Source organism: Mycolicibacterium bacteremicum (assembly GCF_002086115.1).
Taxonomy (GTDB): domain Bacteria; phylum Actinomycetota; class Actinomycetes; order Mycobacteriales; family Mycobacteriaceae; genus Mycobacterium; species Mycobacterium bacteremicum.
In genome coordinates, this window is the sequence record NZ_MVHJ01000001.1 from 1 (window position 1) to 57,162 (window position 57,162).

General features: G+C 65.3%; 54 protein-coding genes and 1 pseudogene (1 of these 55 only partly in view). 24 read left to right on the top strand and 31 right to left on the bottom strand.

From position 1 onward, the window contains the following. Positions 1-410: 410 nt before the first annotated feature. From lnt to BST17_RS00015, 3 genes are read right to left on the bottom strand one after another with little or no spacing between them, the layout of a single operon-like run. Positions 411-2,042 (bottom strand): apolipoprotein N-acyltransferase, encoded by a 1,632-nt coding sequence (lnt, locus tag BST17_RS00005; protein WP_165762173.1) that lies wholly within the window; start codon positions 2,040-2,042, stop codon positions 411-413. 13 nt (positions 2,043-2,055) lie between these two features. Beyond that, positions 2,056-4,179, bottom strand: a complete 2,124-nt coding sequence (locus BST17_RS00010; RefSeq protein WP_083054321.1) for a heavy metal translocating P-type ATPase — start codon at positions 4,177-4,179, stop codon at positions 2,056-2,058. Next, a complete protein-coding gene (locus tag BST17_RS00015) occupies positions 4,172-4,549 on the bottom strand; it encodes an ArsR/SmtB family transcription factor (protein WP_083054323.1) in 378 nt (125 codons plus the stop codon). Before BST17_RS00015 ends, BST17_RS00010 begins: the two co-directional genes overlap by 8 nt. Before the next feature lie 207 nt (positions 4,550-4,756). On the opposite strand from BST17_RS00015, the gene resB reads away from it, so the two are divergent. The 5 genes from resB (at position 4,757) to BST17_RS00040 (ending at position 13,209) form a co-directional block, all read left to right on the top strand. After that, positions 4,757-6,337 (top strand): cytochrome c biogenesis protein ResB, encoded by a 1,581-nt coding sequence (gene resB / locus BST17_RS00020; protein WP_109749932.1) that lies wholly within the window; start codon positions 4,757-4,759, stop codon positions 6,335-6,337. Between the two features lie 23 nt (positions 6,338-6,360). Then, positions 6,361-8,244, top strand: coding sequence for a bifunctional copper resistance protein CopD/cytochrome c oxidase assembly protein (locus BST17_RS00025; protein WP_165762174.1), 1,884 nt, complete (start codon positions 6,361-6,363; stop codon positions 8,242-8,244). Between the two features lie 118 nt (positions 8,245-8,362). Then, complete coding sequence (gene ctaD / locus BST17_RS00030) at positions 8,363-10,108, top strand: aa3-type cytochrome oxidase subunit I (protein WP_083054329.1); 1,746 nt, start codon at positions 8,363-8,365, stop codon at positions 10,106-10,108. A 30-nt stretch (positions 10,109-10,138) separates the two neighbouring features. Then, complete coding sequence (locus BST17_RS00035) at positions 10,139-12,676, top strand: heavy metal translocating P-type ATPase (protein ID WP_083054331.1); 2,538 nt, start codon at positions 10,139-10,141, stop codon at positions 12,674-12,676. Continuing rightward, complete coding sequence (locus BST17_RS00040) at positions 12,676-13,209, top strand: adenylate/guanylate cyclase domain-containing protein (protein ID WP_083054333.1); 534 nt, start codon at positions 12,676-12,678, stop codon at positions 13,207-13,209. The genes BST17_RS00035 and BST17_RS00040 overlap by 1 nt, the downstream gene beginning before the upstream one ends. Before the next feature lie 5 nt (positions 13,210-13,214). Here BST17_RS00040 and BST17_RS00045 read toward each other — a convergent pair whose 3' ends face one another. The 4 genes from BST17_RS00045 to ctaE all read right to left on the bottom strand — a co-directional run bounded on the left by BST17_RS00045 (position 13,215) and on the right by ctaE (position 15,737). Continuing rightward, a complete protein-coding gene (locus BST17_RS00045) occupies positions 13,215-14,033 on the bottom strand; it encodes a L,D-transpeptidase (RefSeq protein WP_207573550.1) in 819 nt (272 codons plus the stop codon). Positions 14,034-14,089: 56 nt separating this feature from the next. Then, on the bottom strand, positions 14,090-14,743 hold the full coding sequence (locus BST17_RS00050) for a DsbA family protein (RefSeq protein WP_083054337.1): 654 nt from the start codon (positions 14,741-14,743) through the stop codon (positions 14,090-14,092). A 110-nt stretch (positions 14,744-14,853) separates the two neighbouring features. Next, positions 14,854-15,147 (bottom strand): hypothetical protein, encoded by a 294-nt coding sequence (locus BST17_RS28945; RefSeq protein WP_083054339.1) that lies wholly within the window; start codon positions 15,145-15,147, stop codon positions 14,854-14,856. Beyond that, positions 15,144-15,737, bottom strand: coding sequence for an aa3-type cytochrome oxidase subunit III (gene ctaE, locus BST17_RS00060; protein WP_083054341.1), 594 nt, complete (start codon positions 15,735-15,737; stop codon positions 15,144-15,146). Before ctaE ends, BST17_RS28945 begins: the two co-directional genes overlap by 4 nt. Positions 15,738-15,945: 208 nt before the next feature. On the opposite strand from ctaE, the gene ripC reads away from it, so the two are divergent. Together ripC and BST17_RS00070 are read left to right on the top strand one after the other, a co-directional pair. Next, complete coding sequence (gene ripC / locus BST17_RS00065; protein ID WP_083054344.1) at positions 15,946-17,013, top strand: peptidoglycan hydrolase RipC; 1,068 nt, start codon at positions 15,946-15,948, stop codon at positions 17,011-17,013. A gap of 1 nt (position 17,014) precedes the next feature. Continuing rightward, positions 17,015-17,386: a BlaI/MecI/CopY family transcriptional regulator gene (locus BST17_RS00070; RefSeq protein ID WP_264002047.1), complete on the top strand. Its 372-nt coding sequence runs from the start codon at positions 17,015-17,017 to the stop codon at positions 17,384-17,386. On the opposite strand, the gene BST17_RS00075 is transcribed toward BST17_RS00070, so the two are convergent. Next, positions 17,383-18,609: a L,D-transpeptidase gene (locus BST17_RS00075; protein WP_083054347.1), complete on the bottom strand. Its 1,227-nt coding sequence runs from the start codon at positions 18,607-18,609 to the stop codon at positions 17,383-17,385. The two genes, BST17_RS00070 and BST17_RS00075, sit on opposite strands and share 4 nt — an antisense overlap. Before the next feature lie 167 nt (positions 18,610-18,776). On the opposite strand from BST17_RS00075, the gene BST17_RS00080 reads away from it, so the two are divergent. After that, positions 18,777-19,424, top strand: a complete 648-nt coding sequence (locus BST17_RS00080) for a DsbA family protein (RefSeq protein WP_083054349.1) — start codon at positions 18,777-18,779, stop codon at positions 19,422-19,424. Between the two features lie 167 nt (positions 19,425-19,591). Beyond that, entirely contained in the window at positions 19,592-20,389 is a 798-nt protein-coding gene (locus tag BST17_RS00085; RefSeq protein WP_109749933.1) for a serine hydrolase, read from the top strand. 56 nt (positions 20,390-20,445) lie between these two features. On the opposite strand, the gene BST17_RS00090 is transcribed toward BST17_RS00085, so the two are convergent. The 3 genes from BST17_RS00090 to BST17_RS00105 all read right to left on the bottom strand — a co-directional run bounded on the left by BST17_RS00090 (position 20,446) and on the right by BST17_RS00105 (position 23,696). Then, positions 20,446-21,060, bottom strand: coding sequence for a methyltransferase family protein (locus BST17_RS00090; RefSeq protein ID WP_308214693.1), 615 nt, complete (start codon positions 21,058-21,060; stop codon positions 20,446-20,448). A gap of 271 nt (positions 21,061-21,331) precedes the next feature. After that, entirely contained in the window at positions 21,332-22,105 is a 774-nt protein-coding gene (locus BST17_RS00095) for a sulfite exporter TauE/SafE family protein (protein ID WP_083054352.1), read from the bottom strand. Positions 22,106-22,316: 211 nt separating this feature from the next. Further along, the gene (locus BST17_RS00105) at positions 22,317-23,696 is read right to left on the bottom strand and encodes an MBL fold metallo-hydrolase (RefSeq protein ID WP_083054356.1); all 1,380 of its coding nucleotides are present in this window, start codon (positions 23,694-23,696) and stop codon (positions 22,317-22,319) included. 300 nt (positions 23,697-23,996) lie between these two features. Between BST17_RS00105 and BST17_RS00110 the strand changes: the two genes are divergently transcribed. Continuing rightward, complete coding sequence (locus tag BST17_RS00110) at positions 23,997-24,266, top strand: metal-sensitive transcriptional regulator (RefSeq protein WP_083054359.1); 270 nt, start codon at positions 23,997-23,999, stop codon at positions 24,264-24,266. Positions 24,267-24,300: 34 nt separating this feature from the next. Here the strand turns inward: BST17_RS00110 and BST17_RS00115 are convergent, their stop codons facing one another. The 6 genes from BST17_RS00115 to BST17_RS00140 all read right to left on the bottom strand — a co-directional run bounded on the left by BST17_RS00115 (position 24,301) and on the right by BST17_RS00140 (position 29,807). Continuing rightward, positions 24,301-24,930, bottom strand: coding sequence for a TlpA family protein disulfide reductase (locus BST17_RS00115; protein WP_083054361.1), 630 nt, complete (start codon positions 24,928-24,930; stop codon positions 24,301-24,303). A 28-nt stretch (positions 24,931-24,958) separates the two neighbouring features. Beyond that, entirely contained in the window at positions 24,959-25,558 is a 600-nt protein-coding gene (locus BST17_RS00120) for a cadmium resistance transporter (protein WP_083054364.1), read from the bottom strand. Positions 25,559-25,625: 67 nt separating this feature from the next. Beyond that, on the bottom strand, positions 25,626-27,593 hold the full coding sequence (locus BST17_RS00125; protein WP_083054366.1) for a heavy metal translocating P-type ATPase: 1,968 nt from the start codon (positions 27,591-27,593) through the stop codon (positions 25,626-25,628). Beyond that, complete coding sequence (locus tag BST17_RS00130) at positions 27,590-28,000, bottom strand: ArsR/SmtB family transcription factor (RefSeq protein ID WP_109749934.1); 411 nt, start codon at positions 27,998-28,000, stop codon at positions 27,590-27,592. Before BST17_RS00130 ends, BST17_RS00125 begins: the two co-directional genes overlap by 4 nt. A 17-nt stretch (positions 28,001-28,017) precedes the next feature. Next, a complete protein-coding gene (locus BST17_RS00135) occupies positions 28,018-28,983 on the bottom strand; it encodes a sterol desaturase family protein (RefSeq protein ID WP_083054369.1) in 966 nt (321 codons plus the stop codon). A gap of 47 nt (positions 28,984-29,030) precedes the next feature. Then, on the bottom strand, positions 29,031-29,807 hold the full coding sequence (locus tag BST17_RS00140) for an AraC family transcriptional regulator (protein WP_083054371.1): 777 nt from the start codon (positions 29,805-29,807) through the stop codon (positions 29,031-29,033). 122 nt (positions 29,808-29,929) lie between these two features. Between BST17_RS00140 and BST17_RS00145 the strand changes: the two genes are divergently transcribed. Both BST17_RS00145 and BST17_RS00150 read left to right on the top strand, forming a co-directional pair. Next, positions 29,930-30,556, top strand: a complete 627-nt coding sequence (locus BST17_RS00145) for a class I SAM-dependent methyltransferase (protein WP_083055191.1) — start codon at positions 29,930-29,932, stop codon at positions 30,554-30,556. Between the two features lie 424 nt (positions 30,557-30,980). Further along, the gene (locus tag BST17_RS00150) at positions 30,981-31,664 is read left to right on the top strand and encodes a DUF305 domain-containing protein (RefSeq protein ID WP_083055194.1); all 684 of its coding nucleotides are present in this window, start codon (positions 30,981-30,983) and stop codon (positions 31,662-31,664) included. Between the two features lie 10 nt (positions 31,665-31,674). Here the strand turns inward: BST17_RS00150 and BST17_RS00155 are convergent, their stop codons facing one another. Beyond that, the gene (locus BST17_RS00155) at positions 31,675-32,778 is read right to left on the bottom strand and encodes a HAMP domain-containing sensor histidine kinase (RefSeq protein ID WP_407937718.1); all 1,104 of its coding nucleotides are present in this window, start codon (positions 32,776-32,778) and stop codon (positions 31,675-31,677) included. Between the two features lie 53 nt (positions 32,779-32,831). After that, on the bottom strand, positions 32,832-33,584 hold the full coding sequence (locus BST17_RS00160) for a response regulator (protein ID WP_407937713.1): 753 nt from the start codon (positions 33,582-33,584) through the stop codon (positions 32,832-32,834). A 452-nt stretch (positions 33,585-34,036) separates the two neighbouring features. Here BST17_RS00160 and lpqS point away from each other — a divergent pair, with 452 nt between their 5' ends. From lpqS to BST17_RS00175, 3 genes are all read left to right on the top strand, one after another. Beyond that, the gene (gene lpqS / locus BST17_RS00165; RefSeq protein WP_083054378.1) at positions 34,037-34,453 is read left to right on the top strand and encodes a putative copper homeostasis (lipo)protein LpqS; all 417 of its coding nucleotides are present in this window, start codon (positions 34,037-34,039) and stop codon (positions 34,451-34,453) included. A gap of 110 nt (positions 34,454-34,563) precedes the next feature. Beyond that, positions 34,564-35,676 (top strand): PLP-dependent cysteine synthase family protein, encoded by a 1,113-nt coding sequence (locus tag BST17_RS00170; RefSeq protein WP_083055197.1) that lies wholly within the window; start codon positions 34,564-34,566, stop codon positions 35,674-35,676. Beyond that, positions 35,676-36,929 carry an MDR family MFS transporter gene (locus BST17_RS00175; RefSeq protein ID WP_083054380.1) on the top strand — a complete coding sequence of 418 codons (1,254 nt, stop codon included), beginning with the start codon at positions 35,676-35,678 and terminating at the stop codon, positions 36,927-36,929. Before BST17_RS00170 ends, BST17_RS00175 begins: the two co-directional genes overlap by 1 nt. An 18-nt stretch (positions 36,930-36,947) precedes the next feature. Here the strand turns inward: BST17_RS00175 and ripB are convergent, their stop codons facing one another. Together ripB and BST17_RS00185 are read right to left on the bottom strand one after the other, a co-directional pair. Next, positions 36,948-37,676: an NlpC/P60 family peptidoglycan endopeptidase RipB gene (gene ripB, locus BST17_RS00180; protein WP_083054382.1), complete on the bottom strand. Its 729-nt coding sequence runs from the start codon at positions 37,674-37,676 to the stop codon at positions 36,948-36,950. A 308-nt stretch (positions 37,677-37,984) separates the two neighbouring features. Further along, a complete protein-coding gene (locus BST17_RS00185; protein ID WP_083054384.1) occupies positions 37,985-39,181 on the bottom strand; it encodes a L,D-transpeptidase in 1,197 nt (398 codons plus the stop codon). Between the two features lie 583 nt (positions 39,182-39,764). Here BST17_RS00185 and BST17_RS00190 point away from each other — a divergent pair. The 6 genes from BST17_RS00190 to BST17_RS00215 all read left to right on the top strand — a co-directional run bounded on the left by BST17_RS00190 (position 39,765) and on the right by BST17_RS00215 (position 46,780). Beyond that, positions 39,765-40,316 carry a DUF1942 domain-containing protein gene (locus BST17_RS00190; protein WP_207573551.1) on the top strand — a complete coding sequence of 184 codons (552 nt, stop codon included), beginning with the start codon at positions 39,765-39,767 and terminating at the stop codon, positions 40,314-40,316. A 317-nt stretch (positions 40,317-40,633) separates the two neighbouring features. After that, on the top strand, positions 40,634-40,846 hold the full coding sequence (locus BST17_RS00195) for a heavy-metal-associated domain-containing protein (protein ID WP_083054388.1): 213 nt from the start codon (positions 40,634-40,636) through the stop codon (positions 40,844-40,846). After that, positions 40,843-41,814, top strand: a complete 972-nt coding sequence (locus BST17_RS00200; protein WP_083054390.1) for a DUF8832 domain-containing protein — start codon at positions 40,843-40,845, stop codon at positions 41,812-41,814. Before BST17_RS00195 ends, BST17_RS00200 begins: the two co-directional genes overlap by 4 nt. A 31-nt stretch (positions 41,815-41,845) precedes the next feature. Continuing rightward, positions 41,846-44,125: a heavy metal translocating P-type ATPase gene (locus BST17_RS00205; protein WP_083054392.1), complete on the top strand. Its 2,280-nt coding sequence runs from the start codon at positions 41,846-41,848 to the stop codon at positions 44,123-44,125. A gap of 148 nt (positions 44,126-44,273) precedes the next feature. After that, on the top strand, positions 44,274-44,603 hold the full coding sequence (locus tag BST17_RS00210; RefSeq protein ID WP_083054394.1) for a metal-sensitive transcriptional regulator: 330 nt from the start codon (positions 44,274-44,276) through the stop codon (positions 44,601-44,603). A 47-nt stretch (positions 44,604-44,650) separates the two neighbouring features. Then, the gene (locus BST17_RS00215) at positions 44,651-46,780 is read left to right on the top strand and encodes a heavy metal translocating P-type ATPase (RefSeq protein ID WP_083054396.1); all 2,130 of its coding nucleotides are present in this window, start codon (positions 44,651-44,653) and stop codon (positions 46,778-46,780) included. 68 nt (positions 46,781-46,848) lie between these two features. Here BST17_RS00215 and BST17_RS00220 read toward each other — a convergent pair whose 3' ends face one another. Then, complete coding sequence (locus BST17_RS00220) at positions 46,849-47,610, bottom strand: hypothetical protein (protein WP_083055200.1); 762 nt, start codon at positions 47,608-47,610, stop codon at positions 46,849-46,851. Between the two features lie 126 nt (positions 47,611-47,736). Here BST17_RS00220 and BST17_RS00225 point away from each other — a divergent pair, with 126 nt between their 5' ends. Then, the gene (locus BST17_RS00225) at positions 47,737-47,940 is read left to right on the top strand and encodes a DUF3703 domain-containing protein (RefSeq protein WP_407937714.1); all 204 of its coding nucleotides are present in this window, start codon (positions 47,737-47,739) and stop codon (positions 47,938-47,940) included. Here the strand turns inward: BST17_RS00225 and BST17_RS00230 are convergent. After that, positions 47,924-48,283: an ArsR/SmtB family transcription factor gene (locus BST17_RS00230; RefSeq protein WP_083054400.1), complete on the bottom strand. Its 360-nt coding sequence runs from the start codon at positions 48,281-48,283 to the stop codon at positions 47,924-47,926. The two genes, BST17_RS00225 and BST17_RS00230, sit on opposite strands and share 17 nt — an antisense overlap. Before the next feature lie 87 nt (positions 48,284-48,370). On the opposite strand from BST17_RS00230, the gene BST17_RS00235 reads away from it, so the two are divergent. Together BST17_RS00235 and BST17_RS00240 are read left to right on the top strand one after the other, a co-directional pair. Then, positions 48,371-49,708, top strand: a complete 1,338-nt coding sequence (locus tag BST17_RS00235; protein ID WP_083054402.1) for an NAD(P)-binding domain-containing protein — start codon at positions 48,371-48,373, stop codon at positions 49,706-49,708. 15 nt (positions 49,709-49,723) lie between these two features. Next, the gene (locus tag BST17_RS00240; RefSeq protein ID WP_083054404.1) at positions 49,724-50,902 is read left to right on the top strand and encodes an MFS transporter; all 1,179 of its coding nucleotides are present in this window, start codon (positions 49,724-49,726) and stop codon (positions 50,900-50,902) included. A gap of 61 nt (positions 50,903-50,963) precedes the next feature. Here BST17_RS00240 and BST17_RS00245 read toward each other — a convergent pair whose 3' ends face one another. From BST17_RS00245 to BST17_RS28950, 8 genes and pseudogenes are all read right to left on the bottom strand, one after another. After that, the gene (locus BST17_RS00245) at positions 50,964-51,386 is read right to left on the bottom strand and encodes an arsenate-mycothiol transferase ArsC (RefSeq protein WP_083054406.1); all 423 of its coding nucleotides are present in this window, start codon (positions 51,384-51,386) and stop codon (positions 50,964-50,966) included. A gap of 12 nt (positions 51,387-51,398) precedes the next feature. Next, positions 51,399-52,070 carry an arsenate reductase ArsC gene (locus BST17_RS00250; protein WP_083054408.1) on the bottom strand — a complete coding sequence of 224 codons (672 nt, stop codon included), beginning with the start codon at positions 52,068-52,070 and terminating at the stop codon, positions 51,399-51,401. Between the two features lie 22 nt (positions 52,071-52,092). Beyond that, positions 52,093-53,187, bottom strand: a pseudogene (gene arsB / locus BST17_RS00255) (ACR3 family arsenite efflux transporter); the annotation flags it as partial. Continuing rightward, positions 53,184-53,555, bottom strand: a complete 372-nt coding sequence (locus tag BST17_RS00260; RefSeq protein WP_083054412.1) for an ArsR/SmtB family transcription factor — start codon at positions 53,553-53,555, stop codon at positions 53,184-53,186. The gene BST17_RS00260 and the pseudogene arsB, both read right to left, overlap by 4 nt. A 131-nt stretch (positions 53,556-53,686) precedes the next feature. Next, positions 53,687-54,184 (bottom strand): TIGR04338 family metallohydrolase, encoded by a 498-nt coding sequence (locus BST17_RS00265; protein WP_331250680.1) that lies wholly within the window; start codon positions 54,182-54,184, stop codon positions 53,687-53,689. Then, the gene (locus BST17_RS00270; RefSeq protein WP_083054416.1) at positions 54,172-54,678 is read right to left on the bottom strand and encodes a hypothetical protein; all 507 of its coding nucleotides are present in this window, start codon (positions 54,676-54,678) and stop codon (positions 54,172-54,174) included. The genes BST17_RS00265 and BST17_RS00270 overlap by 13 nt, the downstream gene beginning before the upstream one ends. Then, complete coding sequence (locus BST17_RS29120) at positions 54,675-56,840, bottom strand: hypothetical protein (protein ID WP_165762175.1); 2,166 nt, start codon at positions 56,838-56,840, stop codon at positions 54,675-54,677. The genes BST17_RS00270 and BST17_RS29120 overlap by 4 nt, the downstream gene beginning before the upstream one ends. Continuing rightward, a protein-coding gene (locus BST17_RS28950; RefSeq protein ID WP_133053489.1) for a hypothetical protein crosses the window boundary here: on the bottom strand, positions 56,837-57,162 show its 3' end. Its footprint extends 1,372 nt past the window's final position; the window shows 326 of its 1,698 coding nt (coding positions 1,373-1,698); its start codon lies beyond the right edge, outside the window — the gene reads right to left on this strand; its stop codon occupies positions 56,837-56,839. Before BST17_RS28950 ends, BST17_RS29120 begins: the two co-directional genes overlap by 4 nt.

Sequence of the window (57,162 nt, forward strand, 5' to 3'; positions counted from 1 at the left end):
GGTGAGATGGCCTGCGGGGGAAGCGGACGGGGTGGCCGACGAGACGGCGGGGGCAGCGGTCGGAGAAGTTCCAGCGGCTGCTCGTCGGCCCGGTCATTGCAATCGTCGAGTTCCGGCGCAGCAAGCACCTCGCGGTCTTTGGGAAAAGGCCGCAGGACGGGACGCGCTGGCACGGCGGGCAGGACGTCGGTGGCGACGGTGTCCCCGCGGCGGCTTGTCGGGACGTGGCCTCGCGTGGTGCGGCGTTGCGAAACCAACTCGACGATTTCCTTACCCGTTACCGATCTGTGATCCGGCACGACGCTAACCGAGCAGGCACCAAAGGGCAACCTCACCGACTGCCGGATAATCGAAAAAATTTGACACGTTGGGGACGCTGCAACGCCGTGGCCAGCATCTTTCTGGTTGTATCAACTGCGCAATTTAGTACGTAATTGCTCAGTAGATACAGATGGTCCGACAGTCGCGGTGGCCCGCTGCATGCCTTGCCGCCGCATCGTTGTCCGCCGGGCTCTGCCGACGGCGATCATCAGCGCCGCTGCCGCCGCGGCGGCCAGGGCGCCCTGAAGCGCAAGTGCCCACCGGGTGGCTGGTGTGAGGTCGGAGTTCACCTCCATGCCTGCGACCAGGTGGTCAGCGGTAAAGAACGAGCTTTCCACAAGAATCTGCCCATCGGCGGTGATGAGCGCACTGACCCCGGTCGTTCCGGCGACCACGACCGGGCGCCGGTGTTCGATGGCGCGGATTCTGGCGATCGCCAGGAACTGCCGGCTCATGGTCTCGTCGAAGGTCGCATTGTTGGTCGGGATGGCCAGCAGCTGCGCGCCATTGCCGACCGACTCTCGTGCCGCGCGGTCAAACACCGCTTCCCAACAGGTCGCGACCCCCACGGGGATATCGGCGATCGGCACGACTGCGGGTCCATCGCCAGGGATGAAGAAGCCCGCCCGGTCGGCGTAGTCAGAGAACAGTCGGAAGAAAGTTCGCAAGGGAAGGTACTCGCCGAATGGTTGCAAGATCTTTTTGTCGTGACGCGCGACCGGGCCGTCGGTGGGAGTCCACACGAGCATGCTGTTTCTGGTGGATCGGGTGTCGGTGTCGAGGTTGCCACCAGCGGTCACCGCACCCACCAATATCGGTGCGTTGATTGCCTGCGCGGCGGCATCAATCTGCGCAGCCGCGTCAGGGTGGGCGAAAGGGTCGATGTCTGAGGAGTTTTCGGGCCAGATGACCAGATCGGGTTGAGGCAGGCGTCCACTTTGGATGTCTTCGGCCAGGCGGACCGTCTGATTGCGGTGGTTGTCCAGGACGGCGCGTCGTTGAGCATTGAAGTCCAAGCCAAGGCGCGGAACGTTGCCCTGCACGGCAGCCACCGTCACCGACGAACGATCACCAGCTGAGCGCCAGGGCTGCCACCCCGTCGCGGTGACCACGGCCAGCCCGACCAGCGCCATCGTCACCGCGGTGGGTACAAGTAGCGATTGCACACGCCTCCCGACGTGGACTGTCAGCGCCGCCGACGCGGTGAACCCGGCCAGGGCCACCGCGAAGGACACCAGGGGCGTCCCACCCCACGTCGCCAGCGCGGCCACCGGACTATTGGACTGCCCGAACGCCAGTACACCCCAGGGAAACCCCCCGAAGGGCATGGCACTCTTGAGCCATTCCATCGCAGTCCAGGCGCAGGCCCACCAGATCGGCCTTCCGGGCAGCGAGCGCAGTACGACGGCGGCGGCGGTGAAGACCGCGGGGAACAGCGCACTCAGAATGCTCAGCGCCAGCCAGGCGGTGCTGCCCACGAGGGCTCCGGTCCATGGCAGCAGCGGTAAGTAGAAGGCCAGCCCGAATACGAACCCGTACCCCAGGCCGGAGTGCACCGTCGTGCTGGGCCGGCATGCGATCCACCCCAGCAGCGTGCACCCGACAATCGCCGCGGGCCATAATCCGATCGGAGGAAAGCTGCTCCACACCAGCACGCCGCCGGCCACTGCGACACCGAGCCGCCACCCGAGGCGGGTTGTTGCCGAGAACCATTGCTTCACAGCATGATCGCACTCACCGGCGTAGTGTGGGCGCACCGCTGCCCGGATCCGCCTCGATGTCGGCCGCGGTGTCGATGGGGTCGCAGCAGTCGCAGTCCCTATCGTCGGCGGCACGTGTCGGGGTCAGGGTCAGCGAGTCCGAGGCAGCGGGCGCCGGCGGGGGACCGCAGCAGGTGTCCACCGGTGCGGGCGCGGCGCCGATATCGATGTGAAGTGAGGCCGACGCCTTGATGGGCGCCGAGGTTAGGCCCGCCAGTGGTCGGGTGCGCGCGGCGCGGATGGCATTGAGAATGACCAGCACCTCGGCCGCCTCGTGGACAAATACCACGGTCGCCAGACCGAGGATGCCGAACGCCGCCAACGGGATCAGTATGGTGATGATCGCCATCGAGAACCCGATGTTCTGGATCATGATGCGGCGGGCGCGCCGTGAGTGGGCCATCACCTGCGGCAGGTGTCGCAGGTCCTCGCCCATCAGCGCGACATCGGCGGTCTCAATCGCGACGTCGGTGCCCATGGCGCCCATCGCGATGCCGATATTGGCTGTGGCCAGGGCGGGCGCGTCGTTGACTCCGTCTCCGACCATCGCGATGGGTCGTCCGCCAGAGATGTCGGCCAGCAGTTGCGCCTTGTCTTCGGGGAGCAGCTCGGAACGCACAGTCGTGATACCCGCTTCGGCGGCGAGTGCGTCAGCGGTCAGCGCGTTGTCACCGGTGAGCATGGCGACGTCGATGTCGAGGCTGCGCAACAACCGCACCGCTTCGGGCGCCTCGGGGCGCAGTTCGTCGCGGACCGCGATGGCAGCATGGGTGGCACCGTCGCGTTCCAGGACCACCACCGTCGCCCCGGCGGCTTGCATCCGCTGCACATCGTCGGCGAGCGGACCGGGGTCGATCCAGCTGGGCTTTCCCAGCCGTAGCGTTGATTCGCCCAGGCGGCCCGTAATGCCATGGCCGGCAACGGCGGTGACATCAGTGGCGGCAGGCACCGAGCTGGTGGCGGACAGGATCGCCTGGGCCAGTGGGTGCTCGCTGCGCGCTTCCAGCGCTGCGGCTGCCTGCAGTACCTCGGTCTCGGAGCCCCCGGTGAGGGTCACCACCTCCACCACTTGCGGGGTGTTCCGGGTCAAGGTGCCGGTCTTGTCGAGGGCGATGACCTTGATGCGGCCCAACTCTTCGACGGCGGCACCGCCTTTGACCAGCGCGCCCTGGCGGCTGGCCGCGCCGATCGCCGAGACCACCGCCAACGGGACCGCGATCGCGAGCGCACACGGCGAGGCCGCCACCAGGACGACTAGAGCGCGCTCCAGCCAGAGCATCGGATCACCCAGTAGCGCACCAGCCGCGGCAATGCCGGCCGCCAGAATCATGATGACAGGCACCAGGGGACGGGCGATACGGTCGGCGAGCCGTTGGCCGGCGCCCTTGCGTTCCTGGGCCTGCTCGACGATATGGACGATGCGGGCCAGCGAGCTTTCGGCGGCCAACGCGGTCACCTCGACCTCGATGGCGCCGCCACCGTTGATGGCCCCCGCATGTACCTGGGTCCCCGGACCCGCCTCGACGGGCACGGATTCCCCAGTGATCGCCGATACGTCGAGGCTGGTCTGGCCCGCGGTGATGGTTCCGTCGGTGGCGGCGCGCTCGCCGGGGCGCAGCACCATGGTGTCGCCCAGGACGAGTTCGACAGGGGCGACGGTGATTTCGGTGCCAGCGCGCAGGACCGAGGCTTTGGGTGGCACCAGGGACAGCAGGGCCCGCAGGCCGCGCCGGGTCTTGGCCACGGCATAGTGCTCCAGGCCTTCGGCGATGGAGAATAAGATGCCCAGCAGGGCCGCCTCGGCGAACTGGCCAAGGGCCACGGCGCCGACGGCGGCGATCATCATCAACGTCCCGACATTGATGCGGCCATGTCGCAGGTTGCGCAGGGCATCGGGCACGAATGTGGACGCGGCCACGACGACGGCGGCCAATTCCAGCCCCAGCGTGAGGCCATCAAATCCGGCCGTGCCGAACGCCCAGCCGGTGGCCAGGAGTGCGGCCGCTACTGCTGCGAACTGCAGTTCTCTTACTTGCCAGAGCCTTTCAGGTCCGGCTTCGGGTTCGTCGGGTTGTGGCCCGCAGCATGCGTCAGACACGATCGGCCTCCTCTGTGAAAGTCGACACCAGAACCGCGGCGATCAGTTGCTCACCGAGCGGGGTCAGCCGGTACATCACCAACTTGCCGTCACGGCGTGAGGCGACCAGGGCGGCGTTCTTGAGCTGCCGTAGATGATGGGAGACCAGGTTCTGCGCTGCGCCGACGATCCAGGCCATGTCGCAGACGCATAGTTCCTCGCCGCCGCGCAGTGCGGTGGCGATCGTCAACCGGGTGGGGTCTCCGAGTGCTTTGGCGGTCAGTGCCGCGGAGGCCACGCTGGTCTGCGTCGGCAGCGCGGCGCGGAGGGCTTCGGCGTGCGGGAGGTCGAGGCAAAGCAGGTCGCAGCTGTCCAGGGGCGGGGTGGTCACCTCAACATGCTAACCACTGTTGAGATGTAATTGAAACAAGGTAATCGATGTTCAGCTCGCACCCGGCGTCGGCGACGTGCCGTGTACTTTACTAGCCTACGTAGTAGATGCGTAGAAAGGAATGGTGAACAGTGAGGGCGCAGCACCGGCGATGACCACATGCGTCGCGATCGTCGAGACAGCACGCACATTGTCGGTGCCGCACCGATGATGCGCACCGTATCGCTGGTGCGTAACACCTGGCGGACCCTGACGTCGATGGGCACTGCGCTGGTCCTGTTGTTCCTGCTGGCGTTGGCATCGATACCGGGTGCGCTGTGGCCGCAGCGTCAGGTAAACCCCACCACGGTGGCCGGCTACATCGCCGACAACCCGCGCTTGGGCCCTGTGCTGGACAGGCTGCAGATCTTCGACGTGTTCTCCAGTGTGTGGTTCACCTCCATCTACGTACTGCTGTTCGTGTCCTTGATCGGGTGCCTGACACCACGACTGGTCGAGCATGTGCGCAGCCTTCGGGCCACGCCGGTGCGGGCACCGCGCAACCTCACCCGGCTACCGAAACACCGGGTGGTGACGCTGGCGGCCACTCCGCAAGCTCTGGGCGAAACCATCGTCGACCGGCTTCGGGGTTGGCGCCGGACGATCCGACGCGACGGGGACACCGTCGAAATCTCGGCCGAGCGAGGGTATCTACGCGAAGCAGGCAACCTGGCGTTTCACTTCTCGCTGATTGGTCTGCTGGTGTCGGTGGCCGCGGGCAAACTGTTCGGCTACGAAGGCAATGTCATTGTGCTCGCCGACGGCGGTCCCGGTTTCTGCTCCGCGTCCCCTGCGGCCTTCGACGCCTTCCGCCCGGGCACTACCGTCGATGGCACCGGGCTGTACCCGATCTGCCTGCGCGTCAACGACTTCGCTGCGGACTTCCTGCCCAGCGGGCAAGCCGTAGGGTTCGCCGCCAAGATCAGTTATCAGGCAGGAGAGGGTCTGGAGTCCGCGCAGTGGAACTCCTATGACCTCAAAGTCAATGAGCCGCTGCGTGTCGGCGGCAACCGGGTGTACCTGCTGGGCCACGGATACGCCCCGACATTCACGGTCACCTTCCCCGACGGGCAGCGTCGCAGCCAAACGCTGCAATGGCAACCCGAGGAACTGCAAACCCTGCTGTCCTCGGGGGCCATGCGCTTCGATCCGCCGGCCGGTAGCTTTCCCGACCCAGACGAACGCCGGAAGAACCAGATCGCGATCGAAGGTCTGTTCGCGCCGACCCAACGACTGGAGGGCACGCTGCTGTCCTCAGCTTTCCCGGCGCTGCAGGACCCGGCGGTGGCCATTGATATCTACAAAGGCGACACCGGCCTCGACACCGGTCGCCCACAATCGATTTTTGCCCTCGATCAGCGCATGATCGGACAGGGTCGGCTGACCAGAATGGCGCGGGTGAACTTGAGCCTCGGTGAACAGACCCGGCTTGCGGACGGGACGGTGGTGAGCTTCGATGCGGTCACCGATTTCGTCAGCCTGCAGGTGTCCCACGACCCCGCCCAGATATGGGTACTGGTGTTCTCGATGACGATGATGGCGGGCCTGCTGGTGTCATTGACAGTGCGCCGCCGACGCATCTGGGTCCGCATCCATGCCGGCGAGCAGCCAGGCCAATCCATGGTGGAGATGGGCGGATTGGCGCGCACCGACAACGCGGGCTGGGGTGAGGAGTTCGACCGATTGGTGCTGCGCCTGTTGCCTGAGGCGACACAGGCACCCGTCAGGACCGCGCAGGCCGGCACATGAGCACCCGCGTCGACGGTCGCCGTGTGTCCGTGCTCCTCCTGGCGGCAGTAGCCGCGCTGGCCGCTGCGACGGCCGCGCTGATCGGCGCCGCATCCTTGGCAGACGCCTTGACAGCCACGGGCCTGCCCAATCCCGGACCGGTCACCACCTACGGCTTGCCCGCGGTGCGTGCGGCAGGCGAGATCGCCGCCGCCGTGGCGGTCGGGGGGTTCCTCGTGGCGGCGTTTCTGGCGCCACCCCAGTCCAATGGAGTCCTCGATGTCGGTGGCTACCGCGCGGTTCGTCTCGGTGGCTATGCCTGTGCGGTGTGGGCGCTCTGCGCAGCACTGCTTGTCGCGCTGAGCGTCTCCGATGTGTCCGGGGTCCCGCTGCACCAGATTGCCCCCGGTGACATCTGGGCGGCAGCTGATCTGGTCGAGATCACCAATGCCTGGCGGTGGACCGCGGGCCTGGCCGCTGTGGTGGCGGTGGCCAGCCTGGCGGTGTTGCGTTGGGCCCCCACACCATTCCTGCTGCTGGCCGTGTTGGCGACCTTGGTACCACTCGGGCTGTCGGGGCACTCGTCCTCTGGTGGCGCCCACGACATGGCGACCAACAGCTTGCTCATCCATCTGTTCGCCAGCGCGCTCTGGGTGGGTGGACTGCTGGCCCTGCTGGCCCATGCCTGGCGCGTCGGTACGCATCTCGATACGGCGGCACGGCGTTACTCGGCGATAGCGCTGTGTTGCTTTGTCGCAGTTGCAGCCAGTGGGCTCATCAACGCCGCCCTTCGAATTGCCCCCGGTGAGCTGTTCAGCGACTACGGAGTGCTGCTTATCGGCAAAGCTGTGGCACTGACCGCGCTGGGTGGGCTCGGCTGGGCGCAGCGCCGCTACGCCGTCGCCGCGCTGGGAAAGAACCCGCGCGCCCGCGGTCCGCTGCTGGGCCTCGGTATCGCTGAGGGGTTGATCTTCGCGGTGACTGTTGGGATTGCGGTGGGTCTCAGTCGCACGCCACCGCCGCCGGGCAGGGTGGAACCCACTGCCGCCGAGATGGCCATCGGTTTCCAACCCGCCGGGCCACCCACCCTCGCCCGCGTGACCTCCGACTGGCGTTTCGACCTGATCCTGGGCACCGCGGCCCTTGTCTTGGCCGGGCTCTACGTCGCGGGACTTCGCCGGTTGCGCCAACGCCATCGCAGATGGCCCGGCCGGCGAACCGCGTGCTGGCTGGGGGGATGTCTGTGTCTGCTGGTGGTGACCTCTTCGGGGTTGGGCAGCTACATGCCTGCGATGTTCAGCATGCATGTGCTCTACCAAGCGCTGCTGTCCACACTGGTACCCGCACTGCTGGTCGGGGGTGCACCGATTGTGCTTGCAGCACAGGCATTGCCAGCCACCGCCAAACCGGCCGCACCAGGTCTGCGCGAGTGGTGGACCGTGCTGCTCCGGTCCCCGCTGGGTCGGGCGATGACCCACCCCGTGGTAGTGACGGTGGCTTATGCCGGCGGGGCGGCGGTGTTTTACACCGGTCCGGTGTTCGCTGCTGCAATCGACAACCACAGTGCCCACGTGTTGAGCAATATGTTCTTCCTTGTCACGGGATGCCTGTTTTTCGGCGCGATCACCGCATCGGCGCGGACCACCCGGCAGCGGTACGTGATGGCCGCGGCCGCGCTATTCACCTATGCCGGTGTCGGAGCGTCACTGATGGTGCGCACCGAGGTGGTGGGGGAGTACTTCTACCGGTCGATACGGCTGCCATGGCACACCGATCTGCTCGCCGACCAGTGGGCCGGCGGCGCGATCGCCGTGGCTGCGTCCATCGTTTCGCTCCTGGCCGCCCTCGCCGGCACGCTGTGGTCCCGGCACCGCCACCATGCACGGTTCTCCCGCGATGACCGGGCCGTGACGCCGGCTGCCCGGTAGAGACTCGAGTACAACTACCGTCGATAGTACTGAGTTATTCAGTAGTGGTTTAATCTACGTATCTACTCAGTAGGGGATGCGGTCTGTAGTCGAACGCGTCCGGCAACAGGAGGTTTCGTTGGTAGCCGAAGCGCCCCCCGCCGCAGGACTTCAGCCGCGACGGCCGTTCCCCGAACGGATAGGCCCGAAGGGCAACCTGATCTACAAGCTGATCACGACCACCGACCACAAGCTGATCGGCATGATGTACGTGGTCACCTGCTTCGGCTTCTTCATGGCCGGCGGGCTGATGGCCCTGCTGATGCGCACCGAATTGACAGTGCCGGGACTGCAATTCCTGTCCAACGAGCAATACAACCAGCTGTTCACGATGCACGGCACGGTGATGCTGCTGTTCTACGCCACCCCGATCGTGTTCGGCTTCGCGAACCTGGTGCTGCCGCTGCAGATTGGCGCTCCCGACGTGGCCTTTCCCCGCATGAATGCGCTGTCGTTCTGGCTGTTCCTGTTCGGCGCCCTGATCGCCATGGGCGGTTTCATCACCCCCGGCGGAGCCGCCGACTTCGGCTGGACCGCCTACACCCCGCTGTCAAATGTGATCCACACACCCGGTGCGGGCGCGGACCTGTGGATCGTCGGTCTCATCGTCGGTGGTCTGGGCACCATCCTCGGCGCGGTCAACATGATCACCACCGTGGTCTGCATGCGCGCCCCCGGCATGACCATGTTCCGGATGCCGATCTTCACCTGGAACATCCTGGTGACCTCGATCCTGGTGCTGCTGGCCTTCCCGCTGCTGACCGCCGCGCTGTTCGCACTGCTCTCCGACCGGCACCTGGGCTCATTGATTTATGACCCCGCCAACGGCGGAGTGTTGCTCTGGCAGCACCTGTTCTGGTTCTTCGGCCACCCCGAGGTGTACATCATCGCGCTGCCGTTCTTCGGCATCGTCTCCGAGATCTTCCCGGTGTTCAGCCGCAAGCCGATCTTCGGTTACACCACCCTGATCTACGCCACGCTCGGTATCGCGGCGCTGTCGGTCGCAGTGTGGGCGCACCACATGTACGCCACCGGTGCGGTGCTGCTGCCGTTCTTCTCCTTTATGACGTTCCTGATCGCCGTCCCGACGGGTATAAAGTTCTTCAACTGGATCGGCACGATGTGGAAAGGGCAGTTGACCTTCGAGACACCGATGCTGTTCTCCGTCGGCTTCCTGATCACCTTCCTGCTCGGTGGTCTGTCCGGTGTGCTGCTAGCCAGCCCGCCCATCGACTTCCAAGTCAGCGAAACCTATTTCGTCATCGCGCACTTCCACTACGTGCTCTTCGGCACCATCGTGTTCGCCACCTACGCCGGCATCTACTTCTGGTTCCCGAAGATGACCGGGCGGTTGCTCGACGAGCGCCTGGGCAAGCTGCACTTCTGGCTGACGTTCCTGGGTTTCCACGCCACCTTCCTGGTCCAGCACTGGCTGGGTAACGACGGCATGCCGCGCCGCTACGCCGACTACCTATCCAGCGACGGCTTCACCACGCTCAACGTCGTCTCGACCATCGGCGCACTGGTACTGGGTATCTCCACGCTGCCGTTCGTCTGGAACGTCTTCAAGAGCTGGCGTTACGGCGAGCCCGTCGTAGTCGACGACCCGTGGGGTTACGGCAACTCGCTGGAATGGGCGACGTCCTGCCCGCCGCCGCGGCACAACTTCACCGAGCTGCCCCGGATCCGTTCGGAGCGTCCGGCATTCGAGCTGCACTACCCGCACATGGTCGAGCGGATGCGCGCCGAGGCGCACATCGGTCGGGCCCACGGCCCCGACGACGGAGACGTGACCAGGATCGACGACGTGGACGTCCGCACCTGACGCGGAAGGGTTGACCAAACTCATGCATACATGCGTATAGTTGCATATATGACAGATCCAGGGTGCGGCTCCCGCCGCGGTGATCAATCGCGGTCCACCCGCTCGCTGGCGCTCGCACTGGCAGATCTGCTTCCCGACGGTGACCAGCGCTGCACGGAGCGGCTCACCTACGATCTCGCCGCGGACGCGATCATCCAACAGGCTCACATCATCGCCGACCAAGGCAGCACACCGAGACTCTGCGTCCACTACAACCCCGCGCAGGTCGCGCAAAGCGACGTCGAACACCGCACCCACCGCGCAGCGGCCGATATCGCCGGCCGCTATGGACATCTGCGATGGTCGGTCACCGACGACGAGACCGAGCCTATCGTGCAACGTCTGCGCGCCACGGCGGGTGTTGTTGGCGTCGAGACAATTTCAGGTGCGGTTGTAGTGGAGTTCGAACGCGCGCAGGTCACCGCCCAGGAGCTCGTCGACCGCCTCGATGAACCCCCGCACCCGTCGGTAACGCACGCCGCTGCCGACCACAACAACGATGATGACCACGGCCACAACCACGGCCATGATGACAACACCCACCAACACAGTCACGGCGGAATCTTCGGTGAGCGAAGCGAACTTGTTTTTGCCGGGGTGTCGGGTGCACTCCTGCTCGCCGGCTGGGCTATGGCTGCCTTCACCGACACGCCGCGTCCGGTCGAGCTCATCGCCTATGGCCTGGCATTTTTCTTCGGCGCTTTCTACACCGTGCAAGAGGCCTACGCCAGCGTGCGGTACGGAAAATTCGAGATCGACTTCCTCATGTTGGTCTCGGCCACCGGTGCGGCAGCCCTCGGCGAAGTCGCCGAGGGTGCGCTGCTGCTATTTCTGTTCAGTGTGGGACACGCCCTGGAGGGCTATGCCATGGGTCGCGCCCGCCGGGCGATCGAGGCGCTGGCTGAGCTCACACCCACGACCGCCCTGGTGCGCCGTGACGGCACGGGGGAGACCGAGGACATCCCGATCTCCCAGGTGCAGGTCGGCGATATCGTCGTCGTTCGTCCCGATACCCGTTTGGCCGCAGACGGTTTCGTGGTAGCGGGCACCAGCAGTGTCGATCAGGCTCCGGTGACCGGTGAAAGCGTACCGGTGGACAAGAGTCCGGTCAGCGACATCACCGCGGCCGCGGCCGCGCCCGAACTTGTCGACGCCTCCGCGCGGGTGTTCGCCGGGACAATCAACGGTGCCGGCGCCCTGGAAATTCAGGTGACGCGGGTCGCGTCGGATTCCACACTGGCCCGGGTTGTCCGGTTGGTCGCCGCGGCGCAGACCAAAACGACATCGGCGCAACGGTTTACCGACAAGTTCCAGCGCATCTTCGTTCCCACCATCCTGGCAGGGGTGGGGCTGCTGCTGTTCGCGGGGCTGGTGGTAGATGAGCCGTTCACCGCGACGGTGTACCGCGCGTTGGCGGTGCTGGTCGCGGCCAGCCCGTGCGCACTGGCGATCGCCACCCCGAGTGCTGTGCTGTCCGCGGTGGCCCGCGCCGCTCGGGCCGGGGTTCTGGTCAAGGGCGGCGCCGCCCTCGAAGAGCTCGGGCGGGTCCAGGTCCTGGCCTTTGACAAGACGGGCACTCTCACTCAGGGGCGCCCGCGCATCACCGACGTCATCGCCATTGCCCCTGGCGGGGATACCGAACTGCTGGCGGTCGCCGTCGCGGTCGAAGAGCACAGCGATCATCCGCTGGCCCGCGCCCTCGTGCGTGACGGACGGGCGCGACTGTTCTCAGGGCGTGTGCCTCGGGCAACGAATGCCCGCGCAGTGACAGGCCGCGGGATCGCCGCCACCGTCGACGGGGTCGAGGTCTGGATAGGCAAACGCGAGATGTTTGACGAGGCGGGCCGGCAGCTGCCAAGCCAGCTGGCCGCCGATGTGACCTATCTCGAACAGTCCGGGCGCACGACGATGCTGGTGCGTGCCGGTGACCGGTGGCTGGGGGCGATCGGGCTGATGGATGTACCGCGCGCGGAAGCTGCCGCGGTGATCGACCGCCTTCGACGCCTTGGGATCGGTCAGACCGTCATGCTGTCGGGGGACAACCAGGGGGTGGCCGACGCGGTGGCCGCGCAGGTGGGCGTCGGCGATGCGCGCGGGGATCTGATGCCCGAGGGCAAGGTGACCGAGATCAGTGCATTGCGTGATGGTGGCGGCCGAGTCGGCATGGTCGGCGATGGTGTCAACGACGCGCCGGCGATGGCACGGGCCAATGTCGGCATCGCCATGGGTGCTGCCGGATCGGATGTGGCCTTAGAGACCGCCGATGTGGCGCTGATGGCCGATGATCTGAACGCGTTGCCGTTCGCGGTGGATCTGAGCCGACGCACCTCGCGCGTCATCAAACAGAACCTGTGGGCAAGTTTGGGCATTGTGGCGGTGCTGATCCCGGCGACCGTCTTGGGTCTGGGTATCGGGCCGGCGGTGCTCATCCACGAGGGATCCACGCTGATCGTGGTGTTCAACGCCCTTCGCCTGCTCGCCACGCCGATGTCGCCGCTGAGCGCCGATGCCGGGAAGGGACGCGTCTGATGTCGACACCCTGTGCTGCTGACGATTTCGACCATGAAGACACCCGATTGGTGGTCGTCTTCGCCGATATGGCCGGGTTCACCACCTACACCGAAACCTACGGCGATCACCAGGCCGCGCAGCTGGCGACCTCGTTCGCCGGCATCGCGACCAGCGTTCTCGGGCCGAGCGATGAGGTGATCAAGACCCTCGGCGACGCCGTTATGGTGACCAGCGGTTCAGCCTCGGCGGCCACCGAGTACCTGCGCCGCTTGCGCGGCGCGACGGCACGAATTCCGGGTTTCCCGCTGTTGCGGGCGGCGATGAGCGAAGGTCAGCTGGTCAAGCGAGGCGGTGATGTGTTCGGTGCGACAGTCAACACCGCGGCCCGGCTGGTCGCGGCTGCCGGGCCGGGACAGGTGATCGCCGATCGCGCGGCAATCTCCGGTGTCGGCAACGTCGAGGACATTGCCCTGACACCGTTGGGTTTCCTGCCGTTGCGCAACATTGATTCGCCGGTCGAGGCGTTTCTCGTCGAACTGGACCCGCGGTAACCGGGTCAGATCTGCCAGTCCTGCGCTCCGTCGTTCTCGTCGTAGATGCCGACCGAATTCTTGACGACGACCGGGTCGCCGCTGCCGAAATTGTCGAAGAACCACTGAGCGTCGGCGGGGCTGAGGTTCGGGCAGCCGTGGCTGACATTGCGCACCCCCTGATCCTGGACCGACCACGGCGCGCCATGTACGAAGATGCCGGCATTGTTGATCCGGACGGCATCTTGAACCTTGATCCGGTAGCCCTCGGCTGAATCGATGGGCACACCGTAGGTGGAGGAGTCCATCACGATGTCAGCGAACTTCTCCAGCACGTAATAGGTGCCGTTGGGGGTTTCGTAGCCAGGCTTGCCCAGCGACACCGGCATCGTTTTGATCAACTCGCCGTTGCGCATGATTTCCATCTGTTTGGTGGTGTCATCGATGGTGGCGATCTGCGCCTGCCCGATACGGAAGCTCGACTTCGTTCCCCCGGCATCGATGTCGACGGTGGCGCCGGCGGGCCAAAAGTCCAGAGGCCGCCAACGCAGTTGGGTGTCGCTCATCCAGTAGAACTTCCCCGGTACCGGTGGATTGGATGAGATGCGGACCGCATCCTGGGCCATCGGCCTGTCGGCGATCGGGCGCTGAAAGTTGACGATGATCGGCTTGGCCACCCCGACGGTCGAGCCGTTGACGGGGTTGAACGACGGGGGAGCGAAAACATAGGGCCCCGTGTACGGTTCGCGATTCTGGCCTGCGGGTACCGCTGAGGCATCACCGGGCACGGCAGGCGCCGGTGGATCGGCAATCGCTGCCGGTGCGCTCGACAACGCGACGATCATCAGCGCCGCCGCTGTTGCCAGCAGGGAACGGCACAGGTTTCCACCAGTGCGCATGCTCAGCCCCGTAACGCTTGGTCGACGGCGTTGGACATGTCGTTGTAGGTGCGGAACTCCAGTTGCTCGCCGTTGAGGAAGATGGTGGGTGTTCCGCGGACGCCGAGTGCTTCGCCGTCAGCGACGTCGATGTTGATGCGCTCCAGGGTCGCCGGATCGTTGTAGTCGGTGTCGAACGTGACCATGTCCAAGCCCATTTCGGAAGCAAATCCGCGGAACGTGGCATCAGCCGGTACCTGTTGTTCGCCCCATTGGCTCTGTGTTTCGAACATCTTCTTGTACATCGGCTCGAATGTGCCCTGGCGGGCAGCGGCTTCGACGGCCCGCGCGGCGCGCTGCGCGTTGAAGTGCGACTGGATGGGGAAGTAACGCACGACGAAGTTGACACGGTCGCCGTACTCGGTGCGTAGTTGCTCCACCATGGGAAACGCCGCGCGGCAGGCCTCGCACTCGAAATCCAGAAATTCCACGAAGGTGACGTCACTGTCGGGGACGGAGTTGAGGCGGTGACTGTTGTCCCGGACGAGCGCACCGGGATCATCGACCGGGGCCGACGTCGATGACGTGGCGTCTTTGACCGACAAATACACGCCCGCGCCGATGATGGCGGTGATCGCCACGAATACGGTGAGAAGAAGTCGTGTGAGCGGAGCCAACGGGGCACATCCTTGTCGGTGAGCGGAGCCTCGCCGCGTCCGTCGTGTCGGGCCGCGGCCGTACACACGACTATATACGGAGCAACTCAGTAGATAGCGGTGCGCGGTTGTTATGGCGGCGGCGGGGCGCCCCGCGACAAAAGCGCACGAGGTGCTCGTCCTGCGCGCAGCATGATCACCGCGATCACCACCAGGCAACTTACGGCGATAGCGAGGATCCAGAACGCTGGATTCGACCCGTCGGCTTGCTGATCGGTGTGCCCATCGTCATAGCTGTGCGTGACGGGCGTGGTGTTCACCGGCGACGGTGCCGATGTCGACGATCCCGACGCCGATGCCGGCGCTATGCACCCGATGAGCAGCAGGATTGCGATGGTGAGGATCGCGGCACGCGGCGCGCTCATCGCACGAAGTAGATGACCGCGAACAATGCGATCCAGACGATGTCCACGAAATGCCAGTAGTAGGACACCACGATCGCCGCGGTCGCCTGGGCGGGGGTGAACTTGCTCATCCGGGTGCGCGCCAGCAGCATCACAAACGCCACCAGCCCGCCGATGACGTGCAATCCGTGAAAACCTGTGGCCAAGTAGAACACTGAACCGTAGGCACTGCTGGAGATGGTGGTGCCTTCGGCGACAAGCTTGACGTATTCGTAGCCCTGGCCCAAGACGAAGAACAAGCCCATCAGGAACGTGACGGTGTACCAACGGCGCAGGCCGAAGACATCACCCCGTTCGGCGGCGAACACACCCATCTGGCAGGTCAGCGAGGACGCGACCAGCACCAGCGTCACCGGCACCGCCAGCGCCAGATTCAGCTCGGTGGGCTCCGGTGGCCAGGCCTCGGCCTGCGCCCGCGCGGTGAAGTACATCGCGAACAGGCCGGCGAAGAACATCAGTTCACTGGACAGCCACACGATGGTGCCGACGGCGACCATGTTGGGACGGTTGAGGGAGTGCACTTTCGCCGTGATGGCGGTTCCGGATGTCATGGATGTCCTCAGGGCCTGGCGGCTAACAGGATGTACGTAGTAGCTACGTACTATGGCATAGCGTAGACGCATCGCCAACTGCGCTCCGCCGGAGACGTTTTGAGCAACTGCAGCGCATGCGTGGACATTTAAGCCGGCAGTCCGTAATCTCTCCGTGATCTACGTACTTTCTACGTACCCAATGTGTGACCGACGAGGAGGGCCGACGATGCGACGTCCTGACGTGCCGTCAGCGTCGATCGGCGGCTTCGGCCGGCTCTGGCTCGTGATCCTGACCGCCGTGGCGGTGCTCCTCGGGACAGGCTCCAGCGGGGCAGATCCCGCGGCAGACGCCCTGGCCCGCATGAACGAACTGTCGCGCGAAGCGGAACGCTTGACCGAACAGCTCTACACCGCCGAAATCGACCTCGAGGCGAAAACAGTGGCCCAGCAGGCCGCCGAGGAACGCCACCGCGCCGATCTCGTTGCGTCCGAGACCGCCGGCGCCGAGTTGGCCGCCTTTCAAAGTGCGGTCGACGATGCGGCGGCAGCCTCTTACATGGCCGGTTCCACCGGCTCCCTCAGTGCCGTCCTGATCGCCGCGTCCCCGCAGCGCTTGATCTATGATCTCGCGCTCAAGGCGGTACTGGCCGACCAGATGGACGAACAGATGACCGCTCACCGCGCGGCGATGACGCGGTGGGCAGGGGCCACCCGGGCCTCGCAGGCGTCCGCCGACCAGGCCCGCTCTGCCGCAGCACAGGCCACCGCGTTGCGCGCCGACCTGCAAGCCAAACAAAGTCGGCTCCGCCGGCAGATCGACGCAGTCGAGACCCAATACCGTGATCTGACTCCTCAGCAGCAGGCAGTGTTGGCCGACCCCGGCCCCGTACCGCCACCCCCACCGCAGGACCCTGCCGTCCTCGCGATGCCCGACGTGGTTGTCCCACCCGCCGGTGGTGCCACGGTGGTGCAGGCTGCCATGAGCCGCATCGGTTCGCCGTACTCGTGGGGTGCCAGTGGTCCTGGCGCATTCGACTGTTCAGGTTTGATCAAGTGGGCGTTCCTGCAAGAGGGCAAGTCGCTGCCGCGGTCGAGTCAGGCACTGGCCGCCGGCGGACAACCGGTCGCCATCGACTCCCTGCAGCCGGGCGATATCGTGACGTTCTATGCCGACGCGTCGCATGCAGGCATTTACATCGGCGACGGCAACATGGTCCATGCATCGACCTACGGCACACCGGTGAAGGTAGCGCCCATCTCCTCGGCGCCCATCTACAACGCGCGCCGGTACTAGCGTGCTCGCCCCGGAGTTCGGCAATCTTGAAGCCGCGGTGATGGATCGGGTGTGGGAACGCCACGACGGGTCCACGGTGCGCGAGGTGTTCGAGGACCTGGCTGCGTCGCGACAGATCGCGTACACCACCGTGCTGTCCACATTGGACAATCTGCACCGCAAGGGCTGGGTCCGCCGCGAACGGGTGGGTAGGGCGCACCGTTACTGGCCGACCATGAGCCGTGAAGAGCGCTCGGCCTTGTTGATGAGAGTGGCGTTGGAGGCCGGCGGCGACCCCGATGTGGTGCTGTCCGCTTTTGTCGAACAGATGTCAGCTGATGCGTCGGCCCAGTTGCGCAAAGCGCTCAGCCGGGTGCATCCGCACCACAGCTAGACAGTGGCGTTGCCGGCCTTCCACTGCTCCCACGGGATGTTCCAGTCACCCAGGCCGTCGGTGCCCGACAGGGTTGACCCGACTGTGTTCACCACTTCGACGATGTCACCGCGTTTGGTGTTGTCGTAGAACCACTTGGCGTTCTCGGTGCTGGCGTTGAGGCACCCGTGGCTGACATTGGCACGGCCCTGACTGCCCACTGACCACGGTGCGGCGTGCACAAAGATTCCGCTGTAGGACATCCGGGTCGCGTAGTTGACTTCTGTGCGGTACCCGTCGGGCGAGTTGACCGCCACCCCGTAGGTGGAGGAATCCATGACCATGAAGTAGTGGCGTTCGGCGACGATGTAGGTCCCGTTGTCGGTCGGGGTCGAGTCTTTACCCATGGAGATGGGCATCGTCTTGACGACCTCACCGTTGACGCGGACGGTCAGCGTTTTGGTGCTGTCGTCGGCGGTGGCGATCACCTGATCACCGATGGTGAAGTTGGAGGTGACATCTTGCTGGCCGAACAAGCCCCCGCCCAGGTCCACCCCGTAGGTCTTGACCTGCAACTCCACCTTGGTGCCCGGCTTCCAGTATTCCGCTGGGCGCCAACGGACTTCACGATTGTTGAGCCAGTAGAACGCACCTTCGACTTCCGGTGTGGTCTTCACGCTGATCGCCCTTTGTGCAGCAAGTCGATCCGGGATGTTCTCGTCGAACTGGACGGCGATCGGCTGACCCACACCGACGACCGACCCATCTGTCGGCGTCACGTAGGGCATCGTCAAATTCTGTGGGGAGTGCGTTTCAAACGCTGCCCGAGTGCTCACGGTGCCCCCGAGCCCGTGCGCTTCGGCCTGCAGCGTGTACTGGCGGTTATAGCCCAGCGGCTCGGCGGACTGCCAGTTCACACCGTCAGGACTCAGAGTGCCGGCGACTTCCCGTCCGTCCTCGTTGACCAGACTCACCGAGTCCAGCACCCCCGCGGTGGCGGTCACGGTCACCGGAGACTCCACCGATACCCCCACCGCGCCATCGGTCACCGAGGTCGCCAACTCGGGAATGAGCAGGTCGGCATAGGGGGTGCCCTTTTCGCTCAAGGTCTCGGCTTGGGGTGCAGCTTGGGAGTTGCCGCACCCGCTCAGTCCGATGATCAGTACGCACAGCGCGACCAGCGCTGTGCCCGCCAATCCGATCCCGCGTCGACGACCTGTCGTCACAGCGCCGACTCGCCTCATTCGTGCCATCCCATCGCTTGCTGAACTCTTACTAGGCTACATTCTACGTAGCGGATACGTAGGTTCAGCGGCGGTGTCGAGCACCGCCGCCAAGATCGTGATCTGCGTCAACCTCGGAAGAAGGACCTGTGCTCAAGACTCGGATCGGCCGGCTTGTACTGACCTCGATGGCCGTCGCGATCATCGCCGCAGTGACGGTGTTCATCCTGGTCACCCGTGACGGTGGATCACCTAGCCAGGCCAGCGACACGCGTGGCGCCGATGGCCCCGCGCAAGTGGTCCGCGAGAATAGTCATCGGCTCAACACCGTGCCGGATGCGCCCGTGACGGTCGTGGAATTCCTCGATTTCGAATGCGAAGGATGCCGCGCGGCGTACCCCTTGGTCGAGGAACTGCGCGCGCAGTACGGAGACCGTGTGGAGTTCGTGCTGCGGTACTTCCCGCTGTCCGGACATTTCAACGGTGAGCGCGCCGCACGTTCGGTCGAGGCGGCAGCCCAGCAGGGCAAGTTGGAGCCGATGTACCACAAGATGTATGAGACTCAGGCCGAGTGGGGTGAGCAGCGGGTACCCGCCGACGAGGTGTTCCGGGGGTTCGCTCAAGAGCTTGGCCTGGATATGGATGCCTACGATGCCGCCTACGCAGACCCCGCGACCGCAGAACGGGTGGCCCTGGACATGGCCGACGGAGAAGCGCTCGGCGTGATGGGCACGCCCACGTTTTTCGTCAACGGCATGCAGATCCCGCTGCAGTCGCGTGACGATCTGCGCATCGCAGTGGAGAACGCATTGGCCAACACCGCGCCGGTGTCGTGACCCGACCCCTCGATGGGGTGCAACTATGAACAACGACGAGCGGTTGGCTGGCGCGACACGGTGTTGAGCGGTCGTTACGGCTGATGTCACTGTGCTAGAAGTATCTACGTATTCAGCACGTAGATACGGTAAGGGTCAAGTTGAGCCTCACGCGCGGACTGTCGCTGATGGGAATCGTTCTACTCGCCGCTGCGCTGATCGCGCCGCGCGCGTCAGCATCCTGCGACGCCGCCACCGGGCAGTGCGACTTTCGGCAACGCCTCGTGGAGGCCGAGCAGTATTTGCAAACACGTCCCGGAACAGTCGGTTTCGTCCTGCGTGACCGCACGACCGGCGGCGCCTATCGCAACGGCGACGCCGCAACCCCGATCTGGACCGCGTCAACGATCAAGCTGGCAATGGTGGCCGATCTGCTGACCCGCGAACAAGCCGGCTCCCTGCGCCTCACCGCGGCCGATCGCGACGACATGGTCGCCATGCTGCGCAGTTCGGACAACGCTGCCGCAGACGCCTTGTGGTCGCGCTACGGTGGGCCATCCAACGTCTTCAATACCAACTTTGCGCGCCTGGGAATGACACGTGTAAAACCGCAACCGGGTTTCGGAGATGTCTACCCGTACTGGGGATTTCAGAAAGCGACCGCCGACGACTTCGATGCGTTGATGAACTACGTGCTGACCCGGCTCAATCCCTCCAACGCCGCCGCGGTCGTGGCCGAGATGCAGCGCGTCGATGGCGGACAACAGTGGGGAGTGTGGGGTGCCGGCCCGGCGATGGCGCCGGGTCAGAAGAACGGATGGTCCCAGGAGCAGGGCGGCTGGGTGGTCAATAGTGTTGGCTTCGCCGGGCCCCGACAGCGCTACACGCTGTCCATCATGAACGCCCTCGGCGGCGAAGGCGGCTACGACGACGGTGTCGAAACGACGACCGAGCTAGCGCGAATCCTGTTGTCACCGGGACCCTGACCGCAAGTTCAGTGCTCACGATGCAGCGTTGAAGATGTGTGTGATCTCGCCGCACGTCACCGCCGGCTTCGTCCCAGCAATGGCACGAAGCGTCCGACATCTGTGGTGTAGTCGACGTAGTCCTGGCCGTGACGTGACGTCAGGTACGGCTCTTCGACAAGCCATACCTGGGCATGGATCGACGCAACAAGAATGCCAAAGCCGATGACGGCAAGCCAGTTTGGGGCCATCAGCGTCAGGCCGGCGCCGAAGACCAGCATGGCCGTGAACACCGGGTTGCGTACCACGCAGAACACGCCGTCACGCACCAAGGTGGTGGTCTCAGCGGGATCGACGCCGATGCGCCACGAAGCTCCCATGGCGCGCTGCGCGGCGACGGTGCCGACGATCCCCACAAGCGCGGTCGCGACACCTACTCCCTGCACCGGCGCAGCGTTTAGCCAGGGCAGTGGGGAGAGCGCCCCGGCTGCCTGCAGGGCCGGCGCAGCCAATCCCAGCACCATCGCGACGGCGAATCCGACTCCGGCAAACCACTCGACCGAACCGACGTGGCCACTGACTCCGTGAAACCCCGCCGACCCAGTGCGTTGAAATTGCACCCAGCTTCGCCATCCGAAACAGATCGCCGCGAAAACGACATACGCCACTGTTGCCCAGACCGCCATGGACATCCCCTTCGATCGTAGACGCCCCATCGCGTCCGATCCTGTAACAATACATAGTGATATGTGCATATGTCTACGGGGATGATCAGCGAACGGCGACGACCTTGCAGTCAGCGGATCGCAATCGACAGTCGAAGGTCGCCGGGCGCGACGCCCTGACGCGCTGCGTGTGGAGGGCCAACGCGGTTTGTGCGGTGTTGCCTTTCGTGTGTGGGTGCCGCCAGTGACTGATCCGGGTCCTGGTGTTAGAAAGCAGGGGCATTTCACTGCCGTTGTCTCAGTTGAGGATGAACGTGTCGAGCAGCATGTAGGCGGCTACGACGAGCACGAGATACGCGAACCAGCGTTGCAGGCGTGCAGTGTTGGTTCTGGTGCCGAAGTATCCGGCCACCAGCGATGTCGCCATCGCGGCGGCGACGAATGCAATCACGACTTGCCCTTCCGTATTGATCGCGTGGAGGTGGGAGAAGATGCCGGCGACGGAGTTGGCGGTGACGATCAACAGCGAGGTGCCGATGGCCGTGGACATCTCCACGCCGAGTCTCACCACCAGCATGGGGATGATGAGGAAACCGCCGCCGACGCCGAACAGTCCGGTCAGCAATCCGACCAGGAGGCCGGCGCCGATGGAACGCGGTGCGCACCGGCGCCAGTTGACTTGTCCGGCTCGAATCTCGCAAGCCGTGCCGGTGGGGCCCTGGTTGGTCAGCATGCGACCACCGGCAACCACCATGACGGCAGCGAATCCGAGCATCAGTACCGACTGCGGCAGATGAGCGCTGATGGCGCTACCGGCCACCGTGGCTGGGATTCCGGCGACGGCGAAGATGCCGGCCATCCGCCACCGGACTTGTCGGGAGCGGATCTTTGGGAGCACCCCGACGGCCGAGGCCGCGGTGACGACGATCAACGAGACCGGAATTGCCTGTTCGACCCCGAAACCCATCGCGTAGACCAGTGCGGGGACGGCGAGGATGGAACCCCCGCCGCCGAGCAGCCCCAGCAGCAGTCCGATCAGTGCACCGAGCGCCACGGCTAGTGGGGTCGCCATAGCAAGCCCCTACCCGCGTCGCCGGCGCCGGAAGATCGCGGGAATCGTGGGCGGCGATCCGGTCTTCTTCACGCACCGGCATCGATGGGCAGGCGGCACCGAACGCATCACGTCGTCGACGTGTTGGCCGCATCCATCCCACGTCGCGTTCCCGCAGACCCGGCAGGTAACGGCGTAGCACACGCTGAGAACCCCTTCTCGGCGCGACGCGTCACGCTGTCGCATGGGCGTCGGCCCAGGCGTTGTACCCGCCGAGCAGATCAGTAATTTGTTGAATACCGTTGGCGCGCAACAAAGATGCGGCCACGCTGGAACGCCAGCCACCGGCGCAGTGCACGACGATCGGTTTATTGGTCGGCACCTCGTCGATGCGGAGGCGTAACTGGGCGAGCGGTATGTGCACTGACGTAGGGATGGCGCCGCCCTCGCACTCGCCGGGGTTGCGGATGTCGATCAGGGTCACCGCATCTTCGGCCAGCAGCGCATTCAACGCAGGGACCGTGGTGCGCGGCGCGGTCTGAACAAGGTCGACGAGCGCGGTCGGGAACTGCCCGCCGCGGCCCACGTTGAGGAAGCCGATGGCGTCGTCGGAACCGATGCGCGCCAGCCGCAGCGCCGCCTCCTGCTCCTCACCTGGATAGGTGATCAGCGCGATCGGCTCACCGATCTCAGCGACCATGCCACCGGTTTCGGCGAACCGGCCGTCGAAGCCCACGTTGACCGTCCCACGCAGGTGGCCTGCGGCGAAGTCCTCAACGCTGCGGGCATCGATGACACACACACCCGCGTCGAGTGCGGCTCGCATCTGCTGCGGTGTCATCTCCGGCACGGTGCGATCGAGGTGCAGCAACGGGTGCACCCGCTTGTTCATGGCGGCGTCGGAGGCGAAGTACGCCGGCGCGGCGGGCTGACCCGCGGTGAGCATCGCCACAAAGGATTCTTCGGGCATCGGCTGCACCGACGGATTGCTCGCTCGCTGTTCACCGATGGTCGAAGTGAGTTCGGTCGACAGGTTCTTTCCGCACGATGAGCCAGCACCGTGGGCGGGCATGACTGTCACGCTGTCGGGCAGCATCATGAGTTTGTCGTGGATCGTGTGATACATCGCTCGGGCCAGATCGCTGGCGGAGCTATCGCCCGCGTTGACTAGATCCGGACGGCCGACGTCGCCGATGAACAGCGAATCACCGGTGAGCACAGCCACGGGCTGCGCCTCCGCACGCTCGCGAACGAGCACGCTGATCGATTCCCAGGTGTGCCCGGGGGTTGCCATGATCTCCAGGTCGACCTCGCCCAAGGACACGTGCTCACCGTCGGCGAGCCTGCGGATTTGGTAATCCGTCTCGGCGGCCTCGCCGAAACCGATCCAGCCACCAGTCGCCTCGACCAATTCCAAATGCCCGGACACGAAGTCGGCGTGAAAATGGGTGTTGATCACACCTTCGATCGTGAGGCCGAACCTGCGCGCATCGGCGAGGTACTCGCTGACATCACGGCGTGGATCGATTACCACCGCACGGCCAGTGGTTTGGTCACCGACCAGGTACGAGGCGTGCGACAGGCACTCGATGTAGTACTGCTCCAGAATCATTTTCGGTTCCTTTCATCCACTGCGGGACCGTCGGTTTCAGAGGCCCTCCCCATATTCCTACAATACCCCCGGGGGTATATATTTCTGTCAGCCCAACATACGGGCGGGGGTATTACCCCAGGGTCGACTATACCCCTACGGGTATTAGGGACCATTGTGCTGAAACGGCTTGGATCCGAGATGCCTGCCGAAACCCGACGATGTGGGGGCGGGAATGTCGGCGCGAGCCGGACAGTTGAAATGATCCTCCACATACCCCCTGGGGTAAGCTCATTGGGAGGGGCAACGAGAGGAAAAGCCATGGTCGGCGACCAAGAAGCCATCGACGCGGTGCTCAACCGGCTGCGCCGAGCGCAGGGTCAACTCGCCGGTGTGATCTCGATGATCGAACAGGGGCGCGAGTGCAAGGACGTGGTGACGCAATTGGCGGCCGTTTCCCGTGCCCTTGACCGCGCGGGGTTCAAGATCGTGGCCACCGGCTTGCGTGAATGCGTCACCGGCGAACCAGCCGGCGCCGACAAACCCATGACCGAAGCGGAGCTGGAGAAGCTGTTCCTCGCACTCGCCTGAGGATCAGCGCCGAAAAAGGGTGGGCGATGGTGGCTCAGCGTTCGGTGGTGAGTCGATCGAGTAGTGGTCGTAGGTCTTCGGCGAGCAGTGCCATCAGGTAGACCGCGGCGACTCTGTGTTGGCGGTCCAGGACCATCGTGGTGGGCACGACGCTGGTTGGATAGTTGCGTCCCAGGGTGATGAGGCTGCGCAGTGAGGGGTCGAAGATGGAGGGGTATTGCACGTTGCGGTCGGTGACGAAATCGCGTGCGGTGTCGCGGTTGTCGCGGACGTCGATGCCGAGGAACTGCACGCCGCGGTCGCGGTACTCGGTGTACACCGTTTCCAGCTCCGGAGTTTCGGTGCGACATGGCGCACACCAGGAGCCCCACACGTTGATGAGGACTATCTTTCCGGTGAAATCTGACAGCCGGATCGTTTCGTCGGTGAACAAGTCGGGTCCGCTCAGATCGCCGATCGTGCCCCGTGTCGAGGGTGGGTCATAGAAGATCGCGGTCTGGCCGCCGGGCGAGACGAAGTCGAAGGTGCCGCCTTGGGCGACAGCGTCCTCGCCGGTGGTGCAGCCGGTGACCAGGCCTGTCACGGCCACAACGGCAGCGACGACGGCGACGCATCGCCTAACACTGGTCCCACCAGACCCGCTCGACGACCGTAGTGTCGACATCCATGTCACCGCCGGTGTTTCTGGCTGCTTAGTTCTCAACGGCGAGACCGCTGACCAGGATGAAGATGCCCAGACCGATCAACACGATCGGGAACAGGACGTGTTCCCAGCGTTCGAGGACTTCGGCGATGGGCCGGCGGGTGGCGACGAATTTGGCGGCGAGGACGAGGACCGCGACGAGGGCGAGGAAGACGACGCAGTAGGCCACCACGGCCGCGGGTCCCACGCTCAAGAAGACCGGAACGTAGACCCCGATGTTGTCTCCGCCGTTGGCGAAAGTGACTGCGGCGACGGTCAAGACACCGACGTTCTTGCCGGCCATCTTGCCGTCGTCGTCATCGTCGTCGTTGCCCCGCCAGGCTTGCCATGCCGCCCACAGTCCCAGTGCCAGGGGTATGAGCCCGAAGTAGGGGATGACGTCCGGGGGCAGGAACGCGCCGGCACCCAGCGTCACGAGCACCGCCGCGCCCAGAATCCCGGCAAATCCCAGGTATTGCCCTGCGGTGATCCGGGCCGTTGTCCCGCGTTGTCCCGCGCCGCGGGCGAAGAACAGCGAGAGCACGATGATGTCGTCGATGTTGGTGACGATGAACAAACCGATGGCGGGCAGCACCGACGACACGATCATGCGCCTGGCCCCGTGTCTGCGGTGGCCTGTGTCCGCCGACGAGCCGCAACACCGGGGTGGCCGGCGGTCACGACGGCGCGCCTACCGGCGCTACGGGGGTGGGGCGGAGGGCCGGATCGGTCGGCGCGGCTGGCAGTGGTGTGGCGCGTCCGGCCCGCACACCGTTGGCGATGACCACGATCTCGGCGAGTTCGTGGACGAGGACGACGGCGGCCAGCCCGAGTACGCCGAACAGGGCCAGCGGCACCAGCGCGATGATCAAACCCAGGGACAGGGCGACGTTTTGCAGCATGATCCGCCGGGCCCGGCGTGCGTGGCGGAACGTTTGAGGCAGGTGGCGCAGGTCTTCGCCCATCAGCGCCACGTCGGCGGTTTCGATGGCCACGTCGGTGCCCATCGCGCCCATCGCGATCCCGAGGTCGGCGGTGGCCAGCGCGGGAGCGTCGTTGACGCCATCACCGACCATCGCCGTGGGGCGCTGGGCGCGCAGCTGTTCGATCAGGCGCGCCTTGTCTTCGGGGCGCAGCTCGGCGTGCACGGCGTCGATCCCGACGTCGCGGGCCAGAGCGGTGGCGGTGGCGTGGTTGTCGCCGGTGAGCATGGCCACGTGGTAGCCGTCGCGGCGCAGGTGGGCGACGACTTCGGCGGCCTCGGGCCGCAGTTCATCGCGCACCGCGATGGCGCCGATCAGCTGGCCGTCGTCTTCGACGAGGACTGCGGTGGCACCGGCCTGCTGCATCCGGGCGACATCACTAGCCAGCGGCCCGGGGTCCAGCCAGCCGGGGCGACCCAGCCGGGCGGTGCGGCCGTCGCGGCGTCCGGTGAGCCCGGCGCCGGTGACGGCCTCGACCTCGGCGGCGGGGATGACGTCGTCGGCGGCGGCGAGGATCGCCGCGGCCAGCGGGTGTTCGCTGCGCGCCTCCAGAGACGCTGCTACAGCGAGCACCTGATCGCGGGTGGCGCCGTGGCTGGTGGCCACCTCGATGACGGTGGGCCGGTTGGCGGTCAGCGTGCCGGTCTTGTCCAGGGCGACGCCACGGATCTTGCCCAACCCCTCCAATGCGGCACCGCCTTTGACCAGTGCGCCCAGCTTGCTGGCGGCGCCGATGGCGGCCACCACGGTCACTGGCACCGAGATCGCCAGCGCGCACGGGGAGGCGGCGACCAGCACCACCAGGGCGCGTTCGATCCAGGTGGCCGGGTCACCGAGCAGGCTGCCGATCCCCGCGATCAGCGCCGCGGCGACCATGATTCCGGGCACCAGGGGTTTGGCGATGCGGTCGGCCAGGCGTTGGGAAGCGCCCTTGCGGGACTGCTCGGCCTCCACGATGCGCACGATGCGGGCCAAAGAGTTGTCCTCAGCGGTGGTGCTGATCTCCACCTCGAGCGCCCCGGTGCCGTTGATCGACCCGGCGAACACCTCATCACCGGGTCCGGCTTCGACCGGAACGGACTCGCCGGTGATGGCCGAGACATCCAGTGCGGTGCAGCCGTGGCGGACGATGCCATCGGTCGCGACACGCTCACCCGGCTTGACCAGCATCCGGTCACCGACCCGCAAATCAGCAGGGACAACGGTGATTTCGGCGCCGTCACGCAGCACCGTGGCCTCGTCGGGCACCAGCGACAACAGGGCACGCAACCCACGGCGGGTACGCGCCAGCGAGTACTCCTCCAGCCCCTCGCTGATGGAGAACAGGAAAGCCAGCATCGCGGCCTCACCGACCTCACCGAGAATCACCGCGCCCACCGCGGCGACGGTCATCAGCGTGCCCACCCCGATCCTGCCCTTGGCCAGCCGCTTCAGCGTGGACGGCACGAAGGTGTAGGCGCCGGCCAGCAACGCGACCGCTTCCAAGGTCCGAACGACCGGCTCGGCCGCGTCCAGGAACCCCGCGATCAGGGCCGCGGCGAGGAATACCCCCGAGAGGGCGGCGAACTGCATTTCGGTGATCTGCCAGAGCCGCTCGGGTTCGCGCTCCTGCTCATCGGCGCCGCGGGGTTCGTCGCTGCCGCAGCCGCACGCATCGCTCATCGGTCAGTCTCCTGCGCATCAGTTGTCGCGTCGGTGCGCGAACGGGTTCCGTAGGTGGGGCACAGGGCGACGGCATTGCCGGTGGCGGCCAACAGGGTTTCGGCCGCGGCGAGCAGGTCGAGCAGCTCGGGACGGGTCAGCGAGTAGAACACCTGCCGGCCCTCGGGACGCCCGGTGACCAGCCCGCAGTCCCGCAGACACGCCACATGCGCCGACACGGTGGACTGCGCCAACCCCAGCTCCCCGATCAGGTCGACCACGCGAGCCTCCCCGTCGGCCAGGCGGCGCACGATCGCCAACCGGGCCGAGTCGGACAGACTGTGAAACAGCGCCACCGCCGCATCCAGATTCGACCCCCCCGCAGAGGGGGTGTCGGTGAGGCAACCGTCCGCCTTATTCATCGTCATGCGACGATGATAGCCGGTCAGCAGCGATGCTTAGAGGTGGGGTCGAACGTCGAGGTCTCCGGGGCGCCGTTCGATGTCGCGGTCATCGACTTGAGCGCGCAACCGCCGCCGCGGGTGAACGGGTAGATCATCTGGTGCAGGTAGCTGCTGGGGTAGTCGGGTTTGGCGGCCATGCCGAGCTGTGTGGAGTCGAAGCGGCGGGCGGGGTCATAGGAGTAGGTGCGCATCAGGTGATCCCAGATCAGGGTGAACAGGCCGAAGTTGACGTCGCCGATGCCGGCCCATTTGAGGTGGTGGAAGCGGTGGCCTTCGTTGAGTGCCAGGACGTATTTGGCGGGGCCGATGCGGTAGTCGGCGTTGGAGTGCTGCAGCAGCAGCTGGATCGCCACAGCCAGCGCCAACGCGGAGGCGACGTCGACGGGCAGGCCGATCAGGATCAGCGGGGCCACGCCGGCGGCCATCTCGACGGTTTGATGCAGGGGGTGTTTCATCAGGCCGTTGAGGCCGTAGAAGCGGGTGATGCTGTGATGCACCGCGTGAAAGCGCCACAACACACCGATCTTATGGCTGGCCAGATGCACCACGGTGATCCCGAAGTCAGCCACCAGGATCGCGGCGAGGACCTGCGCAACGAACGGCCAATGGTGCGGCCACAACTGCGGGGCGGGAACGATCGCCGCGAGCAGGGGGATGGCGGCGACGCTGGCCAGGATGAGGGTTTCGTTGACCGCGACGTGGAGGCGGTCGCGGGTGCTGTCGGCGCGGTCGTGATTCCAGTCGCGGTCATACGGGATGACCCGCTCGACCAGGAACGCCGTCGCGATCGCGACCGCCAGGACCGCGAGCAGCCAAACCTTGGGGGCTCCAGAGGAGGCCAGGGCGATGCCAGCGCCGTTGAGGCCGATCAGCATGAACGGTACGTAGCCGTAGCGGGCCACCATCTGGATCGGGGTGCGCGTCGATGTCGAGGAAGTCGTGCTCATGTCTTGATGGTCGACACTCGGCCCGGTGTGGAGCTTGAACGTTTCGGCTAACCGCTGCCCGCGTCGAGGTTCCAGGACACGTGCCGGCTCAGTACCGAGGGCGGCAGTCCGAACATCTCGCGGGTAGTGCGGCTCAGATGCGCGCTGTCGGCGAACCCCGCACCGTGCGCGGCGCCGGTGAGGTCATCGCCGGCCTGGACCCGGGTGATCGCGATCCGCAGCCGCGACCACAACACATACCGGCGCAACGGAATACCAACCTGCTCGGTGAACAGGTGCGTCAACCGGCTCACCGAAATCCCCACCCGCGCAGCCAGTTCCATACCGCTGACCGGGCCGGCCGCCACGAGATCGGGCAGCAGCCGCAACGCGTCATCGACTGCGGGGTGGCGCGTGAGGTCACCGTGTCCGGCCGCGGCCGGCGGCGCCAGTTGTGCGGTCAGCTCGTCAACCATGGCTGCAAGTGGTCGTCGCCGGGTGTGGTCGAAGCTGGGGGTGACCGCCCACCCAGCGCGGATCGCCCGCAGGTGCGCGGACCGTCCCGGGACGGACTCCGGGTCCAAGAACACCACCGTCCCCTCCTGTGCACCGGTCTCGATCCGGTGTGACGCGTCGGCGGGCACGACCACCTTTCTGCCGTGGTGTCGGGCGCCGTGGTCGTCGAGCACCGTCAACGCCGTTGTGGCGGTCATGATCTGAACGGCGTGGTGGGCATGGGCATCGGTGCTGCCGATCGATCCGGTGAAGGCCAACACTCCTGGGCGCAGCAACGCGGCTCCGCCCCAGCGTGGTGCAGCGACAGGATCATCGCCAGACCTATTCATCGTCACACGACGATGATAGCGTTGGTTATTGATCGTTAATGGACGATGCCACCGTCGCAGGCCGATGCGTACCGGCACGGTGGTGATCCTCGGATTCAATGGAAGGAGTGTCTGCGGTGCTGATGAACCGGGCGGAGACCGTCCTGATCAACTCCTCGCCGCGGCAGTGGCTGCAACGCTGCTACGAGGTGCCGACATTGCTGCGGTTCGGGGGGCGGCTCCTGCCCGGCAGCAGAGCCCTGGAAATCGGCTGTGGATCGGGCTACGGCTCACAGCTAGTACTGCGGCATTTCGGTGCTGCGCGGATCGACGCCATCGACCTGGACCCGGCGATGATCCACCGGGCCGGCAGGCGGCTCGCCCCCTACGGTGACCGGGTGAACCTGGTGCAGGGCAGCGCCACTGACCTGCGGGCGGCCCTTGAAGCTGACGACGGCAGCTACGACGCGGTGTTCGACTTCGGGATCATTCATCACATCCCGGACTGGCGCGCCGCGGTGGCCGAAGCTGCGAGGGTGCTCACCCCCGGCGGGCGGTTCTACTTCGAAGAAGTCACCGCCCATGCCCTCAACCGCCCCACCTACCGGCGGTGGTTCGACCATCCCACCGACGACCGGTTCACCGCCGAACAATTTCTTCACGAACTAGGTCAACATGACCTGGTCGTTCTCGGATCGGTCACCCGCATCCAGGGCGACTACCTACTCGGTGTCGCCGCCAAGCTGCTTCCTTTGCGCGCTGGGCATTGATAGCCACCGCACGATGAGCCTGTTCGTCACCACAATGCTGCGAAGCGGCCGCTGCGCACCGTCATGCCGCTGGCAGCGGCAACCGGCGCATCCTGTGACCACGATGCTCCTTGGATGGTTGGGCGTTGTCCGCCACTGATGTTGGCCCTTCCCTGTGGGTGTCGGAGGCACGTTCGCGCATTGGCTGGGGCCATCAGGCGTGAGCCTGCTGCAACATCCGCCCGTTCACAGGTTCGGCTTTGTCGCAGAACCCGGGGTCCGTGCCGGTGTCAGCACCGCCCAGACCAGCTCCGGTCGTGTCTTCATCAGATCTTTATCGGAATCGGAATAGAGCCATACTCGCCAGACCCACGCTGGAGTCGTGGGCACGTATCCGTGCCTTAACGACGCATGTTGCGAAATTGGGTCGAGGAAAGGTGTGCGGATGCAGCACAATCGATACGGATATGGGTTTGTGGCGCTGGCGGCGTCCGCCTTGGTTCTTACTGGCTGCTCGGGTGGATCAACGGGCAGCGCCACCTCGTCTGTAACTTCCTCGCCGTCGGTGTCGAGTTCGGTCACCACATCGGCGGCTGCCAGTGCGCACAATGATGCCGACGTGTCGTTTGTTCAAGGCATGATTCCTCACCATCAGCAGGCGGTCGAGATGAGCGACACGCTGCTCGGTAAGCAGGGTGTCAATCCGGCTGTGGTGTCGTTGGCGGAGAAAATCAAGGCTTCGCAGGCCCCGGAGATCGAAACGATGCAGGGCTGGTTGCAGCAGTGGGGTGTGTCATCGACGCCGGAAACCGCTAGCACCGGCATGCCGGGGCACAGCATGCCCGGCCATGACATGTCCGGCGGCGGCATGGGTGAGATGCCCGCTACGGGTGGCGGCGGGCACGGCATGATGTCCGAGGCCGATATGGCAGCGTTGCAGAACGCGTCCGGCGCCGAGGCCGGCAGGCTGTTCTTGGAGCAGATGGTTGAACATCACGAGGGTGCAGTCACCATGGCGCAGCAGGAGATTGACAACGGGCAGTCCCCGGAAGCGGTCGAGATGGCCCGCAGCATCGTGTCATCTCAGCAGGCCGAGATCGACGAAATGCGTGGTCTGCTCGATCAGTAGTGTGGTGAATCTAGTTCGCGGTGTGGCCGTCGGCCGCACCGCGACTTGGCATTACCGGTAATTCGACGGTGAAGGTCGCTCCGGTTCCCGGGCCGGCGCTGGCGACTGCAATGGTGCCCCCGTGCGCTTCGACGAGCGCTTTGGCGATGGCCAGGCCGAGTCCGGCGCCTCCGTGCCCGCGATCGCGGGCGGCGTCGGCGCGATAGAACCGCTCGAAGATGCGCGGCAAGTGTTCTTCAGCGATCCCTTCGCCGTCGTCGGCCACGGTGATCACGACGTTGTCACCGTCGTGGGTGCAGGCGAGTTCGACCGAGCCACCGGGTGTGGTGTGCAGTAGGGCATTGTCTAGGAGGTTGCCAATTACTTGAGCGAGTCGTTGCTCGTCTGCCCACAACGTAGGCAGCTGCTGGTTCTGATGCAGGGTAATGCCCACGCCCTTGGTGTCGTAGCGTTCCTGTGCTGCGGCAATGCACCGGCGAGTGACTGTCCCGACATCAATCGTGTTGTGGGCGAGCGAGAACGAGCTTTCCTCTGCTTTGGCTAACGCGGCGACGTCTTCGGAGAACCGCACGAGCCGCCGTGTTTGGTCGCGCAGCATGGCCGCGGTCGCCGGAGTGAGTGTGCGCACGCCATCTTCGATGGCCTCGATGTAGGCCTCCAGCACCGCGACCGGTGTGCGGATCTCGTGGGCCAGGTCGCCGAACAATCGCTGCCGGGTCGAGTCGACGGTCTGCAGCCGCGACGCCATCTGGTTGAAGGCGACCGCGAGGGCGTCGAAGTCATCGCCCAGCTGTGGTGGCGATACTCGGGTGTCGTAGTGGCCGTTGGCCACCGCTTTGGCCGCCGCGGCAACTTCGGTGACCGATCGTTGCAGGCGTCGGCTGACGTAGTAGCTGACGGCCAGAGCGACAAGAGCCGACACTGCGACGGCCACACCGATCGAAATGACGGTGGCGTAGCCGTAGGCCTCTTCGGCGTGCACTTCCTCCATCGAGTCCGGCGGAACTCCGGCCCGATGAAGGTGCTCACGAAACAGGGGCGGTCCGACGACGGTGGCCACCACGGTGGTGGTCAGGGCGCCGGTGATGACCACGATCGCTTGCGCTGCCAACAGGCGCAGACCGATTCCAGGTCGCCGTGACCGCGCGTGATGTCCGGCTGGGCTGGTCACTGGCCGGTGCCCATGCGATACCCGACTCCGCGCACGGTGGCGATGAAACGGGGTTGGGCTGCGTCGTCGCCGAGCTTGCGTCGCAGGTGGCCGATATGGACGTCGACGAGATGCTCGTTGCCGACCCACGGGCCCTCGCGCACGATCTCGAGGAGTTGGCGGCGGCTGAGCACCACACCCGGCCGGCCGGACAGGGCTTCCAGGATGTCGAATTCGGTGCGGGTGAGCAGGATCGCTTCCTCGTCGAGGCGTACTTCGCGGGCATCAACGTCGATGCTCAGCGGTCCGAACCGCCGCGGCGGGGTGGGCGTGTGCTCGCCCGGGCCGGCGGCGGCTGGCGCTTGCAGGACCCGTGGGCGGCGCAGCATGGCCCGGATGCGCGCAACGAGCTCGCGTGGACTGAATGGCTTGGTGATGTAGTCATCGGCTCCCACGGTGAGACCGAGCACGGTGTCGATCTCGGCGTCGCGGGCGGTCAACATGACGACGTAGGCGTCGGAGAAGGTGCGTAGCTGTCGGCACACTTCCAGGCCGTCGATGCCGGGTAAGCCCAGGTCGAGGATGACGACATCGGGATCCAACTCGCGCGCCACGGTGATGGCATCGATCCCGTTATCGGCCACGATGGCCTCGAATTGCTCGCGCTGGAGGTAGCTGGCCACCACCTCGGCCAGGGGCACCTCGTCATCGACGACGAGCGCTCGATAGCCCTTGGCCGACGCTGGTGACGGTCCTGCTGGGTGCTCCATGGAACTCATGGTGCCTGCTGGCGGCGAGATCGAACCCTACCGAGGCTCCGACCGTGGCGATCTTGAGCGGATCTTCACACAACGCATACCTAATCCGAATGACCCCCGGCGAGGCTTGAGACCAGAAATGGGTGCACGCCGCGCCATGCTGGTGTGCATCCAAGTGCCATTCAGCAAACTGATGCAGTTGGCCGCCAATGGGGTGGCGGTTTGCGCGCACCGATGGCACAAATGCCCGGGTATGCGCTGCGCGTCGGCGAACGGTGAGACTCTTTCATGGTCATAAGATCACCAAAGAGCTTGTTAAAGAGGGCTTTCGGAGACGAGTGAGAGATGCATATGCGGGTGCTGGAAAGGCTCTGTCGCGACGTCGCAGTGCGGTCACAACCTGATGTCGACTCGTGAGCCGAGATAGCCCCTACCGTTCTGCTGTTACAGTTGGCAACATTGTGATGGGTTTCGGCGCGGTGCCCGTGCGGCGGCGACGTGCAGTCGTCGCCGCAATGATTGCGTTCTGGTTCGCGATCCTGGGCGCGGAATCCGCACTGGTCAACGCCGACGACACCCATGCAGCCCACGGCCCGCACGCGCTGGCCGCCTATTCCGTTGACGCGTCGCTGCTCGTCGCGGTCGAACATTCGCATATCTCGCGCGGTGAGGTTCTGCTCTCGCCGGACACCTTCGCCGACGCCGTGCTGCCCCGCGCGACGGTGTCGTTGCTGGTGGTTGCGCTCATGGCAGTCCTGGTAGGCGGTGCGCCGCTGTGGCGTCACCGATTGAGCGCTACTCCGCGCGGTCCGCCCCGGGCGAGATCGCACACTTTGTCCGGGCGTGAGGTTCTCTCCCGGCTCTGTATCGCGCGCCGCTGACCGGTCAGCGCCAGGTTGTCGCCTCGTAGTCCAAGCGAGGTCAACCGGTGACCGCTGCCCGTCATCAGCTGCCGCGCTCGGTCGCGGCGTCACAGAAGCGACACGTCACGATGAATCACGTCCTTTCCACTCCGCCTGCGCGCACCGAACAGCTCGCAGAACAACCCCACCTGGGACGCTATGAACGGCCCGCCACGATGGTCGGTCAGACGCCCGTCTTGAGAATCACCGAACCGTTCTCCGAGGCTGATCGGGGCTTCTGGGCCAAACTCGAAGGCTTCAACCCTGGCGGCATGAAAGACCGCCCCGCCCTGCACATGGTGGCGCGGGCACGGGCGGACGGCGCATTGGCCCCGGGTGCACGGATTGTCGAATCGACCAGCGGCACCTTGGGTTTGGGGCTCGCGCTGGCCGGCACCGTCTACGGGCATCCGGTTACTCTGGTCACCGACCCGGGTCTGGAGCCGATCATCCAGAACATGCTGTCTGCCTTCGGCGCGCAGGTCGAGTTGGTCACCGAACCCCACCCCGAGGGGGGCTGGCAACAGGCCCGACGGGATCGTGTCGCCCAGATCCTGCGGTCGGAGCCGCGAGCGTGGCATCCCGATCAGTACAACAATCCGCACAACGTCGAGGCCTATCGGGGACTGGCGCTGGAGTTGCACCAGCAGCTGGGTCCGGTGGACGTGCTGGTGTGCTCGGTGGGTACCGGTGGTCACTCCTCGGGAGTGGCCCGGGTGTTGCGTGAATTCAATCCGCAGATGAGGTTGATCGGTGTCGACACGGTGGGCTCGACCATCTTCGGTCAGCCGGCCAGCACCCGAGTGATGCGAGGTTTGGGTTCGAGCATCTATCCCGGCAACGTCGACTATCAGGCCTTCGATGAAGTGCACTGGGTGGCCCCGCAGGACGCCGTGTGGGCATGCCGCACCCTGGCCGCTACGCACTACGCCAGTGGCGGATGGAGTGTCGGGGCGGTCGCGCTGGTCGCCGGATGGGCTGCGCGCACGCACGCGCCCCACACCACCATCGCCGCGATCTTCCCCGACGGGCCTCAGCGATACTTCGACACCGTGTACAACGACGACTACTGCCGCAGCCACGGCCTGCTCGGTGCCGTCCCAGCATCGCAGCCTGACACCATCGATGACCCGCTGGCACACGTGGTGACGTCCTGGACCCGGTGCGCGGCCGTGGTCGATCCGATGAAGGCGGACCGCTGATGGGTCTGATCGCACAGTTCCGCAGTTTCGGCTGGCCCACCCGGCTGCTCATGGTGAACCAGTTCGGGATCAACCTGGGCTTCTACATGCTCATGCCCTACCTCGCCGCCTATCTCGCCGGACCGTTGGGGCTGGCGGCGTGGGCGGTCGGTCTGGTCCTGGGGGTGCGCAACTTCTCCCAGCAGGGCATGTTCCTGGTCGGTGGCACCCTGGCCGACCGGCTGGGTTACAAGCCGCTCATCGTGGCTGGGTGCGTTCTTCGCACCGTCGGATTCGCACTGCTGGTGGTCGCCGAATCACTGCCGTTCATGTTGATCGCCTCTGCAGCAACGGGTTTCGCTGGCGCGCTGTTCAACCCGGCAGTGCGCGCCTATGTGGCCGCCGACGCCGGCACACGCATAGTCGAGGCGTTCGCGCTGTTCAACGTGTTCTATCAGGCCGGGATCCTGGCGGGTCCACTGGTGGGCCTGGCGTTGATGTTCGTCGATTTCCGCATGACCGCCGCTGCCGCGGCCATCGTGTTCGCCGGACTGACGGTGGCCCAGCTGTTCGCGTTGCCGCAACGAACGGCCGGGACGCCCGAGGAGAAAACCTCGGTGCTGCAGGACTGGCGCACGATCGCGGCAAACCGATCATTTCTTCTGTTCGCCGCGGCCATGATCGGGTCGTATGTTCTGTCGTTCCAGGTCTATCTGGCGTTGCCGCTGCACGCCCGCGACCTCGTGCCGGGCAACGACGCCGTGGTGACCGCAATGATCTTCGTTGTCTCGGGGCTGGTCGCGATCGCGGGGCAGATGCGTATCACGCGGTGGCTGTCGCGACGGTGGGGATCAGGGCGTTCGCTGACCATCGGCATGCTGATCCTCGCGGCAGCATTCCTGCCGCTGATCGCCTTGCCCAACGATGCTCGGGCCGTGGCGGCCGTGGCGGCGCTCCTGCTGGCCACCGGCGTGCTGGCCGTCGGTTCAGCGGCGGTGTTCCCGTTCGAGATGGACACCGTGGTGTCGTTGGCCAAAGGGCGTCTTGTCGGTACCCACTACGGCTTCTACAACACGATTGTGGGCGTGGGCATCCTGGCCGGCAATCTCGCCACCGGCTGGCTCATGCAAACGATGAAGGACATCGGTCGCCCGGAGTTGGTGTGGGTGTTGCTCAGCGGGATCGGTGTCGTCTCGGCCTGCGGGCTCTACCGGCTGGACCGCCGCGGTCGCCTGGACGCGGCACCGGCGACAGGCAGCGTAAGCCCGCGCTAAAGCTGACTCTGCCGCGCATCAGCTTTCGATGACGCGGACGACATAGGGGGTCATGCCCGAGGTCCGCACCGGCGACACCTTGATGGGCACGCCGGTCTGCTGGGCCTCGATCATCCGGCCGCCACCGAGGTAGATGGCCTCGTGCTGGCTGCCGTTGGGGCCCCAGAACAGCAGATCGCCACGTTTGGCCTCCGACGGGGGTACTTTGCGGCCGGCGTCGTACTGATCTCCGGAGTAGCGCGGCAGCACGATCCCCACGCCGGCGAAGGCGTACCGGGTCAGACCCGAGCAGTCGAATCCGACCGTCCCTGCGCCCTGATTGATTCCGCGACTCGGGCCTTCCAGAGTGCCGCCTCCCCAGGAATAGGGCACACCCAGTTGGGTGCCGGCCCGGCGAATGACGTGCTCGATGGCTTGGGCGCCGTAGAGCCGGTTGCCGCGGATGCTGGTGGCCGGACTGGCCGTCGGAGCGCCGATGCCCAGGCTGCTCAGAAACCGACGGCCCATGTTCATGGCGGTTTGTGCCGCCGCGGCGCTGGCCTGCAGCGATGCATTGGCGATAGCGACAGGATCACCGGGAGCTCCGGCGCTGGGCACCTGCGGTAGCAGCGGGTCCCAGTGTCCGCCTGCGTGGTTGGCGTGCGCCGTCGGCGCGGACAACACCAGTAGCGACGCTGCGGCCGCGCAGATCCCGACAAGGCATCGCAGGAACCGTGCTGATCGAGTCTTCTGGTCGCCGAGCGTCATGTTGTCTCCTTTGCGCAGGGTGCTGGTGATGTGCCTGCGGAGCTATCCGTCACGCGGAAAGCATCAGCGGGACAACAAAATACGTACCTGGTCCATAGATACCGTAACTCACACCCGTCACATTGGAAACATCAGTCACTGAATTACCACGTTGAAATTTGTTGTAGCTCTGACGATCTCGTGCACAATCGCGCGCACCGCAAGTGCCCGGTCATTTCCCCGACAGTGACGATCACGCACCCGCCTGCGCCAGAGGAAGTGCGCGAACGTGACGGCACCAGCGGGTGGGGCGCAGCGTGAGATCCGGGTCAGAGGCCGGCGTTACCGGCTTTCCAGGTGTCCCAGGGGATGTTCCAGTCACCGAGCCCGTCGGTGCCCGACAGTGTTGGTCCTGTGGTGTTGAGGACCTCCACGATGTCGCCGCGTCGGGTGTTGTCGTAGAACCATCGTGCGTTGGCCGGGTTGACGTTCAGGCACCCGTGGCTGACGTTGGTGTTGCCCTGGCTGCCCACCGACCACGGCGCGGAATGCACGTAGATGCCGCTGTAGGACATTTGCGTGGCCCACTCCACTTCGGTGCGGTATCCATCGGGAGAGTTCACCGGGACGCCGTAGGTGGACGAGTCCATGACCAGGAATGAGTAGCGGTCACCGATGATGTAGGTGCCGTTATCGGTGGGTGTGGACGCCTTGCCCATCGACATCGGCATCGTTTTGACCACCTCGCCGTTGCGGCGCACGGTGAGTGTCTTGGTCGCATCATCTGCGGTGGCGATGACTTCATCGCCGATGGTGAAGCGGGTGCGGACGTCATCTTGGCCGAACAGTCCGTCGCCGAAGTCAACACCATAGACGTTGACGTTCACCTCGACCGTGGTGCCTGGGCGCCAGTATTGCGCTGGCCGCCAGCGCACTTCACGATTGTTCAGCCAGTAGAAAGCGCCGTCGACTGGCGGATTGGTGGTGACGGTGACGGCCTGCTGTGCCGCTGCGCGATTGGTGATGTCTTCATCGAAGCGGACGGCAATCGGCTGACCCACACCCACGGTGTCGCCGTCGTTGGGTAGCACGTAGGGCATCGTGAGGTTGTCCGGGGAGTGCGTCTGAAACGTTGCGACCGTCGTGGTGGCACCGGTCAGCCCGAGCGCCTCGGCGCGCAGGGTGTACTGCTTGTTGTAGCCCAGGGGCTCGGCAGACGACCATGACACACCATCGGTGCTCAGGTGACCGTCCACTACCGTGCCGGCCGCATTGGTCAACACGACGTGTCCCAGCACGCCGTTACCGGCCTCGACCGTGATCGGTGAGTCGACGCTGACCCCGATCGCTCCGTCAGTCACCGATGCGCGCAGCTCGGGCACCAGCAGATCGGCGTACGGAGTTCCCTTGGCAATGGGCTCTACCGAAGGCGGCGCGGACTCCTGCGCATTGGCGCATGCCGTGGTGAGCAGCAGCGATACGACAGCTCCCAGGGTCCATGCGGTCGCCCGCCGCCAGGTCCTCATGGCGTCCGCGAGACGATGTCGGTGGGAAGCGACGTCATGGGTGTGCTCTCCAAAGATGTTCTCACTCAATGACTGACAGGCGTCCGGCGCCTGACGGCGGACTCCTGCCCCTCATAGTGTCGGCGGTCGACATATGCCTTTGCTAGCCCTTCAATGAAGATTCCGTAAAGGCCGCGACAACGCCGTCCAGCAGCGTCATTGTGGAGGATGCCGCCGGGGTCGGGTGCCACAGTGCGCCCCCTTGGCGGGGTACGTCAGTCGAAAGGACTCCCGATGAAATCGACAACCCGCTTGAGCGCACGCCGGATTGCCACCAACACCACACTTCGCTCCCTGCTGACCTGTGTCGGCGTGTGCGTCGTCCGATCGCTGTCGGTCTCCGCGTCGCGAAACCCGAAGTCCTGCTGCGACTAACCGCCGCGATATCGACATTAGAGACGGTGGCGTAGCCCGGTGATCGGCGCGCAGAGGACACTGGAGCCATCTTCGCGATGTACGGCGGCCTACCGCCCATCGCGCACCTCTCGGTTATGCATATTCACATCAAAATGAACAGGAGCGTCCGGTGAAGATCGCACGAAAAATGATGACAGTCGCGGTGGCGGCCGGACTCTTGGGTGCAACGGCGCCGATCGCGACCGCAGCGGAGATGAAATGTCCGCACCATCTGGGATCAGCTCAACAGATGAGTGACGCCGGCGGTGCGGTGGTGCAGGAATGGGCGATTACCGATTTGCAACCAAGCGTCGACAATGCGCCTGGATACCCACTGGCGGGCCGGTTATGGGAAGCCTCGGCAACGGTGCGAGCGGTGTCGGGCACGGTGACGCCAGTAATCCCCAACTTCCGCGCGACGGGGAAGGGACAGCAGTCCTACCCGGTGTTATGGCAACTGGCCAGCCCGGCAGGCATCTCGGCAGCCACGCTGCAGCAGGGGCAATCAAGCTCGGGCAAACTGTATTTCGACATCACGGGTACCGATCCAAGCGCGGTACTCTACGGCAACCCCGCCGACACGGCACTGATGATGTGGTGCGACATGGAGGCCATGGCACCGATGATGTCGATGCAGATGCCCATGGCTGACTGCCCGTGCTGCGATGGGGACTGCATGTGCTGCACAGACCCATCGTGAGGGCGCGCTATGCATCACCCGACGAGGTCCGATGAGCGGGTTCGACACCGCCTTTGAAAGTCCCGTGCGCCGAGTGCCGATGGACATCGACTAGCCCCGTCGGAACCTTTGGCTCTTGTCGAGCCTGCGCCGGCGAGCAGAGAGGCCTGTTCGCAATTTTGCCGGCTTGACGGCGAAGCGGTTGCCGCTCTCCACGATGAAGACAGGGGCTGGAAGGGGATGGCGCCCCGGACTGCACCCTTGCCATATACCCCCAAGGGGTATACATTCGGCTACGGATACCCGGTAGGGGTATCCGGAGTGGAAGGGGAGCAGCAATGAGCACGACGACCTACACGGTGACGGGCATGTCCTGCGGACACTGCGAAGCCTCCGTACGCGAAGAGGTAGGCGGCCTCGCCGGAGTCCAGGGTGTGGAAGTCAGCGCCAAGACCGGAGTGCTCGCCGTCACCTCCGATGGTGGAGTCGATGACGCACAGGTCCTTGCCGCGGTCGCAGAAGCCGGCTACTCGGCGGTGCGTGTCGCATGAACGCCGCGGGACGACTGGCCGCCTTCGGCGTGGGCCTGGCCGTAGCCTTCGTTACTGCCTACACGACCGCGGCGGCCGTCGTCCCCGCACCGGCGGCGACGCCAACCATCACCTCGGCGACGCCCCCGCCAGCCGCAGCCAGTGCGCCCGCAGGCGGGCCCGCAGCACCGGCTGCCGCGCCGCCAGCGGACCCGGCAGGTCTGTCCCTGGCGCGGGGTGGATATCAACTGTCGCCGGTGCAGGCGCCGAACTCCATCGGCGCCCCTGGCGAGCTGAGATTCTCGATCCTGGACCCGGCCGGCCGACCACTGGTGGACTACGACACGGTGCACGACAAGCTGCTGCACCTGATCGTCGTGCGTTCGGACGGAACGCAATTCAGCCATGTGCATCCGAGTCTGGATCGACGCACCGGGGCGTGGTCGATCCCATTTGAGTGGAAGGCCGCAGGGACATACCGGATCTTCGCCGACTTCACCCCCACCGGGGGCCGTCAACTCACACTCACCCGTGCCGTGGATGTTGCCGGAGCGTTCACCCCGTCGCGCATCCAGGGGAGTCGCACCATCGATCGGGTCGACGGCTACACCGTGGAGCTGCAGGGAGACCTGATCGCTGGTGCCCCGACCGAACTCACTGCGCGCATCACACGCGGTGATCGACCCGTCACCTCGCTGCAGCCCTACCTGGGTGCGTTCGGGCACCTCGTTGCGCTGCGCGACGGCGACCTTGCCTACCTGCATGTCCATCCCGAAGGCGACGAACCCGCGCCCAGGGACAGCGGCGGCCCCGCCGTGGCGTTTGCGGCTACCGCACCGACGGCGGGGCGCTACCTGCTCTATCTGGACTTCCAGGTCGAGGGGACGGTGCGCACCGCGACGTTCGTCCTCGACGCCACCCGCGCTGCCGACCGCGGTACCGCACCGACGCCGGCACCAGCACACGACACCGGCCACGGCGGGCACTGACCCGCGGGCCCATCCTTAGAAAGGAGTAGTCATGACGACATCGACACCGGTGCCCGCCGCGAGCATCGAACTGCACATCGGTGGCATGACGTGCGCGTCGTGCGCCAACCGCATCGAACGCCGGCTCAACAAGCTCGACGGCGTCATTGCCTCGGTCAACTACGCCACCGAGAAAGCGACCGTGGCCGTGCCGGACGGCTACGACCCGGCGGACCTGATCAGCGCAGTGGAGGCCACCGGCTACACCGCCAGCCTGCCGGCCACCTCCGCACCTGCACGCGAGGACACTTCGCCAACAGCCCAGGACGATCCCGAACTCGACGCGCTGCGTCGCCGTCTCCTCGGCTCGACGGTGCTGTCGATTCCGGTGATCGCGATGGCGATGATCCCGGCACTGCAATTCACCTACTGGCAGTGGGCGTCGCTGACACTGGCTGCCCCGGTGGTGATCTGGGCGGCCTGGCCGTTTCATCGCGCCGCGTGGGCCAACCTGCGCCACGGCAGCGCCACGATGGACACCCTCATCTCGATGGGCACCCTGGCGGCGTTCCTCTGGTCGCTCTACGCGCTGTTCCTCGGCACGGCCGGAACCGCCGGCATGACGCACCCGTTCGCGCTGACCCTGGCCCCATCCCACGGCGCCGCCAACATCTACCTCGAAGTCGCCGCCGGTGTGACCACCTTCATTCTGGCCGGCCGCTACTTCGAGAAACGATCCAAACGGCAGGCCGGCGCGGCGCTGCGCGCCTTGCTGGAGTTGGGCGCCAAGGAAGTCTCGGTGCTTCGCGACGGCGCCGAAACGAAGATCCCGGTCGACCGGCTCGCCGTCGGCGATGAATTCGTCGTGCGACCGGGTGAGAAGATCGCCACCGACGGAGTGGTGGTGGCGGGGATCTCGGCGGTGGATGCGTCCATGCTTACCGGCGAGTCGATTCCGGTGGATGTCGGCGTCGGTGACACCGTGGTGGGCGCGACGGTCAATGCCGGTGGACGCCTGGTGGTACGGGCCAGCCGGGTGGGTTCGGACACCCAACTCGCCCAGATGGCCCAACTGGTCGAAAACGCACAAACCGGTAAAGCGCAGGTGCAGCGCCTGGCCGACCGCATCTCCGGCGTCTTCGTGCCCATCGTGATCGCCGTCGCCGTGATCACCCTCGGGGCATGGCTGGGCGCCGGGTATCCCGCCGCGGCCGCGTTCACCGCCGCGGTCGCGGTGTTGGTGATCGCCTGCCCGTGCGCCCTCGGGCTGGCCACTCCCACTGCACTTCTCGTCGGAACCGGGCGCGGCGCACAGATGGGCATCCTCATCAAAGGCCCCGAAGTGCTGGAGTCCACCCGCACCGTGGACACAGTCGTCCTGGACAAGACCGGCACCGTCACCACCGGCAAGATGGCACTCGTCGACGTTCGCACCATTCCCGGAACGCAGCGACGCGATCTGCTGCGCCTAGCCGGCGCCCTGGAAGACGCCTCCGAACACCCCATCGCCCGAGCGATCGCCACCGCGGCCAGAGATGAAGTCGGCGTACTTCCCGCGGTCGAGGACTTCGCCAATGCCGAAGGCGAGGGCGTGCATGGCGTGGTCGACGGCCATGCCGTCGTCGTGGGGCGCGAGAGCTTGCTCACCGACTGGGCCCAACACCTCGACACTGACCTCGCCCAAGCCAAACAACACGCCGAGGCCGAAGGTAAGACCGTGGTGACTGTCGGGTGGGACGGCACGGCCCGGGGCATCCTGATCATCGCTGACACCGTCAAGCCCACCAGCGCGCAAGCGATCACTGAGCTCAAGGAGCTCGGACTGACCCCGATCCTGCTGACCGGAGACAACGACGCCGTCGCTCGGCGCATCGCCACCGACGTCGGTATCGACACCGTGATCGCCGAGGTCATGCCCGAAGGCAAGGTGCAGGCGATCACCATCTTGCAGTCCCAAGGCAAGACGGTCGCGATGATCGGTGACGGCGTCAACGATGCGGCCGCGCTGGCTCAAGCCGACCTCGGCCTGGCGATGGGCACCGGCACCGACGTCGCCATCGAAGCATCCGACATCACGTTGGTGCGCGGAGACCTGCGCAGCGCAGTCGACGCAATCCGACTGTCGCGCAGAACATTATCGACGATCAAGACAAACCTGTTCTGGGCGTTTGCCTACAACGTCGCGGCGATCCCGGTGGCCGCGCTGGGAATGCTCAACCCCATGCTCGCCGGCGCGGCGATGGCGTTCTCCAGTGTGTTCGTCGTCGGAAACAGCCTGCGCCTGCGTGGTTTCACCAGCACCTTCACCGACAGCAAGGGCGTCAAGGCATGAATAGCAACGAGCAGCGCACCAGCTGCTGCTGCACCGGTGACCGGCAGCGCACGAACCCCGCAGCCGACACCACCGGACCCAACCTGCTCGACATCGATTGGCGCACCCCTACCAGACCGCCCAGCCACACCCCCGAAGTGAGAAACCCATGACCACCACCGAGAACACCGACTGCTGCACCACACCTGATGCCGAACACCACGGCTACATCACCGACAAAGACAGATACCTCGCACGGCTCAAACGCATCGAGGGCCAAGCCCGCGGAATCAGTCGCATGATCGAGCAGGACCGCTACTGCATCGACATCCTCACCCAGGTCGACGCTCTCACCAAGGCTCTGCAAGGAGTGGCCTTAGGGCTGCTCGATGATCACCTTCGCCACTGCGTCCGAAACGCTGCCGCCGCCGGCGGGCCCGCGGCCGAGGCCACACTCACCGAAGCATCCGAGGCGATCGCCCGGCTGGTGCGCTCCTAGCCACCGACCAGTGGCCCGCACTCAGGCGATGGAGGAGAAGAACGACCATGACCCACCACGATCACACCGAATCGACTTCACCGGACCAGCACCACACCGGCCATGACGGGCACAACAACCACGAGCACCACACGACCACCGGCGCGCACGACCAACACGGGGGCCATACCGGCCATGGTGGTCACGGCGGCGGCCACGGCGACCACGTCGCCCAGTTCCGCACACTGTTCTGGATCAACCTGATCATCGCTGTTCCCGTGATCGCCTTTTCGTCGATGTTCGCCATGCTCGTCGGCTACGACATCCCACAGTTCACCGGCGCGCCATGGATCGCACCCGTGCTCGGCACTGTCATGTACGTCATTGGCGGTCGGCCCTTTCTCACCGGTGCGGTCTCTGAAATCCGTTCGCGTACACCAGGAATGATGCTGCTGATCGGACTGGCCATCACGGTCGCTTTCCTGGCCTCCTGGGGAGCGAGCCTGGGAATGCTGCACCACGAGCTCGAATTCTGGTGGGAGCTCGCGCTGCTCATCGTGATCATGCTGTTGGGCCATTGGGTCGAGATGCGCTCGCTGGCCCAGACGACATCCGCACTGGACTCGCTGGCCGCGTTGCTGCCCGACGAAGCCGAGAAGGTCGAAGGCGAGCACACTGTGACGGTGCCACCGGCGGATCTGCGCGTCGGGGACATCGTCGTCATCCGCCCGGGCGCCAGCATTCCGGCCGACGGCATCATCACCGACGGCCGCGCCGACATCGACGAGTCGATGGTGACCGGTGAATCCCGACCGGTCACACGCAACGTCGGGGACGCCGTCACCGCCGGCACGGTCGCCACCGACTCCGGCCTACGCGTCAAGATCACCGCCACCGGTGAGGACACCGCGCTGGCCGGCATCCAACGCCTGGTCACCGAAGCGCAGAACTCCTCCTCACGAGCTCAGCGCCTGGCCGACCGCGCCGCCGGATGGTTGTTCTGGTTCGCGGTCGCCACCGCGGCCATTACCGCGTTGATCTGGGCCCTCGTCGGGCAACCCGACGCCGCGGTGATCCGAGCCATTACCGTCCTGGTCATCGCCTGCCCGCACGCCCTGGGCCTTGCCATCCCGCTGGTCGTGTCGATCGCCACCGAGCGGGCCGCCCGGGGTGGGGTCTTGATCAAAGACCGGCTCGCGCTGGAAGGTATGCGCACCGTCGACGCAGTCCTCTTCGACAAGACCGGCACGCTGACCAAAGGTGAACCTACTGTCACCGCCGTGCACGCCACCGGCGACCACGATGAAGCAGAAGTCCTCGCGTTGGCTGCGGCGGCCGAAACCGACAGTGAGCATCCGCTAGCCAAAGCGATCGTGAAGGCCGCCGCCGATCGAGGTGTGAGCCTCCCTTCCGCCACGGGTTTCGCGTCTTCGCCGGCGGTGGGCGTGACCGCGACCGTCGACGGCCACCAGATACGCGTCGGCGGGCCCCGGCTGCTCGAAGAGCTCGGCGAATCAGAGGTGGCCGTCGCCGAGCAGTGGCGTGCCCATGGTGCGATCATCCTGCACGTCGTGCGAGACGTTACCGTCATCGGCGGCTTGAGTTTGGCCGATGAGGTCCGTCCCGAATCCCGCGACGCTGTGGACGCACTGCACAAACTCGGTATCGAAGTCGTCATGATCACCGGAGACGCCGAAGCCGTCGCCGAAACCGTCGGACAGCAACTCGGTATCGACCGAATCTTCGCCGGCGTCCGCCCGGAAGACAAGGCATCCAAAGTGGCTGCCCTGCAACATGAAGGGAAGAAGGTCGCCATGGTCGGTGACGGCGTGAACGACGCTCCCGCCCTGGCACAAGCCGATGTCGGCATCGCCATCGGCGCCGGAACCGACGTCGCTATTGCCTCCGCGGGCGTCATCCTGGCCAGCTCGGATCCCCGCTCGGTGCTCTCGGTCATCGAGCTTTCCCGCGCCACCTACCGCAAGATGAAACAAAACCTGTGGTGGGGTGCGGGCTACAACCTCGTGTCAGTGCCGCTGGCTGCCGGAATCTTGGCGCCAATCGGATTCGTGCTGCCGATGTCGATAGGCGCAATCCTCATGTCACTGTCGACGATCGTCGTCGCCCTCAACGCGCAACTACTGCGGCGCTTGGATCTTCGGCCTGAAGCGAGCACTCGTGCCGTATTGCAGCATTGAAGGCTCGGTGCCCTACACGCCGTCGACAGACCCCGACACGTCCTGACGGCAGGGGCAGGCGGCAACGTCTAGTGTTCGTGGCTGCTGTGATCATGCAACGGTTGGGCCGGCGCGGCCGGGGCATGCTCAATGGCCGGTGCCTGCGGTGGCTCGGGTGCGCCTGCGCCGCCATCGAGTGGGGCGGCGCGCTCAGGTGCGGCCGGCCCGACGTTCAACGGAACGACCGGCGCGGGCTCGTGGTCGTGGTCGTTGTCGCCGCGATGATCGTCGGCGTGCTCGGCGTTGGTTGCGTGGTGGCCTGTATCAGCCGCTTCCGCCGGGCCGTGGTGGTGGCCGTGGCGCTGGCTGGACACCACGCCCACCGTGGAGGCCAGGGTGACCACGCCGACCGCACCGAGCAGCACTGCGGCGCTTGCCAACCCGGAAACCGGTTGACCCTGCAGCCCGCGATACCAGATCCATCCAGCACCCATCACGACATAAATCTCAAGCAACAACGCCGCTAAGTCAGCACCCTGTACCGCTTCCGCCTGGCCCGCATGCGGGCCGAATGGGGCACCCGCAGTCCGCGATAAAGCCCACAAAGTGATGGCACCGACATTGAGCACGATCCCCGCCGCCAGAATCGGAAGAGTCGTTCTGACGAGTACTACCCGCGCCCAGATCAATTGCAGCAAACCGAGTATTGCGAAGAACACTCCGGACAACGCCCATTGCTGCCAGTGCGCAGGAACGACCGCGAAGTGGACAACGGCCGCTCCCAGCGAAGCCAGCGCGGCGCACCGAGCAGCCAGCCTGCTGTCTGTTCTCGGTGCCGCCTTGATAGACATCATCCGATAATGACAGCCGGTTCTCTTCCACACAGCGGGCAAAGACCACTTCTCCACTCGAACGAGACGCGTTCGTCATAAGGCTGCGGTACGGCGACAAAATTGCTCTGCGCACACAGAATCACCGTGAAGCGACTCGGACAGGAGCTGCGGCTCATTGTCGCTGCACCCGGCTCAGCGGGCGGGCGTTATCCAGCCGGCAATACCGGCCGCGCCGCGGCTGGATTGACATCGATGGCTGTTCCTGTCGACCTAGCAGCGGCCTCACCAGTCGATAACTGGTGCCCTTTCGACGCGCGAGTTAGTCGAGCTGTTATGACGGACGGGTAGCGAGTGCGCCCGCGATGCCATTCAGGGCGTCCGAGTTGACGCGGTAGTAGGCCCATTTGCCGCGTTGGTCGCGGCTGACAAGGCCGCTGTCGCCGAGCAGCTTCATGTGGTGCGACACGGTGGGTTGGCTCAAGCCAAGTGGTTCGGTGAGATCGCAGATGCAGGCTTCGCCGCCCTCGGAGGCCGCGATGAGCGACACCAGCTTGACCCGCGCCGGGTCGGCGAGTGCTTTGAATACCGAGGCGAGACGTTCGGCGGCCGGGGTGTCCAGCACGCCGCCGGTCAGCGGTGAGCAGCAGGCGGCCACATCAGCAGAGGTCAGCGCAGCGGAAGCGGTAGCCATGTCCCCATCATGGCACACGCATTGACAAACGTCGATGCGTCACGCACCATCGGACTCATCGAAGAACGTCGATGAGAGGAGTCGAGGATGTCGGAGCTGCCCGTCGTGGTGATCGGTGCCGGACCGTTGGGGTTGGCGGCGGCCGCGCACCTGTCCGAGCGTGGCCTCGCCCCGTTGGTGTTGGAGGCCGGCAGCGGCCCCGCCTCAGCGGTCGAGCAGTGGGCACACGTGCGTACCTTCTCCCCGTGGCCTGAGCTGGTGGACCCCGCCGCTGCGCGGCTGCTGGAGCCGACGGGCTGGACTGCCCGTGAGTCGGGGTTCCCGACGGGCCGTGAGTGGATCGACGGCTATATGGCGCCCTTGGCCGATGCCTTGGGCACGCGGGTGCAGTACGGCGCGCGAGTGCAGGCGGTGTCGCGGCTGGGCCGGGATCGGCTTGTCACGCCTGGTCGTGCCGAGACGCCATTTGTCGTGCACGTGAGCAACGCTGACGGCACGCAGTGCCGGGTGCAGGCACAGGCCGTCATTGATGCCTCAGGCACCTGGGGTCAGCCCAATCCTGCCGGCGCTGACGGTGTTCCGGCGATCGGCGAACGCGCGGCAGCTGCTGCTGGGGTGCTGAGCTACGTCCCGCCGACGTTGGCGCAGGCCTCGGGGCTGGCGGGCAAGCATGTGGTGGTGGTCGGCAGCGGGCATTCGGCGATGACCGCGGTGATCCAGCTCGGCGAGGTGGTCCGCAGGGATCCCTCGACGACGGTGACGTGGGTGCTGCGCCGCGGGGTCAGCAGCGACACCTTCGGCGGTGGCGCGGCCGACGAACTCCCACAACGCGGCGCGCTGGGTGTGCGCTCCCAGGAAGCGGTCGAGGCCGGCCGGGTGTCACTGGCCACCGGATTCCGCACCGAACGCATCGACCTGGTGGACGGCTGCGCCGTGCTGACCGCCGAGGACGGACGCGCCTTGGCGCCGGCTGATCACGTGGTGGTCCTGACCGGGTTCCGGCCAGACCTGTCGTTCCTGTCGGAGATGCGCATTGAGCTGGACCCGATCCTGCAGGCCCCGGTGAACTTGGCCGGCTCGATCGATCCGAACATGCACTCCTGTGGCAGCGTGGCACCCCACGGTGCGGCCGAATTGGCCCACCCGGAGCCGAATCTGTACATCGTGGGCATGAAGTCCTACGGCCGGGCGCCGACGTTCCTGGCGATGACCGGCTACGAGCAGGTCCGCAGCATCGCCGCCGAACTGGCCGGTGACCATGAGGCCGCCCGCCGGGTCGAGCTGACCCTGCCCGACACCGGGGTGTGCAATGGGGCCGGACTGTTCGACAGCCCTGAGGGTGAGAATGCCGGCGGCGGATGCTGCGGACCCGCGCCCTCGACGCCGCAACCATTGTCGTTGTCGCTCAACCCCGTTGGCGGATGACACCGACCAAGTCCTCTGCGCTGGGTGCTGTTGACGTTGTGCATCACCGAGATCACCAGCTGGGGCGTGCTGTACTACGCCTTCACGGTGCTGTCGGAGCAGATCAGCACGGGTACCGGCTGGTCGGCACCGGCGGTGACCGCGGCGTTCTCTGCCGGGCTGGTGACCTCAGCGGTGGTGGGCATCCCGGTCGGGCGTTGGCTGGACCGGGTGGGTCCACGCTGGATCATGACCGCCGGCTCGATCCTTGGTGTCTTCTCGGTGGTGGCGGTTGTTGCGGCACCGAATTATGGCTGTTTCGTCGCGGCGTGGGTGCTGGCCGGGGTGGCGATGAGCGCGGTGTTCTACGCACCCGCGTTCGCGGCGTTGACCCGGTTCTTCGGGGCTGAGGCGGTACGCGCGTTGACGGTGCTGACCTTGGTGGCAGGGTTCGCCAGCACCGTGTTTGCGCCGTTGACCGCAGCATTGTCAGCCCAGATGAGTTGGCGCCACACCTATTTGGTGCTGGCCGGGGTGATGGCGGTGATCACCATTCCCGCGCACTTCTTCGGATTGCGGCGGCCGTGGCCGCCGGTGACTACCGCGCATCAGCACGCTGAGGCGCCTGGGCGCACCACCCGCAGCTGGCCGTTCCTGGCGCTGGTGGCGGCGTTCGCGCTGGCCGGGCTGGCGTCGTATGCGGTGATCGCCAACTTGGTGCCTTTGATGAGCCAGCGCGGCATCAGCACCGGCGCCGCCGCGGTCGCGCTCGGCCTGGGCGGTGCCGGACAGGTGCTGGGCCGCCTGGGATACCGCACCCTGGTGCGTCGCGTCGGCGTCGTGCCTCGCACGGTGATCATCATGGCCGGTGTCGCGGTCACCACGGCACTGCTCGGAGTGTTCAGCTCCTATGCGGCGTTGGTCGCGGTTGCGATCGGTGCGGGAGTGATGCGTGGCATCATGACGCTGCTGCAGGCCACCGCGGTCACCGAACGCTGGGGTTGCACTCACTACGGCCACCTCAGCGCCTATCTGAATGCCCCGATCATGATCGCCACCGCGATCGGCCCGTTCGTCGGCGCAGCATTGGCCAGCCTGCTCGGCGGGTATGCCGCGATGTTCGTCGCCCTCGGAGCAATCGCAGCGGCGGGGGCGCTCCTGGCAGTCGCCAGCCGACCACGCGAGACGACCCCCGCGCCCGTCGTCCGGGTCTAGCTGTAATGACACCCTGCTGCGCCAGGGTTCGCGCGGTCGCGGTTGCAGTGTCGTCGGTCAATTATGCGGTGTGAGTGAGTGTTTCGTGAAGTTGCTTCACGCGCGCGGCGATGTCATCGCGGACCAGGCGCATCCGCTCCAGGCCGTCGACACCGCGGTCGGACGGTTCATCGGTGTCCCAGTTCTGGACCGGTGTTCCGGGGATCTCGTCGAGGCGGGCTTCGCGATCGAGCGTCACGACCAGGTCCACGGTGCGAGCCAGCTCGTAGTCCACGACTTTTGGTTGTTCACCGGTGATGTCGACCCCGACCTCGAGGAGTGCTTGCGCGGACAGGTCGTTGACGGCGCTGCCCGGTTTGGTGCCTGCGGAATGCACCTCGACGGTGTCACCGGCGATTTGGCGCATGAGGCCCGCCGCCATCTGAGACTTGCCGCCGTTCTTGACGCAGACGAACAGCACTGAGGGGGTTGACGCCGTGGTCATTGGGATGGGCTCCTAGTTCTGGCGGGCGGTGACGTTGAGCTCGGCCAGCAGTCGGCGCACGCGCTCTTCGAGGTCGTCGCGGATCGGTCGGACCGCATCGACGGCCTGGCCAGCGGGGTCGGGCAGGTCCCAGTTCTCGTAGCGCTTGCCGGGGAAGATGGGGCAGGCATCACCACAACCCATGGTGATCACCACGTCGGCGGCCTGGACGATTTCGTCGGTCCAGGGTTTCGGGAATTCGCCGGTGATGTCGATGCCGACCTCGGCCATCGCTTCGATAGCGGCGGGGTTGATGGCATCGCCGGGCTCGGAGCCACCCGACCAGGCCACCGCGTCGTCACCGGCGAGGCGGGTGAAGAAGCCCAGCGCCATCTGAGAGCGGCCGGCGTTGTGGGTGCACAGGAACAGCACGGTGGGTTTGCCGTCGCTGATCTTGCCTTCGACCCGGGCCAGGGCGTGCAGGCGTTGGCGGGCGAACCGTTCGGCGAGCAGGGGAAGGAAGTTGGGGACGGTGGCGCGGCCGGCGAACTGGTCGTAGGAGGTGTGCAGGAACCGTTCAATGGTCTCGACACCGAAACTGTCGCCGAAATCGCGTTCCAACCGAGTGGCCGCGGTCTTCAGGGCGTGCTGCTGATCGATGGACAGATCGCGGTGCGGGCGCAGGGCGGCGGGGCTGTCAAACATGGTGCTACGACTCCTTTGTCGTGGACGGGTGGCCTGCGCTAGGAGCAGTGTTCTGGTCGCGGAAGCGGCGGCGCAGCGCTAGCGAGACGTAGACCAGCGCCACGAGGACGGGAACTTCGATGAGCGGACCGACGACTCCTGCCAGGGCTTGCCCGGAGGTGGCGCCATAGGTCGCGATCGCCACCGCGATGGCCAGCTCGAAGTTGTTGCCCGCCGCCGTGAAGGCGAGGGTGGTGGTGCGTTGATAACCCAGACCGATCGCCGCACCCATCAGGTAGCCCCCGCCCCACATGATGGCGAAATAGGCCAACAGCGGCAGCGCGATGCGCACCACGTCCAGTGGCCGGCTGGTGATCTGTTCGCCCTGCAGGGCGAACAGGATAACGATGGTGAACAGCAGACCGTAGAGCGCCCACGGCCCGATGCGGGGCAGGAATTTCGACTCGTACCAGTCGCGACCCTTGGCCTTCTCGCCGAGTCGCCGCGACAGGTAGCCCGCCAGCAGTGGGATGCCCAGGAAAATGAGCACGGATTTGGCGATCTGCCACGGGGAGGTGTCGATGGTGGTCTGCTCCAGACCGAGCCAACCCGGTAAGACGGACAGGTAGAACCAGCCCAGGACGGCGAACATGATGACCTGGAAGATCGAGTTCAGCGCGACCAGAACGGCGGCGGCTTCGCGGTCCCCGCAGGCCAGGTCGTTCCAGATGATGACCATGGCGATGCAGCGGGCCAGGCCGACGATGATCAGCCCGGTGCGGTATTCGGGCAGGTCGGGCAGCATCAGCCAGGCCAGGGCGAACATCAGCATTGGCCCGAACACCCAGTTCAGGAACAGCGAGCTCAGCAGAAGTTTGCGGTCACCGGTCACGGTGTCGAGGCGGTCATAGCGCACCTTGGCCAGGACCGGGTACATCATGATCAGCAAGCCGAGCGCGATCGGCAGTGAAATGCCGTCGATCTGAACGCTTTCCAGCGCGTGGTTGATGCCTGGCACCCATCGGCCGACCAGCAGGCCGGCGGCCATTGCGAGTCCGATCCACACCGGCAGGAACCGATCCAGAGTGGACAGCTTGCCCACCACCGGCGCTGCGGTACTTGCCATTGTGTCGGTCATGCCGTTGCCCCGGCCAGCGCCGCGGTGTTCAGGTCCAGTAGCGCCGCAATGTCGCGCAGCGCCTCGGGGACCACCGCGTAGTACACCCAGGACGCGCGGCGCTCAGAAGTCAATAGACCGGCCGCGCGCAACACCTTGAGGTGATGCGACACCGTGGGCTGGGAAACGTCGATTCCATCCGAGACGTCGCATACGCAGGCCTCGCCGCCCGCGTGGCTGGCGATGGCACTGAACAGTCGCAGTCGCACCGGGTCGGCCAGGGCCTTCAGCTTCTTCGCCATTTCGGTGGCCGCGTGCTCGCTCAGGGGCTCGTTCAGTAGGGGCGCAGTGATGCAGCACGCGTCGCTCGTATCCGATGAATTCGACATACGTCGATATTGACACTCATCGAATCAGTGCGCAAGCGAACACTGTGTTGATCTGCCGACACTCACCGTCTGTGACCACCACAAATTGTGGCGGCTTCGCGCTCAACGTTCACGGCGGGAATGCCTTCGCACTAGATGCGCCAGACGCCCGAAGAGTGATACCCAGCGCGAAGAAGAAGTGCTGCGGCTTCCCCCAACGCTCCGTTGACAAGGAGGAGCATCGCTTCACGGAACTCCACTCCGTGCCATCGGGTTCCGCTGGGTGTGGAAGGAAGCCCTGCGCTCACTGAGAGATGGTGGGCCAACTCATGTAAGACTGTGCTTTCACGGCCAAAAAGTCTGTCTTCCATCGGGATTGCTATTGTCGCGGTGGAAGGCTCATAGTGCGCCTTGCCTTGCCCGCGGCGCTCTCTGACACGGACGGGGCCGGCCTTCGGGTACACCTCTCGGATGGACTCCAGGGATAGCACCGCGTCGACGTACCTCTGCACGGACGATATGTCGGCGAATCGTTTCTGCAGGGGAACGTTGATGTGCGAACCGTGGAAGTTGACTACCCCGCCCCTGTCAAGCACTGCGGACCACTGATGTTCGGCCCCGTAGATCGCAAATGCGCTCACTTGCGACACCTATCGCCGATAGGAGAGACATTGGAGCCAGGCGTCGGATCGGAGTCTTCGAGTGCGACGTCGGCGATGATGGCGTCTAGTCGTGCGCTGGCGGTGTCATAAAGCATCTGTAGGGCGGCAACCGTTCGTGCTAAGTCACGGGCTGCGCCCTCCCAATGAGTGGCACGCGTCTGTAGGTCGCGGTTCTTCTTCTTGAGTTCGTCGACTCGCTCTTCGAGCGCTACCTCCGTCGGTGTGCGACGGTCTCGAGCTTCCTGCTCGCGCTCTGCGGCGCAGTCGAGGAAGAGATCCTTTAGGTCGATATGCCTGTGTGTGAGAGCAGATCGGGTTACGTCGGCTTCTCGGCGTAGCGTCTCAATTACGAGGCGATCTTCGAGCGTCACGACGCGGGGCTTCGCGGTGATGAGGAGTCGGCGCATAGCGGCGACAATCTTTTTCCGCTCCGCGTCGTTCTCGCGGGCAACTTGGGGGATTGTGTCGCGGTGAAGTGTCATCTTGGCGGGCTCCGTCGCTTCTTCTTGCGGGATGTCACGGGGAGCCCCGAATCGACGATCTGTTCTTCATAGGCGTTGATCAGGTGGTCAGCCCGAATCACCTCCTCGGTAGTAGCACCTTGCTTTGACGCTTCAAGTTCATGCTGGCGCTGTTGCAGCCCTCGGACCGAGTCCACTGTGAGTGCCTTGTTTGCACACGCGATCCTGCAGCCGGCAATGTCGGGTTCCTCGCCATCCTTGGTGCAGGCCGACCAGGGTAAGTGAAAGATGCAGAATGCATGTGCGCCGCCGGCCAACGGTATTTCGTAGACCGATTGTCCGACCGACTTCGTAATACGCTTCCACTCGTTGCTGAGTACCGGTGTCATCTGGTTGGCGGGATCGACCAACTCCAGCTCGGACGCAGCGAGGTCCGCTACGCCCAGGGCGCGATCTGCGGCGGGGCCCCCGATGACTCCATCGCGCGACTCGACTACCAAGTGCGCAAGCGCCTCTGCGGTGCGATCTGATGTCCGGCGTCCGAGCTTTGATTGTGTGGCGAGTCCGCCGTAACCCTCTGTGACCCGGGTGTCGTAAGGGTCGCGAAGTCGGTGTCCTGCTTGATGTGCTCCGGCGAGGACGCCGCCAATCTCTTGTTGGGTGAGGACCTCGGAGGTGCGGCGAAGCACTCCGAGGGCCATGAAGTCTTCGGCGTCCTCAGGGAAGATGTACTCCTCGGGAAGGGCCAATTCCGTTGCGAGGCTGCGCATTCTCTTCACGAACTGCCTCAGGTTCTCAGTCGCCCTTGTTGTCGTCGGTGGTTGAGCCGCAGCCTCGGCGGCAGTCCCGACAGTTATGAAGAGTCGTCCATGCGTTCCATTGAGCCGCTGGAGGACGCTGACGGCAGTCGCACCCAGCTCCGTGATCGCCCATGTGCGTATCACTCCGTCCGATCGTTGAATACCGTCTACCCCTTCCTGTCCCTTGAATGTCCTGCCATGCAACAGATGTCGTACCTGACCGTCGGGGGCTTCGATACGTTCAGTGACTGGCTGGCGTGTCCCGTCGTCTTGGATTGTTTCCAACCGGAGGTTGAGCAGTTCATCCGATCTCATTGATGAGTTGAGGCCAACCAGAAACATGCAGGCGCTTTGCAGATCGATCTGGTACGTGGTCAGGCGGTAATAGTCCAAGCCGTCGGGCTGCCAGCACATGCCGTGAACTCTTCCGTTGACAGGAGTGGGAACAGGACAGGAAGGGGAGTTCCTGACTCCCATTTCCGGAAACTGGTTCAGCAGCCTGTTGAGGCCACTGCGCCGAAAGCGGATAGCCCAATTCAGGATGAAGCACATGTAGCCCACCGCGATGCCGCCAGTACCGGTGTCGGTGCAAGGCAGAGAGTCCCCATGGCGCCGCCTCCACGTGACAACGAACTCCTCAGCCTGCTTGGAATTCATGGGGGCGTCCTGGACAGTGGCAGGTGCATAGGCGTTAACCGCATCACGTGCCGCGAAGATGTCGTCAGCGAACTGCTCGATGAACGCCACACTCCACAGAAGCATCGGTGTGAGTACAGCATCGGGCATAGGTGGCGTTGCGTTGTCAGGGCGGCGGTTGTAATTGACGAATATCTTGTCATCGACCCATGACGGTGCCGTAAGTCTCTCGCTTGCGGAGAGGCTCGCTGTGAGGTCATGAAGAAGTCGAATGCTTCCGTAGTGCAAGATCGCGGATTGTGGATCCATCTTTGATTCGAGGGTGCCGACGTACGCATCCATGGTTTCGCTAACAATCCCGCTCAGCGAGCGGGCCTCTGGAGTCTCGTCTGCCACATATTTGAGGAACGCTCGTATAGCGTGCAAGTGGCTCGTGATGTTGTCTGGTGCGATCCACTTTTTGGTGTTTGTGCTGCCTCGTCGAACTACGTGGCTCGGCTTTCCTTCATTGATGAGGATCCACACGGCCTTCTTGACCGGATGTCTGAACTGGAAGGGAACAGACTCGAAGTTGCATGTGAAGGATCTTCGCTTGCGCGGTGGTGCCATTGCAGTCAGCGGCCACACGTTCTCGCCGAAGGAGGGGATTGGTGCTTCCTCGCGGAGGATGCGCTTCGAATTCGCGATAACAGGTGCGTCTTCGCTCCAAAATTCGGGCGACTCGCCGGCGAAAGGGTGCGTTGTCATGACTCGCCCCGATTCACAATGACTGAATCCCAGACTTGCGACCGCAACTCGGGACTGACTTTCGCGCGCGCCGCAGAGACGGTCTCTGTTTCTACGCCGCCCAGGATCGCGGTGAGTTGTTGCCATGGAGTGAGGTACTCCCTGCGCCAACGCTCTCGGTCGTCATCGTCTCGGCGCTTACCGTCCAGTAGATCGAGCAACGCGACGAGTGGGGGGAGATTGCTCGTGACGATGTAGGCGTTTTTGCAGCCCAAGCAAGAGAGCCACGATTTCGAGCAGTAAGTACCCGTCTCGGGGTTGTGAAGGATGTCCTGACATCGCG

Bases quoted from the DNA above. Each gene is read 5' to 3' on its own strand.
- resB (WP_109749932.1), top strand. From the start codon at position 4,757: ATGATGCGCACCGTATCGCTGGTGCGTAACACCTGGCGGACCCTGACG.
- BST17_RS00035 (WP_083054331.1), top strand. From the start codon at position 10,139: ATGCGTATAGTTGCATATATGACAGATCCAGGGTGCGGCTCCCGCCGC.
- BST17_RS00040 (WP_083054333.1), top strand. From the start codon at position 12,676: ATGTCGACACCCTGTGCTGCTGACGATTTCGACCATGAAGACACCCGA.
- BST17_RS00045 (WP_207573550.1), bottom strand. From the start codon at position 14,033: ATGATCGTCGCGTTGTCGAGCGCACCGGCAGCGATTGCCGATCCACCG.
- BST17_RS28945 (WP_083054339.1), bottom strand. From the start codon at position 15,147: ATGAGCGCGCCGCGTGCCGCGATCCTCACCATCGCAATCCTGCTGCTC.
- ctaE (WP_083054341.1), bottom strand. From the start codon at position 15,737: ATGACATCCGGAACCGCCATCACGGCGAAAGTGCACTCCCTCAACCGT.
- ripC (WP_083054344.1), top strand. From the start codon at position 15,946: ATGCGACGTCCTGACGTGCCGTCAGCGTCGATCGGCGGCTTCGGCCGG.
- BST17_RS00075 (WP_083054347.1), bottom strand. From the start codon at position 18,609: ATGAGGCGAGTCGGCGCTGTGACGACAGGTCGTCGACGCGGGATCGGA.
- BST17_RS00080 (WP_083054349.1), top strand. From the start codon at position 18,777: ATGGCCGTCGCGATCATCGCCGCAGTGACGGTGTTCATCCTGGTCACC.
- BST17_RS00085 (WP_109749933.1), top strand. From the start codon at position 19,592: ATGGGAATCGTTCTACTCGCCGCTGCGCTGATCGCGCCGCGCGCGTCA.
- BST17_RS00090 (WP_308214693.1), bottom strand. From the start codon at position 21,060: ATGTCCATGGCGGTCTGGGCAACAGTGGCGTATGTCGTTTTCGCGGCG.
- BST17_RS00095 (WP_083054352.1), bottom strand. From the start codon at position 22,105: ATGGCGACCCCACTAGCCGTGGCGCTCGGTGCACTGATCGGACTGCTG.
- BST17_RS00105 (WP_083054356.1), bottom strand. From the start codon at position 23,696: ATGATTCTGGAGCAGTACTACATCGAGTGCCTGTCGCACGCCTCGTAC.
- BST17_RS00110 (WP_083054359.1), top strand. From the start codon at position 23,997: ATGGTCGGCGACCAAGAAGCCATCGACGCGGTGCTCAACCGGCTGCGC.
- BST17_RS00115 (WP_083054361.1), bottom strand. From the start codon at position 24,930: ATGTCGACACTACGGTCGTCGAGCGGGTCTGGTGGGACCAGTGTTAGG.
- BST17_RS00120 (WP_083054364.1), bottom strand. From the start codon at position 25,558: ATGATCGTGTCGTCGGTGCTGCCCGCCATCGGTTTGTTCATCGTCACC.
- BST17_RS00125 (WP_083054366.1), bottom strand. From the start codon at position 27,593: ATGAGCGATGCGTGCGGCTGCGGCAGCGACGAACCCCGCGGCGCCGAT.
- BST17_RS00130 (WP_109749934.1), bottom strand. From the start codon at position 28,000: ATGACGATGAATAAGGCGGACGGTTGCCTCACCGACACCCCCTCTGCG.
- BST17_RS00135 (WP_083054369.1), bottom strand. From the start codon at position 28,983: ATGAGCACGACTTCCTCGACATCGACGCGCACCCCGATCCAGATGGTG.
- BST17_RS00140 (WP_083054371.1), bottom strand. From the start codon at position 29,807: ATGAATAGGTCTGGCGATGATCCTGTCGCTGCACCACGCTGGGGCGGA.
- BST17_RS00145 (WP_083055191.1), top strand. From the start codon at position 29,930: ATGAACCGGGCGGAGACCGTCCTGATCAACTCCTCGCCGCGGCAGTGG.
- BST17_RS00150 (WP_083055194.1), top strand. From the start codon at position 30,981: ATGCAGCACAATCGATACGGATATGGGTTTGTGGCGCTGGCGGCGTCC.
- BST17_RS00160 (WP_407937713.1), bottom strand. From the start codon at position 33,584: ATGGAGCACCCAGCAGGACCGTCACCAGCGTCGGCCAAGGGCTATCGA.
- lpqS (WP_083054378.1), top strand. From the start codon at position 34,037: ATGGGTTTCGGCGCGGTGCCCGTGCGGCGGCGACGTGCAGTCGTCGCC.
- BST17_RS00170 (WP_083055197.1), top strand. From the start codon at position 34,564: ATGAATCACGTCCTTTCCACTCCGCCTGCGCGCACCGAACAGCTCGCA.
- BST17_RS00175 (WP_083054380.1), top strand. From the start codon at position 35,676: ATGGGTCTGATCGCACAGTTCCGCAGTTTCGGCTGGCCCACCCGGCTG.
- ripB (WP_083054382.1), bottom strand. From the start codon at position 37,676: ATGACGCTCGGCGACCAGAAGACTCGATCAGCACGGTTCCTGCGATGC.
- BST17_RS00185 (WP_083054384.1), bottom strand. From the start codon at position 39,181: ATGAGGACCTGGCGGCGGGCGACCGCATGGACCCTGGGAGCTGTCGTA.
- BST17_RS00190 (WP_207573551.1), top strand. From the start codon at position 39,765: ATGATGACAGTCGCGGTGGCGGCCGGACTCTTGGGTGCAACGGCGCCG.
- BST17_RS00195 (WP_083054388.1), top strand. From the start codon at position 40,634: ATGAGCACGACGACCTACACGGTGACGGGCATGTCCTGCGGACACTGC.
- BST17_RS00200 (WP_083054390.1), top strand. From the start codon at position 40,843: ATGAACGCCGCGGGACGACTGGCCGCCTTCGGCGTGGGCCTGGCCGTA.
- BST17_RS00205 (WP_083054392.1), top strand. From the start codon at position 41,846: ATGACGACATCGACACCGGTGCCCGCCGCGAGCATCGAACTGCACATC.
- BST17_RS00210 (WP_083054394.1), top strand. From the start codon at position 44,274: ATGACCACCACCGAGAACACCGACTGCTGCACCACACCTGATGCCGAA.
- BST17_RS00215 (WP_083054396.1), top strand. From the start codon at position 44,651: ATGACCCACCACGATCACACCGAATCGACTTCACCGGACCAGCACCAC.
- BST17_RS00220 (WP_083055200.1), bottom strand. From the start codon at position 47,610: ATGTCTATCAAGGCGGCACCGAGAACAGACAGCAGGCTGGCTGCTCGG.
- BST17_RS00230 (WP_083054400.1), bottom strand. From the start codon at position 48,283: ATGGCTACCGCTTCCGCTGCGCTGACCTCTGCTGATGTGGCCGCCTGC.
- BST17_RS00235 (WP_083054402.1), top strand. From the start codon at position 48,371: ATGTCGGAGCTGCCCGTCGTGGTGATCGGTGCCGGACCGTTGGGGTTG.
- BST17_RS00245 (WP_083054406.1), bottom strand. From the start codon at position 51,386: ATGACCACGGCGTCAACCCCCTCAGTGCTGTTCGTCTGCGTCAAGAAC.
- BST17_RS00250 (WP_083054408.1), bottom strand. From the start codon at position 52,070: ATGTTTGACAGCCCCGCCGCCCTGCGCCCGCACCGCGATCTGTCCATC.
- BST17_RS00260 (WP_083054412.1), bottom strand. From the start codon at position 53,555: ATGTCGAATTCATCGGATACGAGCGACGCGTGCTGCATCACTGCGCCC.
- BST17_RS00270 (WP_083054416.1), bottom strand. From the start codon at position 54,678: ATGACACTTCACCGCGACACAATCCCCCAAGTTGCCCGCGAGAACGAC.
- BST17_RS29120 (WP_165762175.1), bottom strand. From the start codon at position 56,840: ATGACAACGCACCCTTTCGCCGGCGAGTCGCCCGAATTTTGGAGCGAA.